This is a genomic window from Acinetobacter sp. YH12070, assembly GCF_013419625.1.
In the GTDB taxonomy this organism is placed as follows: Bacteria; Pseudomonadota; Gammaproteobacteria; order Pseudomonadales; family Moraxellaceae; genus Acinetobacter; species Acinetobacter amyesii.
In genome coordinates, this window is record NZ_VOZT01000007.1 from 1 (window position 1) to 57,671 (window position 57,671).

59 protein-coding genes and 1 pseudogene (1 of these 60 running past the window's edge) are annotated in these 57,671 nt (G+C 40.5%); 10 read left to right on the plus strand and 50 right to left on the minus strand.

The genetic code is table 11. The features are described 5' to 3' along the window. Nucleotides 1-170: pseudogene (locus FTU17_RS02895) on the minus strand (IS701 family transposase); the annotation flags it as partial. A 335-nt stretch (nucleotides 171-505) separates the two neighbouring features. Between FTU17_RS02895 and FTU17_RS02900 the strand changes: the two are divergent. After that, complete coding sequence (locus FTU17_RS02900) at nucleotides 506-970, plus strand: MarR family winged helix-turn-helix transcriptional regulator (protein ID WP_180134643.1); 465 nt, start codon at nucleotides 506-508, stop codon at nucleotides 968-970. A gap of 21 nt (nucleotides 971-991) precedes the next feature. Here the strand turns inward: FTU17_RS02900 and FTU17_RS02905 are convergent, their stop codons facing one another. Further along, nucleotides 992-1,651: an SOS response-associated peptidase family protein gene (locus tag FTU17_RS02905; RefSeq protein ID WP_180040273.1), complete on the minus strand. Its 660-nt coding sequence runs from the start codon at nucleotides 1,649-1,651 to the stop codon at nucleotides 992-994. A 262-nt stretch (nucleotides 1,652-1,913) separates the two neighbouring features. Between FTU17_RS02905 and FTU17_RS02910 the strand changes: the two genes are divergently transcribed. Beyond that, nucleotides 1,914-2,732: a hypothetical protein gene (locus tag FTU17_RS02910; RefSeq protein ID WP_180134644.1), complete on the plus strand. Its 819-nt coding sequence runs from the start codon at nucleotides 1,914-1,916 to the stop codon at nucleotides 2,730-2,732. 82 nt (nucleotides 2,733-2,814) lie between these two features. On the opposite strand, the gene FTU17_RS02915 is transcribed toward FTU17_RS02910, so the two are convergent. The 5 genes from FTU17_RS02915 to FTU17_RS02935 form a co-directional block, all read right to left on the minus strand. After that, the gene (locus tag FTU17_RS02915) at nucleotides 2,815-4,257 is read right to left on the minus strand and encodes an aldehyde dehydrogenase family protein (RefSeq protein WP_180134645.1); all 1,443 of its coding nucleotides are present in this window, start codon (nucleotides 4,255-4,257) and stop codon (nucleotides 2,815-2,817) included. 111 nt (nucleotides 4,258-4,368) lie between these two features. After that, a complete protein-coding gene (locus tag FTU17_RS02920) occupies nucleotides 4,369-4,845 on the minus strand; it encodes a hypothetical protein (protein WP_180134646.1) in 477 nt (158 codons plus the stop codon). Between the two features lie 87 nt (nucleotides 4,846-4,932). Beyond that, nucleotides 4,933-7,095, minus strand: a complete 2,163-nt coding sequence (locus FTU17_RS02925; protein WP_180134647.1) for a malate synthase G — start codon at nucleotides 7,093-7,095, stop codon at nucleotides 4,933-4,935. Nucleotides 7,096-7,621: 526 nt separating this feature from the next. After that, entirely contained in the window at nucleotides 7,622-8,773 is a 1,152-nt protein-coding gene (zapE, locus tag FTU17_RS02930; RefSeq protein ID WP_111885050.1) for a cell division protein ZapE, read from the minus strand. Nucleotides 8,774-8,857: 84 nt separating this feature from the next. Then, nucleotides 8,858-9,865: an AraC family transcriptional regulator gene (locus FTU17_RS02935; RefSeq protein WP_180007330.1), complete on the minus strand. Its 1,008-nt coding sequence runs from the start codon at nucleotides 9,863-9,865 to the stop codon at nucleotides 8,858-8,860. A 145-nt stretch (nucleotides 9,866-10,010) separates the two neighbouring features. Here FTU17_RS02935 and FTU17_RS02940 point away from each other — a divergent pair, with 145 nt between their 5' ends. After that, nucleotides 10,011-11,540 (plus strand): NAD(P)/FAD-dependent oxidoreductase, encoded by a 1,530-nt coding sequence (locus FTU17_RS02940; protein ID WP_180134680.1) that lies wholly within the window; start codon nucleotides 10,011-10,013, stop codon nucleotides 11,538-11,540. 49 nt (nucleotides 11,541-11,589) lie between these two features. Further along, entirely contained in the window at nucleotides 11,590-12,498 is a 909-nt protein-coding gene (locus FTU17_RS02945) for a lysine exporter LysO family protein (protein WP_180134648.1), read from the plus strand. A 77-nt stretch (nucleotides 12,499-12,575) separates the two neighbouring features. Here the strand turns inward: FTU17_RS02945 and pyrF are convergent, their stop codons facing one another. The 28 genes from pyrF to FTU17_RS03085 form a co-directional block, all read right to left on the minus strand. Then, the gene (pyrF, locus tag FTU17_RS02950) at nucleotides 12,576-13,256 is read right to left on the minus strand and encodes an orotidine-5'-phosphate decarboxylase (protein WP_180134649.1); all 681 of its coding nucleotides are present in this window, start codon (nucleotides 13,254-13,256) and stop codon (nucleotides 12,576-12,578) included. 241 nt (nucleotides 13,257-13,497) lie between these two features. Continuing rightward, entirely contained in the window at nucleotides 13,498-13,863 is a 366-nt protein-coding gene (locus FTU17_RS02955; RefSeq protein ID WP_078188931.1) for a lipopolysaccharide assembly protein LapA domain-containing protein, read from the minus strand. Nucleotides 13,864-13,887: 24 nt separating this feature from the next. Then, nucleotides 13,888-14,190, minus strand: coding sequence for an integration host factor subunit beta (locus FTU17_RS02960; protein WP_067767464.1), 303 nt, complete (start codon nucleotides 14,188-14,190; stop codon nucleotides 13,888-13,890). 162 nt (nucleotides 14,191-14,352) lie between these two features. Next, on the minus strand, nucleotides 14,353-16,032 hold the full coding sequence (gene rpsA / locus FTU17_RS02965; protein ID WP_078188933.1) for a 30S ribosomal protein S1: 1,680 nt from the start codon (nucleotides 16,030-16,032) through the stop codon (nucleotides 14,353-14,355). A 107-nt stretch (nucleotides 16,033-16,139) separates the two neighbouring features. Then, nucleotides 16,140-16,823: a (d)CMP kinase gene (gene cmk / locus FTU17_RS02970; RefSeq protein ID WP_180134650.1), complete on the minus strand. Its 684-nt coding sequence runs from the start codon at nucleotides 16,821-16,823 to the stop codon at nucleotides 16,140-16,142. Between the two features lie 17 nt (nucleotides 16,824-16,840). Then, nucleotides 16,841-17,272: an SRPBCC family protein gene (locus tag FTU17_RS02975; protein ID WP_180134651.1), complete on the minus strand. Its 432-nt coding sequence runs from the start codon at nucleotides 17,270-17,272 to the stop codon at nucleotides 16,841-16,843. A gap of 26 nt (nucleotides 17,273-17,298) precedes the next feature. After that, nucleotides 17,299-17,850, minus strand: coding sequence for a tRNA adenosine(34) deaminase TadA (gene tadA, locus FTU17_RS02980; protein ID WP_180088567.1), 552 nt, complete (start codon nucleotides 17,848-17,850; stop codon nucleotides 17,299-17,301). A 7-nt stretch (nucleotides 17,851-17,857) separates the two neighbouring features. Then, a complete protein-coding gene (locus FTU17_RS02985) occupies nucleotides 17,858-18,979 on the minus strand; it encodes an enoyl-CoA hydratase/isomerase family protein (RefSeq protein WP_180134652.1) in 1,122 nt (373 codons plus the stop codon). Continuing rightward, a complete protein-coding gene (ung, locus tag FTU17_RS02990) occupies nucleotides 18,976-19,689 on the minus strand; it encodes a uracil-DNA glycosylase (protein ID WP_180026951.1) in 714 nt (237 codons plus the stop codon). Before ung ends, FTU17_RS02985 begins: the two co-directional genes overlap by 4 nt. A 36-nt stretch (nucleotides 19,690-19,725) precedes the next feature. Continuing rightward, nucleotides 19,726-20,322, minus strand: coding sequence for a 6-carboxytetrahydropterin synthase (locus FTU17_RS02995; RefSeq protein ID WP_180040238.1), 597 nt, complete (start codon nucleotides 20,320-20,322; stop codon nucleotides 19,726-19,728). A 130-nt stretch (nucleotides 20,323-20,452) separates the two neighbouring features. Continuing rightward, entirely contained in the window at nucleotides 20,453-21,400 is a 948-nt protein-coding gene (gspK, locus tag FTU17_RS03000; RefSeq protein WP_180106252.1) for a type II secretion system minor pseudopilin GspK, read from the minus strand. A gap of 36 nt (nucleotides 21,401-21,436) precedes the next feature. Then, nucleotides 21,437-22,066, minus strand: coding sequence for a type II secretion system minor pseudopilin GspJ (gene gspJ / locus FTU17_RS03005; protein ID WP_078193724.1), 630 nt, complete (start codon nucleotides 22,064-22,066; stop codon nucleotides 21,437-21,439). 46 nt (nucleotides 22,067-22,112) lie between these two features. Continuing rightward, nucleotides 22,113-22,505, minus strand: coding sequence for a type II secretion system minor pseudopilin GspI (gspI, locus tag FTU17_RS03010; RefSeq protein WP_180022530.1), 393 nt, complete (start codon nucleotides 22,503-22,505; stop codon nucleotides 22,113-22,115). Next, nucleotides 22,495-23,052, minus strand: coding sequence for a type II secretion system protein (locus FTU17_RS03015; RefSeq protein WP_180134653.1), 558 nt, complete (start codon nucleotides 23,050-23,052; stop codon nucleotides 22,495-22,497). Before FTU17_RS03015 ends, gspI begins: the two co-directional genes overlap by 11 nt. 9 nt (nucleotides 23,053-23,061) lie before the next feature. Continuing rightward, nucleotides 23,062-23,676 carry a TetR/AcrR family transcriptional regulator gene (locus FTU17_RS03020; protein ID WP_168378896.1) on the minus strand — a complete coding sequence of 205 codons (615 nt, stop codon included), beginning with the start codon at nucleotides 23,674-23,676 and terminating at the stop codon, nucleotides 23,062-23,064. Nucleotides 23,677-23,718: 42 nt separating this feature from the next. After that, nucleotides 23,719-24,492: a TatD family hydrolase gene (locus tag FTU17_RS03025; RefSeq protein WP_180022528.1), complete on the minus strand. Its 774-nt coding sequence runs from the start codon at nucleotides 24,490-24,492 to the stop codon at nucleotides 23,719-23,721. Nucleotides 24,493-24,523: 31 nt separating this feature from the next. After that, entirely contained in the window at nucleotides 24,524-24,865 is a 342-nt protein-coding gene (locus FTU17_RS03030; RefSeq protein WP_111885061.1) for a PilZ domain-containing protein, read from the minus strand. A 15-nt stretch (nucleotides 24,866-24,880) separates the two neighbouring features. Beyond that, complete coding sequence (locus FTU17_RS03035) at nucleotides 24,881-25,864, minus strand: DNA polymerase III subunit delta' (RefSeq protein WP_180108746.1); 984 nt, start codon at nucleotides 25,862-25,864, stop codon at nucleotides 24,881-24,883. 13 nt (nucleotides 25,865-25,877) lie between these two features. Further along, nucleotides 25,878-26,639, minus strand: a complete 762-nt coding sequence (gene kdsB / locus FTU17_RS03040; RefSeq protein WP_180134654.1) for a 3-deoxy-manno-octulosonate cytidylyltransferase — start codon at nucleotides 26,637-26,639, stop codon at nucleotides 25,878-25,880. A gap of 3 nt (nucleotides 26,640-26,642) precedes the next feature. Continuing rightward, the gene (lpxK, locus tag FTU17_RS03045) at nucleotides 26,643-27,656 is read right to left on the minus strand and encodes a tetraacyldisaccharide 4'-kinase (protein WP_180134655.1); all 1,014 of its coding nucleotides are present in this window, start codon (nucleotides 27,654-27,656) and stop codon (nucleotides 26,643-26,645) included. 3 nt (nucleotides 27,657-27,659) lie between these two features. Then, nucleotides 27,660-29,387: a lipid A export permease/ATP-binding protein MsbA gene (gene msbA / locus FTU17_RS03050; RefSeq protein ID WP_180088550.1), complete on the minus strand. Its 1,728-nt coding sequence runs from the start codon at nucleotides 29,385-29,387 to the stop codon at nucleotides 27,660-27,662. Then, nucleotides 29,387-29,809 carry a biopolymer transporter ExbD gene (locus tag FTU17_RS03055; protein ID WP_180010301.1) on the minus strand — a complete coding sequence of 141 codons (423 nt, stop codon included), beginning with the start codon at nucleotides 29,807-29,809 and terminating at the stop codon, nucleotides 29,387-29,389. The genes msbA and FTU17_RS03055 overlap by 1 nt, the downstream gene beginning before the upstream one ends. 13 nt (nucleotides 29,810-29,822) lie before the next feature. Continuing rightward, nucleotides 29,823-30,464: a MotA/TolQ/ExbB proton channel family protein gene (locus tag FTU17_RS03060; RefSeq protein WP_180134656.1), complete on the minus strand. Its 642-nt coding sequence runs from the start codon at nucleotides 30,462-30,464 to the stop codon at nucleotides 29,823-29,825. A 31-nt stretch (nucleotides 30,465-30,495) separates the two neighbouring features. Beyond that, on the minus strand, nucleotides 30,496-31,383 hold the full coding sequence (locus FTU17_RS03065; RefSeq protein WP_111885065.1) for a ParB/RepB/Spo0J family partition protein: 888 nt from the start codon (nucleotides 31,381-31,383) through the stop codon (nucleotides 30,496-30,498). Then, nucleotides 31,380-32,162, minus strand: a complete 783-nt coding sequence (locus FTU17_RS03070; RefSeq protein ID WP_180134657.1) for a ParA family protein — start codon at nucleotides 32,160-32,162, stop codon at nucleotides 31,380-31,382. The genes FTU17_RS03065 and FTU17_RS03070 overlap by 4 nt, the downstream gene beginning before the upstream one ends. Before the next feature lie 24 nt (nucleotides 32,163-32,186). Continuing rightward, nucleotides 32,187-32,819: a 16S rRNA (guanine(527)-N(7))-methyltransferase RsmG gene (rsmG, locus tag FTU17_RS03075; RefSeq protein WP_180003083.1), complete on the minus strand. Its 633-nt coding sequence runs from the start codon at nucleotides 32,817-32,819 to the stop codon at nucleotides 32,187-32,189. Nucleotides 32,820-32,903: 84 nt separating this feature from the next. Then, nucleotides 32,904-33,593 carry an N-acetylmuramate alpha-1-phosphate uridylyltransferase MurU gene (murU, locus tag FTU17_RS03080; RefSeq protein ID WP_180026939.1) on the minus strand — a complete coding sequence of 230 codons (690 nt, stop codon included), beginning with the start codon at nucleotides 33,591-33,593 and terminating at the stop codon, nucleotides 32,904-32,906. Continuing rightward, nucleotides 33,593-34,606, minus strand: a complete 1,014-nt coding sequence (locus FTU17_RS03085; protein ID WP_180003087.1) for an aminoglycoside phosphotransferase family protein — start codon at nucleotides 34,604-34,606, stop codon at nucleotides 33,593-33,595. The genes murU and FTU17_RS03085 overlap by 1 nt, the downstream gene beginning before the upstream one ends. A 120-nt stretch (nucleotides 34,607-34,726) precedes the next feature. Here FTU17_RS03085 and FTU17_RS03090 point away from each other — a divergent pair, with 120 nt between their 5' ends. Next, nucleotides 34,727-37,207 (plus strand): LPS-assembly protein LptD, encoded by a 2,481-nt coding sequence (locus tag FTU17_RS03090; protein WP_180134658.1) that lies wholly within the window; start codon nucleotides 34,727-34,729, stop codon nucleotides 37,205-37,207. Further along, complete coding sequence (locus FTU17_RS03095; protein ID WP_180134659.1) at nucleotides 37,207-38,514, plus strand: peptidylprolyl isomerase; 1,308 nt, start codon at nucleotides 37,207-37,209, stop codon at nucleotides 38,512-38,514. Before FTU17_RS03090 ends, FTU17_RS03095 begins: the two co-directional genes overlap by 1 nt. Nucleotides 38,515-38,683: 169 nt before the next feature. Here FTU17_RS03095 and hfq read toward each other — a convergent pair whose 3' ends face one another. The 4 genes from hfq to tsaE form a co-directional block, all read right to left on the minus strand. After that, nucleotides 38,684-39,196 (minus strand): RNA chaperone Hfq, encoded by a 513-nt coding sequence (hfq, locus tag FTU17_RS03100; RefSeq protein ID WP_180007345.1) that lies wholly within the window; start codon nucleotides 39,194-39,196, stop codon nucleotides 38,684-38,686. Nucleotides 39,197-39,288: 92 nt separating this feature from the next. Further along, a complete protein-coding gene (gene miaA, locus FTU17_RS03105; RefSeq protein ID WP_180026934.1) occupies nucleotides 39,289-40,233 on the minus strand; it encodes a tRNA (adenosine(37)-N6)-dimethylallyltransferase MiaA in 945 nt (314 codons plus the stop codon). Between the two features lie 6 nt (nucleotides 40,234-40,239). Beyond that, nucleotides 40,240-42,252 carry a DNA mismatch repair endonuclease MutL gene (mutL, locus tag FTU17_RS03110; protein ID WP_180134660.1) on the minus strand — a complete coding sequence of 671 codons (2,013 nt, stop codon included), beginning with the start codon at nucleotides 42,250-42,252 and terminating at the stop codon, nucleotides 40,240-40,242. After that, nucleotides 42,242-42,721 (minus strand): tRNA (adenosine(37)-N6)-threonylcarbamoyltransferase complex ATPase subunit type 1 TsaE, encoded by a 480-nt coding sequence (gene tsaE / locus FTU17_RS03115; RefSeq protein ID WP_180007348.1) that lies wholly within the window; start codon nucleotides 42,719-42,721, stop codon nucleotides 42,242-42,244. The genes mutL and tsaE overlap by 11 nt, the downstream gene beginning before the upstream one ends. 135 nt (nucleotides 42,722-42,856) lie before the next feature. On the opposite strand from tsaE, the gene FTU17_RS03120 reads away from it, so the two are divergent. The 3 genes from FTU17_RS03120 (at nucleotide 42,857) to FTU17_RS03130 (ending at nucleotide 44,764) form a co-directional block, all read left to right on the plus strand. Next, complete coding sequence (locus FTU17_RS03120; protein ID WP_180134661.1) at nucleotides 42,857-43,762, plus strand: pseudouridine synthase; 906 nt, start codon at nucleotides 42,857-42,859, stop codon at nucleotides 43,760-43,762. 112 nt (nucleotides 43,763-43,874) lie between these two features. Further along, nucleotides 43,875-44,222, plus strand: a complete 348-nt coding sequence (locus tag FTU17_RS03125) for a type II toxin-antitoxin system RelB/DinJ family antitoxin (RefSeq protein ID WP_078189014.1) — start codon at nucleotides 43,875-43,877, stop codon at nucleotides 44,220-44,222. A 98-nt stretch (nucleotides 44,223-44,320) separates the two neighbouring features. Then, nucleotides 44,321-44,764 (plus strand): GNAT family N-acetyltransferase, encoded by a 444-nt coding sequence (locus FTU17_RS03130; RefSeq protein ID WP_078193684.1) that lies wholly within the window; start codon nucleotides 44,321-44,323, stop codon nucleotides 44,762-44,764. 141 nt (nucleotides 44,765-44,905) lie between these two features. On the opposite strand, the gene FTU17_RS03135 is transcribed toward FTU17_RS03130, so the two are convergent. Continuing rightward, entirely contained in the window at nucleotides 44,906-45,625 is a 720-nt protein-coding gene (locus tag FTU17_RS03135; protein WP_180134662.1) for a pseudouridine synthase, read from the minus strand. Between the two features lie 151 nt (nucleotides 45,626-45,776). Here FTU17_RS03135 and FTU17_RS03140 point away from each other — a divergent pair, with 151 nt between their 5' ends. Then, nucleotides 45,777-46,232: a DUF441 domain-containing protein gene (locus FTU17_RS03140; RefSeq protein ID WP_180003104.1), complete on the plus strand. Its 456-nt coding sequence runs from the start codon at nucleotides 45,777-45,779 to the stop codon at nucleotides 46,230-46,232. Between the two features lie 32 nt (nucleotides 46,233-46,264). On the opposite strand, the gene FTU17_RS03145 is transcribed toward FTU17_RS03140, so the two are convergent. From FTU17_RS03145 to FTU17_RS03190, 10 genes are all read right to left on the minus strand, one after another. Continuing rightward, the gene (locus FTU17_RS03145) at nucleotides 46,265-47,431 is read right to left on the minus strand and encodes a CynX/NimT family MFS transporter (protein WP_257227353.1); all 1,167 of its coding nucleotides are present in this window, start codon (nucleotides 47,429-47,431) and stop codon (nucleotides 46,265-46,267) included. A 112-nt stretch (nucleotides 47,432-47,543) separates the two neighbouring features. After that, the gene (locus tag FTU17_RS03150; protein WP_180003108.1) at nucleotides 47,544-48,554 is read right to left on the minus strand and encodes a sensor domain-containing diguanylate cyclase; all 1,011 of its coding nucleotides are present in this window, start codon (nucleotides 48,552-48,554) and stop codon (nucleotides 47,544-47,546) included. Between the two features lie 252 nt (nucleotides 48,555-48,806). Then, nucleotides 48,807-49,133 carry a gamma-glutamylcyclotransferase gene (locus tag FTU17_RS03155; protein WP_180134664.1) on the minus strand — a complete coding sequence of 109 codons (327 nt, stop codon included), beginning with the start codon at nucleotides 49,131-49,133 and terminating at the stop codon, nucleotides 48,807-48,809. A gap of 9 nt (nucleotides 49,134-49,142) precedes the next feature. Continuing rightward, on the minus strand, nucleotides 49,143-50,063 hold the full coding sequence (locus tag FTU17_RS03160; RefSeq protein WP_078189020.1) for a LysR family transcriptional regulator: 921 nt from the start codon (nucleotides 50,061-50,063) through the stop codon (nucleotides 49,143-49,145). Nucleotides 50,064-50,244: 181 nt separating this feature from the next. Then, the gene (locus FTU17_RS03165; protein ID WP_180007353.1) at nucleotides 50,245-51,231 is read right to left on the minus strand and encodes an ion transporter; all 987 of its coding nucleotides are present in this window, start codon (nucleotides 51,229-51,231) and stop codon (nucleotides 50,245-50,247) included. Nucleotides 51,232-51,379: 148 nt separating this feature from the next. Beyond that, nucleotides 51,380-53,095 carry an AAA family ATPase gene (locus FTU17_RS03170; RefSeq protein WP_180007354.1) on the minus strand — a complete coding sequence of 572 codons (1,716 nt, stop codon included), beginning with the start codon at nucleotides 53,093-53,095 and terminating at the stop codon, nucleotides 51,380-51,382. A gap of 96 nt (nucleotides 53,096-53,191) precedes the next feature. Continuing rightward, complete coding sequence (locus FTU17_RS03175) at nucleotides 53,192-55,207, minus strand: hypothetical protein (protein ID WP_180134665.1); 2,016 nt, start codon at nucleotides 55,205-55,207, stop codon at nucleotides 53,192-53,194. Nucleotides 55,208-55,420: 213 nt separating this feature from the next. Continuing rightward, nucleotides 55,421-56,188: a 1-acyl-sn-glycerol-3-phosphate acyltransferase gene (locus FTU17_RS03180; protein ID WP_180134666.1), complete on the minus strand. Its 768-nt coding sequence runs from the start codon at nucleotides 56,186-56,188 to the stop codon at nucleotides 55,421-55,423. An 11-nt stretch (nucleotides 56,189-56,199) separates the two neighbouring features. Beyond that, nucleotides 56,200-57,315, minus strand: coding sequence for a beta-ketoacyl-ACP synthase III (locus FTU17_RS03185; RefSeq protein ID WP_180026928.1), 1,116 nt, complete (start codon nucleotides 57,313-57,315; stop codon nucleotides 56,200-56,202). Between the two features lie 30 nt (nucleotides 57,316-57,345). Beyond that, nucleotides 57,346-57,671 carry the 3' end of a DUF3418 domain-containing protein gene (locus FTU17_RS03190; RefSeq protein WP_180134667.1) on the minus strand. 3,625 nt of this gene lie beyond the right edge of the window, so only the last 326 of its 3,951 coding nucleotides appear in the window; its start codon lies off the right edge, out of view — the gene reads right to left on this strand; it ends in the stop codon at nucleotides 57,346-57,348.

A 57,671-nucleotide genomic window follows, 5' to 3' on the forward strand; every position in this document is an offset into this window, starting at 1 on the left:
TGAGGTGTGTAGTCTTCACGCTCTAGAAAGCGATTTACACTATCATGCGAGATATTATAAGTCTCGGCAAGTTGTGTGCAGCTAATAGAGTTCGGTTCTGTCATGAGAAAGCCCATATAAATGGGTAATGTACAAGTTGCTGTAGAAGCATGTTTAATTCGTCTGATCACAGATACTTTATAAAGTATTTTAATACTTTTTTGAATCCGTCAATGCGTAAGTCCTATGAATTATTTATTTCAACCTTTTGGTAAAATATATTAATATTCAATTTGAATTAAAAACTTATTTATTTTCACTACACTATCTCTCTATAGCAAAAATTACTTTTATTCTTTTTTAATCGCTTGGACAGAATATCAATATAATCTATTAAGATAATCTAAAAATGAGATATCTTCTACTTTCTATTTTTTTATTGTGAACTCTTGCTATTACCCTCTATTTTTCAATAGAATGTTAAAACATTAAATAAAATTAAAACAAATATTCAGGGGACTCCTTTATGACAAAAAAGTATTCAAAATTTTTACCATCCATCGATGACTTTAGCTTAGAAAATTTTCCTTTCTACTGGGTCACTCAGGTTCATGCTCAATACGTTTTAAACGTTGACCATGCGTTGAAAAAATATGGTGTTGATAATTCACGTCGCCGTATCCTTCTCGCACTCAAGTCTAAGCCACATGCGAGCGTTTCGGATTTATCTGAAATGGTCGTGTCTAAAATGTCGACGACAACCAAAATTGTTTATCGCTTAAAAGATGAAGGCTTAGTAGACACTTATTCTTGTGAAGATGATGCACGTATTACTCGCGTCGTGTTAACCGATAAAGGCACTGCTATGACGCAAAAGATTAACGATCTAACGAATGTCGTTCTCGAGCAATCTTTTGAAGGCTTAACACCGCTACAAATTGAAAAAACCATGGAAAGTTTAAAGCACATTTTCAAAAACTTAGCGCGCTAAGCATTCTGCATCACCGAAGTATCAATCGAAAAAGTTCAGTTGGGGACTGATTTTTTCGATTTTTATTTTGGGTGCATGCTCACATTCAAATTCGTCAACAGGAAAACCCTGTACAAAACTTTGGATATTCGGTGATTTCCAACTCAGCCATTCCTCTAATCGTGCATGCGGAATCACAATCACTGAGCGTTTTACATTACCTGGCTCATGAAAGTGTTTCATCATCTCATGCTGAATAGCATCCATCGTAATCATGGTTGCAGAACGTACAATCTCATCACCTTGCCGACAAATGTCATATAAGGCAGCGATATAAAACGCTTCTCCATCTTTGCGTTTAACACTCCAACGCTGCGGTTTATTGTCGATATACATAGACTCATAAAATTCAGACACTGGAATTACGCCAAACTTACATTTTGAGATCGCATTGATAAAAGACGGCTTTTGATACAAAGTTTCATTTCGGGCATTATAGGTTTTTAGTGCAATAGATTTGTCTTCGGCCCATTTAGGCACCATGCCAAAACCCACTTTTCGCCACTCTAGCCCTTGCTCAGACTTAAAGAGCAGTGGTAAATCATAATTTGGATAGACTTCCTCAGGATATTCAAAACTGATTTCAGGCAAGTTTTGCGACTTTAATTGCGCTAAGGTAATCGGTTTGAAATTGGCACACATATTTGCCATAATCCGCAAAAATTCAATCTTTATAATAAATGAAAAATCTAGACCGAAGTCGCTTTATCGTTTTAATTCTCAGTTTAAGTCTATATCCAACTGCAAAGCAGCAAAAGTTTCTGTACATACCGTTTCATTTCTACCTTTTAGTCTCGACGCGCTATATCTCAATGAATATCCATTTAAACAAAGCCTGATCAATGAAATCGAGATCCCTGCAGGCAAATACCGCATTCAATATAAGCATTTTCGCAATCAGCAAATGATCAGTACACATCATTGGGTCACGGTCAAAAATCATCCCAACACCCAAGAGCAGCAGTTCTCATTAGTCATCCTGCCCTATGGTGAAATGATCAATGTCTCTGACTTTAAAATTACATCTCCAGAAATGTTTCCTGAAATCCGTTTTGCAAAACATGCTCAAAATAGTTATCGCTTGATGCAAAATCAGCAAAGACAACGAGATCAATTTGGCGTGATTCTTCCTGACGCAGATGAAGCCCACACGACAGAATTAGAAGATCAATTTGGCGTGATTCTTCCTGACGCAGATGAAGCCCACACGACAGAATTAGAAGATCAATTTGACTGGTTTACAGTGAACGCAGATGAAGGCCGTGTCAGGACAGATTGTACAGGCACTTTTAAGATCAATCCTCTGGATGCGCTCCCCTATTTCACCACTGCAAATTCAGCTATTCAGTTTAATTATCAACAAGGAAAACAAAAACATAATGCATATTTAGCGTTTAGTGATAACAATTCGCTTATTCCAATCGAAGATCGAACAATTCATGAGGCAACGGATTACAAAAATGGCTTGAAGTTTGATGTGTATATTAACAATATCCAAAAAATGAAAACCGAGACTATTTCTTCTAATTATTCAATCTACAATTATAAAGTGCAGGTAAAGCTGTATATAACGACCTTGCAACGTAAGCCTATGCTGTTGATGAATCAGCAAATGTACTATCAGAATAATTGTTCAAGTCAGGATATTGGCGCTTTTCTCTATTACAAAACACGTTGGAGTCGTTTTTGGGACTATATACTTCCTGATATTTCATGGAAATAAACTAGAGAGGTCCTGCTCCTGCGCAACAGAGCCTGTTGTGAAGTCTATTGCACAAGATAAAATAGACTTCATTTTGTGTATTTTAAGCGGGGAAAGTCTGCCAATGGGTGCGGGTAAATTCCTCAAATATCCACTCACCATTAAAACGGCCAAGGCCTGAATTACGTTCACCACCAAAGGGTGCATTAGAATGATCCGCCACACTGATGCCATTGATATGCGTCATGCCTATATCGAGTTTGGCAGCAAACTCTCCGCCGCGCGCTAAGTTTGACGTACATACCGCACTCGATAAACCAAATCGGGTTGAATTCGCCAATTCTAGTGCATGTGCTTCATCTCGCGCTTTTAAAATCGGCAAGATTGGCCCAAAGCTTTCTTCCAATGCAATATCAGCGTGTGCATCCACATGGGTAAAAATATGCGGTGCAACCAATTGACCTTCAATGCCGCCTGCATAGGCTAAAATTGCATCTTGCTGAATAGCATTTTGAATAATGGTTTTTAATTTATCAACCTGCGCCTTGTTGATGATAGGCCCTATGAGGGTTTCAGTAGCATTTGGATCACCGACGACAATTGTTTTTACTCGCTGAATAAGCTTATCCACATAAGCATCATGTATAGATTCATCCACAATGACGCGGTTCGTACTCATACAGATTTGACCTTGATGCAAAAACCGCCCCATTACAGTCAATTCAACAGCTAAATCTAAATCTGCATCATCCAAAATTACCAATGGCGCATTACCACCCAACTCTAGTGCAAGCCGCTTAATTCGTGAACTTGCCAAAGCTTTCACGCCAACTTGCTTACCGACTTCTGTAGAGCCAGTAAAAGAAATCATTTTAGGTACAGAATGTTCTACAAAATAATCCCCAATTTCACTGCCGCTGCCTGCAACAACATTCAATACGCCATGCGGCAAACCTGCTTCTTCAAATAATTTGCCGAGTAATGTACCACCTGTGACTGGCGTATCACTGGCTGGTTTAAGAACAACAGAGTTTCCACAAGCAATCGCCGTCACCACAGAACGCATCGACAAATGAAATGGAAAATTCCAAGGGCTAATCACCGCAATGACACCCAAGGGTTTGCGCAAGACAAAACTCTTTCGACTCGGATCTTTACTCTCCAACTGCGTGGTTTGCATTTTTTCAGGAAAACTCAGCGATTCTTGGATAATGCCGAGCGCCGCATCAACTTCAATATTGGCTTTTAAACGTGTACTCCCAGATTCATCTATCAGCCATTGAATAATTTCTTCTCTGCGCTGCTGAATGGTTTGAGCTAATTTGTTGATAACTTGCTGACGTACTTTAATAGACTTGGTCTTTTCTGATTTAAATGCTGCTTCTGCCGCACTATAAGCACTGTCTACATCGACACTGCTGGCTGCCTGCAATTCAAAAATCTGTGCTTGGCTAAAGGGATTGATATTCTTGATGTGACGCGTTGAAGTCCCTGCTCGCCATTGCCCACCAATATATTGCAAATCTAATGCGGTATAAGCTGACATCGTTTCCATCCTATTTTTATCATTCATCCCAATGTAAAGGCTTCAGCATTGAAAAGCTATGAGAAAAACAGGATAAAACTTTATAATTAATTTCTTTTACAACCTTATACTTTAAACAGGCTGATGAATCTGCCGCATCGCTTTATAGATTCGCCAATAAATATAACAGCTAATGATGACTTCAAAACTTAGATCTTTAACTGTGGTGAGTTGCTCAAGCGCAGCCTCCTCCATGTTAACGGTCAACATGGGTAACAGCCCTTCGACAACAACAGCGATCAAGATAAAGAGGACTAAACTCTGAATCGTTACGGGCAAATACAATGCAATAAAGCGCTTTAAAAAATCTCGGCCTTGCTCGCCGCCATTGGCTTTAAATATGGCATTCACCCAGCTGATCATCAGACCAACTTGTAAAACAAACGAAGCCCAAGCTTCTGTAGGTTTGGATTCTGGGGTTAAGGTCAGTGCTAAGTAGCTAAAGAAAATCAATATTGAGCTGGCAATATAGTAGTTTTTATAATGGCTTTCTGAGACTTTATTCAGTCTTATATCATCCACCAACCGATTTACATTCCATAAATACATGGAGTTTCCTTTTCATTTTTTATGTCGACATTCTAACTTTCTCAAGCAATAAAAAAGCCTCCGAAGAGGCTTTTTTTGATTTACAGATTAGTCACCTGTATAACCTTTTAATTTTAAACGGTAAGCATGAAGAAGCGGCTCTGTATAACCAGAAGGCTGCTCGCCACCTTTGAATACTAAGTCATAAGCAGCTTTGTATGCATAACCATCAAAGCCTGGTGCCATTGGTGTGTAAAGTGGATCGTTGGCATTTTGCTCATCTACAACTTTCGCCATGCGCTTAAATACTTCTTCAACTTGCTCAGCAGTTACGATACCGTGACGTAACCAGTTCGCAACGTGTTGAGAAGAAATACGTAAAGTTGCACGGTCTTCCATCAAACCAACGTTGTTGATGTCTAGAACTTTTGAACAACCTACACCCAAATCAACCCAACGAACCACATAACCCAAGATACCTTGAAGGTTATTTTCGAGTTCTTTGGTTTTCTCTTCTTCAGACCAGTTTGTATCTGTCGCTAAAGGCGGTGTTAACAAGTCATCTAAAGATAGCGGTTGAGTATTCAACAACTCTTTTTGACGCTCAGAAACATTGCACTGATGGTAATGGATCGCGTGAATAACAGCACCAGATGGAGACGGAACCCATGCACAGCTTGCGCCAGCTTCTGGATGCTCAATCTTAGTTTTATACATATCAAGCAACATATCTGGTTTTGGCCACATGCCTTTACCGATTTGCGCTTTACCACGTAAACCTGCTTGAAGACCGATCATCACGTTACGGTTTTCATATGCAGGGAACCAGATTTGAGACTTCACTTCGCCTTTACGAACGAATGGACCTGCTTCCATGAAAGTATGGATTTCATCACCCGTACGGTCCATGAAACCTGTATTAATAAAGATCGTACGATCTTTCGCTTGCGCGATACAGTTTTTCAAGTTCACAGAAGTACGACGTTCTTCGTCCATGATACCGATTTTCAAAGTCTTCGCAGGTAGACCAAGCGCTTGTTCAGCACGCTCAAATAATTCAACTGCAAATGCAACTTCTTCTGGACCGTGCATTTTTGGCTTAACGATATACATAGAACCTTTACGAGAGTTCTTGTTTTCGTTTTCGCCTTTAATATCTGCAAACGTCAATAACGGTGTGATCAATGCATCCATGATGCCTTCGTAGATTTCAGCACCATCTACAAGGATCGCAGGGTTTGTCATCAAATGACCCACGTTACGAAGCAACATCAATGAACGACCGTGAAGCGTAGTTTCACCACCGATTAAGTTTTTGTGCGTACGATCTTTATTTAATGTACGCGTGATGATCTTACCATTTTTCTCGATTGACTCAGAAAGTGTACCTTTCATTAAGCCTAACCAGTTACGGTAGCCTTCAACTTTCTCTTCAGCATCAACTGCTGCAATTGAGTCTTCTAAGTCTTGAATTGTGGTTACTGCAGCTTCAAGAACTAAGTCTTTAACGCCCGCAGCATCAGTTGAACCAATTGGGCTCGTCGCATCAATTTCAATGATTACATGCAAACCATTGTTTAAAAGTACGATTTCAGTTGGCGCAGCTTCGTCACCATTAAAACCAACAAACTGAGCTTCTTTCGCTAAAGTTGCAGTTGAGCCATCTTTTAGGCTTACAACTAACTTTTTGCCTTCTACTGCATATTTAGTTGCATCTGCATGCGAACCATTAGCTAGCGGGAAAGTTTCATTTAAGAAGTTTTTAGCAAATTCGATAACTTTTGCGCCACGAGCTGGGTTATAACCCTTACCTTTTTCCGCGCCGCCTTCTTCAGAGATCACGTCAAAACCGTAAAGAGCATCGTAGAGTGAACCCCAACGTGCGTTCGCAGCGTTTAAGCAGTAACGTGCATTACGCACAGGTACTACCAATTGCGCACCAGCCAATAATGCGATTTCTTCGTCTACATTTTCTGTGCTGATTTGGAAATCTTCTACTTCTGGTAATAAGTAGCCAATTTCAGTAAGGAAAGCTTTGTAAGCTTCGAGTTCAAATTTGTTGTTGCGGTGCCATTCATCAATTTTAGCTTGAATGTCGTCACGCTTAGCCAATAGTGCTTTGTTCTTTGGGCTAAGATCGACAACGACTTGTTCAAAGTTTTTCCAGTAAGTTTCACTGTCTAAACCTGAACCCGGTAGTGCTTCATTTTCGATGAAATCGTAAAGTTCTTTAGCAATCGCTAACTTGCCTTTTTGAATACGTGCAGTCATTGTCTTTCCTGATATTGCTATTTTTTATAACAAGAGATTCTAGTATACCCATTTATACTTTGCTGAATAGTACTATCACATTCCTAAATAATGATCATTTTCTATGTAATGAAATACCCTCATCATTCAACATAATAAAGATCAGAAATACGACGTCATCATCAGCCTGAATACCTTTTTACAGTGTATAAAGTTTTTGAAATGTCGAAATTAGACTTAAGTGCAGAATTTTGTTCTAAAACTGAACAAATAGACCCAAGCGTCAAACAAACTCACTCGATTAAGCCATGAAATGCTGCCAATGTCGATGCTACAACTTCAACCAATCAGTTTAAATTTAACGCTTTTATCGATGAATTATTAAACAGCCATACTTCTTATTTAATGATGCTTTTATCATGAGACTTTGCTTTAACTTCTATTGTTCGTTCCACAGCTTTTCTTAATTTATACATGTTTTCTAAAACTAAAAATCAAAAAAAAAGAACGCCATCAAGACGTTCTTTTTTCATTCCAACAGAAACGCTTAATTTTCTGCCGTAGATTCTGGTGCATTGATTTGACGGTGAGAGGTATGTAGATAATCATCAGATTGCATTTCCAATAAGCGCGAACGTGTACGCTCAATTTCAAATGCCAATTTTTCACCTTGATATAATTCAATAATCGTATCTTCTGAAGTAAGCAACAACTTCACACCACGGTCATAAAACTCATCAACTAGATAGATAAAACGACGAGTCCCTTCAGACAAATAATCCGTCATGTGCGGCACATTACTCACTAAGACCGTATTATAAATATTGGCAATTTCAATAAAGTCCGCTGGACTACGTGGTTTTAGGCAAAGCTCAGAATATTCACACCACAGCACATCTTCCGTATGACCAATGGTTTCTACAATACGCTGATTAATAATAATTGGCTCTTGTGAAACCGTTTGGGTTTGCGTTAATGCTGTAAAACGCTGTGCCATCCACAACTTATGTTCATGTGTTAAAGGCGACTTAAACAACTGCGCTTGTTTCAATACACGTAAACGATAGTCTACGCCTGAGTCTACATTTAAAATCACACAGTTCTTTTTTACCATTTCGATGGTTGGGATAAAACGGTCACGGTGGATCCCGTTTTTATATAAACCATCTGGTGCGATGTTAGATGTTGCAACAAGGGTGATCCCACGCGTAAATAATTTTTGGAATAGATCACTCAAAATCATTGCATCCGTGACATTGGATACAAAGAATTCATCAAAGCAGATCACGACTGCTTCTTTATAAATTTGGTCGGCAACAAGGTCTAGTGGATTACGCTGACCTGAAAGCTTATTTAATTCACGGTGCACGTACTGCATAAAGTGATGGAAATGCATACGTGTTTTGCGTCGAAATGGCACAGAATCATAAAACTGATCCATCAGCCACGTTTTACCACGTCCTACACCGCCCCACATATACACCCCTTTCGGTGCAGTTTGACGACGGAAACGACGAAACGCTTTTTTAGAAGCCTTAAAACGTTGGATTAATTCTTGCCAAACTCGATCCAACTCATGCACCGCTTGCGCCTGTTCCTGATCTGGTAAAAACTGACCAGATGCTAAGGCTTGAGCATAACGCTCAGCCGGTGAAATCGGAGTAAATGCGGTGTTGTGTGGTGACTGAAAATCTGACATATCATTAAATACTTTTTTGGGCTAAATGAATTATAACGAAGAATAAACTCGAAGATATAACACTTTGGCAGTAAAGCGCATTGGCTATTTATTATATTGTCTCGGACTATGCCCAAACCAACGTTTAAACGCATGATTAAACGCCGCAGGTTCTGAATAGCCCAGCAATTCTGCAATCATTTCAATTGAATATTCATTATATTCAATCATACGGAGTGCTTTATCTTTAATAATATCTTCACGAATTTGCTTATAACTGGTATTTAACTGTTGCAGTTGATGACGCAAAGTTCTTTCTGGCAAGTTCAACGCTTGAGCAGTTGCTGCCATACTTGGCATCGCACCACTTTGTAATTCCAAATAATCTTGCACACGTTGAACCAATGATGGCGCATCTTCATCGGCGCTTAAACGTTCTAACTCCGCAATACATTTCGACTCATATAATCGAAAAGTAATAATATCTGCGGAAGGGATCCGAATATCTAAAACATCTTCATCGAACCAAAATGCCGCAAATGGCGCACCAAATCGAACTTGAGAGCCATAATAATCAGTAAACATTTTTAATTTTTCGGGATCTTTGGGTTCAGCAAATGGCAAATCAATTTGAACTTGTGGCGTAGATAGCCCCATCATTTTGTACAGATCACGGATGAATTTATACGTTCCTGAAATCTCTGAATGCGCCAATAATGCACCCAGTGTCGCATACACATCTTGTGGTTGATAGCATAAAGCCACTTTATGCTGACTGATTTGCAAACTCAAACGCCCAGTTAGATGCGTCAACTGTTGAAAGCGAATTCCCTGATTTAAAGCTTGGCGTAAAGTATCACTGGTGACCAATAACATCAGCAACGGACCATAACCCGCCAACGTATAATGCTGACCAATAAATAACCCTTGCTCAGGTTCTACATCTTTACCAATGACTTTCAGTACATCCCACTCCAAACTCGGATGAATCACCGAAGTAGGATCGAGTGCATCGACACGCAGCCCGATAGTTTGCAAACGTTGATCGACATCTACGCCTGCTTTACGCATTCCTTGTACAAGATACATCAGGCTTAGAATGGATCGTTTCATAAATCGTAAAATGACATTAAATTTCTTCTTTTTTACTACAAATTTGCAATTATGAACATTGCCGTTTCGATCAATTTTTCTGTCACCTCAATCATATTGTTCTGGTTATGAACTCAAGTATTCTTAGCTTGGAATTAAAAAAATGATGCAGGAAGCGCAAACAAAAACAGTGCAAACCCCAAAACCCAATTCTGAAATACATACACAAATCGCCATCATTGGCGGTGGTTTTGGTGGTATTGCTATGGCGATACGACTTTTACAACAAGGTAATCAAGATTTTCTGATCCTCGAAAAAGCCAATGATTTTGGTGGAACCTGGCGTGAAAACCGCTACCCTGGCGCTGCGTGTGATGTGCAATCACATATGTATTCGCTTTCTTTTGCACCCAAAAAAGATTGGTCAAAACGTTACGCCGAAGCGCCGGAAATATTTGACTATATCCAACACGTTACCCGTGAATATAATTTAAAACAGTTCTGCCGCTTTAACAGTGAAGTGCTTTCAAGCCACTACAATGAATCAACCTGCGACTGGCATTTAGAACTCAAAGATGGCGTCAAAATTACCGCTCAATATGTGATTTTTGCATCTGGCCCGTTACATGTCCCACTAATCCCACATATTCCAGGCATTGAAAAATTTAAGGGTAAAGTGTTCCATTCTTCGCAATGGGATCATCAATATCCATTAGCAGGTAAAAAGGTCGCATCGATTGGTACAGGCGGCAGTGCCATCCAATACATTCCAGAAATTGCACCACAAACACAGCAACTTTATGTTTTTCAACGTACCGCAGCTTGGGTCATTCCACGAGATGAACGTAGTTATCATGGTTTAGAAAAATCATTATTTAAAAAATATGATTGGTTTCGAAAAATTCACCGCGCTCGCCTGTATTGGACCAACGAATCACGTGTCGTGCCAATTGTTAAGCCGACCACCATGAAGTATGCGCAAAAACTGGCAGAACTGTATATTAAGTATCAAGTGAAAGATGCTGAACTTGCCAAGAAACTAACGCCAAACTACATCATGGGTTGTAAACGCATTTTAATTTCTAATAAATACTTTCCAACCTTTAATCGACCTAATGTGGAATTGGTCAGTGATGCAATACAAGAAATCACTGAAAATGCCATTATTACCAAAGATGGAAAATCCCGTGAAATTGACTGCTTAATCTATGGGACTGGCTTTATTACCGATCCAAGAATTTATTTAAAATCATTTGAATGTATTGGTGAAAATGCTCAAGAACTCAAACAAGTGTGGCAGGCTGGCGCAGAAAGCTTTTATGGCATTTGCACCAAAGGCTTTCCAAATCTGTTCCAATTATTAGGCCCCAATACCGTACTTGCCCATAATTCAGTGGTCTTTATGATTGAGGCACAAGTCGATTACATCTTACAAATGATGCAATTGGTTTCAAAATCTAATGTTCAAGCCATCGCTGTTAAAGATCAGGTGCAAGATCAATTTAACACTCATGTACAAGACATGCTTGATGGCACGGTATGGCAATCAGGCTGCGTGAGCTGGTATCAACAAAATGGCGGTAAAAATTTTGCACTGTGGCCAACTTATACATGGAAATATTGGCTGGCTACTCGAAAAATAAATCCAGCCGATTTTCGACTCCTCAGTAAAACAAAATCTAGTCATGCAGCTTAAGCAATAACAGGTCATAATAGGCAGGTATTCATTATCTGCCTATTTTTGTATGCAATCTTTCTGGTTGATTTTCCAGCTCTTAGCCTGTTTAGGGCTTGGTTTTATTCTTGCACGTCGCCTACCCACTTGGCTTGAAAAAATCGCCTTTATACTCCTGCCTTATTTTACTTATATTTTGTTATTTGCGATTGCGATCGAATTTTCTGAAACATTGCATACTATTCCAGCACCTCTGCAAATCCTCTCTTCATCAGTACTTATTGCACTATTGACTTCAGTGGGTGCTTTTATTTGCTGCTATATTTTATTTAAGCTTTTAGGCTATAAACCCAGTCATGGCAAAGTGTCCATGCAGTTAGTAACAAGCTCACTCATCAATATTAGCTATGCTTTTATTGCATTGGGTTTAGGTTATGCTTTTGCTGAAATGGCAGCACATTTTAGTCTTCAGCCACATATTAGTACTTGGGATCTACTTTTAGTCTTCATGTTTCTGATTGGGCTTGATCTCGCCTACTCACCGCTCGATCGTTCTTGGTTAAATTGGAAAATTCTACTTGTTCCACTCGGTTGTATCGTCGGTTCACTTTTGGGCGCTTTTGCTGCAGCCTATCTATTGCCACAAATCAGCTTGAAAGATTTGATTATGCTGTCACAAGGATATGGTTTCTATTCGATGACAGGTATCGTCGTGACAGAATTAAAAAATGCACATCTCGGCAGTATCGCGCTGATGAATGATTTATTCAGAGAAATTTTTGCGATTGTATTTATGTATATTATTGGCTGGCGTTACCCACGATCTGCAATTTCATCTGCGGGTGCAACAGCTATGGATGTCACCCTACCTATGGTCAAACAAGCCTGTGGTAATGATTTTATTCCACATGCCATGGTCAGCGGCTTTATCCTTTCTGTACTTGCACCAATATTAGTGAGTATATTGGCGGCTATCTAACCCCTCACCTAAATCCTCTCCCAAAGGGAGAGGACTTTCTCTCTCCCTTTGGGAGAGAGTTAGAGAGAGGGTAAATATTAAAGTGTCGCCAAAATATCTTTTAAAGTCTGACGCATATTGTCCGATTTGGTAATCGGACGACCAATCACCAAATGTGTAGAACCATCAAGCATGGCTTGTTTAGGTGTCACAATTCGTTTTTGATCATCAGCAGCAGAACCTGCTGGACGGATACCCGGTGTCACTAAAGCAAAGTCAGCACCCAAAGTTTCACGCAGCATTTTCGCTTCTTGAGCCGAACACACCACACCATCTAAGCCACTTTCTTTGGTTAAAGTCGCAAGACGCTTCACATGTTCAAAAGGTTCAACATCCAAACCTAAATCCACAAGATCTTCACGGCCCATCGAGGTCAAAACCGTAACAGCAATCAGCTGAGTATTGTAATTGCCTGCTTTTAGGCGCTCCACACAGGTTTCCATCATTTTACGACCACCTGATGCATGGACATTGACCATCCACACACCCATATCCGCAGCTGCACAAACTGCTTGCGCTGTGGTGTTTGGAATATCATGGAATTTAAGATCTAGAAATACTTCAAAACCTTTATCATGCAAGGCCTTAACGACACTTGGACCCTCATGGGTAAATAACTCTTTACCAACCTTAACTCGACATAATGCAGGATCTAACTGCTCTGCAATTGTAAGTGCGTCATATTGGCTTTTAGCATCTAGTGCAACGATGATACTCAAGAGACTTACCCTTCATTTTGACAAAATTAGTGCATTATAGATGTATTCAACTTGATCAGAAAGTCATAAAACTCATGTTATTTGAAATGATTAATTTGAATTGAGCTATCTCATTATTTTATTTGAGATAAGCGTATTATTTTTTCAGCCCATAAAAAAAACACTCCGATGATCCACCAGAGTGTTAAATATAAAATTTAAATCTACTCATAAAAGTAGTTAATTTACTTCAAAAACCCAATTATAACGGGTTAGAAGGACGCTCATTTGCATCAATATCTAAAACTGTCTTTTCATGACGCGTATGTGCAGCCGCTTCAGCAGCAGCCAGTTGAGCAGTTTGAATTTGCTCTTTACGTAGGCGGTCAATATCTTTACGTAGACGTTTAATTTCCCAGTTATTTTGAAATACTCGAAATACTTGCACTGCCAATAAAAGACCTAACACCAAACCTAATGACAAGGTTAATAGCAATAAAAGCCCTAAACGCATTGCAGGCACTTGTGTAAACAACAAATCGACCGAAAGTTCAGTTCCGTTTTGTAGAACCAAAGCCAATGAGTATCCAAATAGGACCAGTAGAATTACGACCAATACGTAACGCATAAACACCCCTAACAATGTTTTGAATTAGTTTGCAGATTCGTTTACCGCATCACGTAAAGCTTTACCAGGTTTAAAGTGCGGTACAGCTTTTGCTGCAACTTCAACTGATTTACCTGTTTTTGGGTTACGACCCACACGTGGTTCACGGTGATGTAATGCAAAACTACCAAAACCACGGATTTCTATTCGGTTGTCTGTAGACAAAGCTTCGATCATTTGATCGATCATTATCTTAACGGCCTCTTCCACTAAGGGTTCAGCTAAGTGTGGGTTTTTAAGAGAAATACGCTCTATTAAGTCAGACTTATTAAGTGCTTCAGTAGTCATCTGCGACCTCTTTAATTATCAAGCTACCTAGGATCAGTTTCCTGATAATAACCTGTTTAAATACAAAACGGTAGCGTAATAATCACTTACTACGCTACCGTTACAGTAATTGTGTAAAATATATTAATTAATTTACATTAACAATACAATTCAAACACTTACTTAGTGGTTCATTTGAGCTTTGATCAAATCACCAATAGTCTTAGGACCATTGTCTGAAGTTGCTGTAGCTGTCTTGTTCAAGTTAGCTACTGCTTCTTTTTCTTCAGCTTCGTCTTTCGCTTTGATAGACAAGTTGATAGAACGTGATTTGCGGTCTACGTTGATGATTTTAGCTTCAACTTCTTGACCAACTTCAAGGAACTTAGTTGCATCTTCAACGCGGTCGCGGTTGATTTCAGATGCTTTAAGAGTCGCTTCAACTTCGTCAGCTAACTTAACAGTAGCGCCTTTAGCGTCAACTGCAGTTACAGTACCTTTAACAAGCGCACCGCGTTCGTTAGCAGCCAAGAAATCGTTGAACGGATCGCTGTTCATTTGTTTGATGCCAAGGCTGATACGGTTGCCTTCAGCGTCTACTGAAAGGATAACCGCTTCAACTGTGTCACCTTTCTTGTAACGACGGATAGCTTCTTCGCCTTGTTCGTTCCAAGAAATGTCAGACAAGTGAACTAGACCATCGATACCGCCTGGTAAACCGATGAAGATACCGAAGTCAGTGATTGACTTGATAGTACCTGAAACTTTTTCACCTTTGTCGTGTTCTTTAGCAAACTCTTCCCATGGGTTAGCACGAGTTTGTTTGATACCAAGAGAAATACGACGACGCTCTTCATCAACTTCAAGAACCATAACGTCAACTTCGTCACCGATCTGAACAACTTTAGATGGGTGGATGTTTTTGTTAGTGTGGTCCATTTCTGAAACGTGTACTAAGCCTTCAACGCCTTCAGCGATTTCAGCGAAGCAACCGTAGTCAGTTAAGTTAGTTACACGAGCTTTAACGATAGAACCTTTAGGGTAACGGTTCATGATCGCTAACCATGGATCTTCGCCTAATTGTTTAAGGCCTAAAGATACGCGGTTACGTTCGCGGTCGAATTTAAGTACTTTAACAGTAACTTCTTGACCAACTTCAACAACTTCTGAAGGATGCTTGATACGTTTCCAAGCCATGTCAGTGATGTGAAGAAGACCATCAATACCGCCAAGGTCAACGAACGCGCCGTAGTCAGTAAGATTTTTGATAGTACCAGTAACTGTTTGACCTTCTTCAAGCTGAGCAAGAAGAGCTTCACGGTCAGCTGAAGATTCAGCTTCCATAACAGCACGACGAGATACAACAACGTTGTTACGTTTAGCATCTAGTTTGATTACTTTAAATTCTAACTCTTTACCTTCTAAGTGAGTAGTATCACGAATAGGACGAGTATCAACTAAAGAACCTGGAAGGAATGCACGAACTGGACCGATGTCAACAGTGAAACCGCCTTTAACCTTACCAGAGATAACACCAGTAACGATTTCGCCGTCTTCAAAGATTTTTTCAAGTTTAGTCCAAGTTTCAGCACGTTTAGCTTTTTCACGTGATAAAACTGTTTGACCCATACCGTTGTCAAGAGCTTCAACAACTACGTCAACAGTGTCGCCAACTTGAACTTCAAGTTCACGTTGTTCATTTAAGAATTCAGCGCGGTCAACAATACCTTCTGATTTAAGGCCAGTGTCAACTGTTACCCAGTCAGAGTCGATATTTACTACAACGCCTTGGATGACAGCACCCTTTTCAACGTTGAGGTTTAATTCGCTTTCTTCAAAGAGGGCTGCAAAAGATTCGGTCATGATATACCTAGTAAAGTCAGCGGTCTTGGATCAGACAAGGCCGGTTTAATTAAGCGTCTACATAGTCCGTATAAGACTGATCAAGCTATGCTTCTGCTGAAAATTCTTTAGTTTGCTAATTGCTGATCGATGTAATTCGTCATCAGCGTGAATACTTCATCAATACTCAAAGTTGAACTATCAATGAAATAAGCATCTGGCGCAGGCTTGAGTGGAGCGACTGTGCGTTCCATATCTCGCTTATCACGCGCTTCGATATTAGCTAAAATGTCGTTTATTTTAACATCCACGCCCATAGCCTGCAACTGATTTACACGGCGCTCCGCACGGGACTGAGCAGAAGCCGTTAAATAAATCTTGGCTTGCGCATTTGGAAAAATCGTTGTTGCCATATCACGGCCATCTGCAACCAAACCAGGTACTTGGGCAAAGGCATGCTGACGTTCTAAAAGAGCAGCTCTAAGTGCAGGAATTGCAGCAACTTTTGAGGCAAACTCTCCGACTCTCTCAGTACGGATAACTTTTGAGACATCTTCACCATCTAAAAGCACCGAAACACCTGCTTCATTTGTCACAAATTGTATGTCTAAATTTGTTGCAATTTTTACGCATTCATCGAGCTTTGAGTCTAATGCATCAATTAAGTCTTGCTTATGTAATGACAATCCCAACAGACGATATAACGCACCTGAGTCGAGTAAGTGGAACTGATAATGTGCCGCAATTTTTGCTGCCAATGTTCCTTTACCTGAGCCACTTGGGCCATCAATTGTAATGATTTGAACTGTCATTGCTCTTCCACTTTTGTTTATACGGTTTTTGCAAGTTTTGAAAAACCAATTTTAATCGCTGACTTCAGTTGCGCAAGGATTAATTGACTAACGAATGGCGCACGCGCCTGTAATTCAATCGTATAAGTGACTAAAGTACGCGAGGCATCGATCGCTTCGAATTGAATCACACCCAAATGATGTTTCACCAATGGGTTTTTAATAATCTTATATTCAATGCGTTGGTTTGGCTCAAGTAAGGTAATTTGCTCTTGTAAAGGCTTCACTGGCCCAAAGCCCATACGACGTACAGAACCCACACCATCAGGACGCTCAGGATCTGCTGAATCTTTGACACGCACCACTTGAATCGGTGCAAAAGCCACGTTATAGGTCGAATGTTTTGAAAGTAAGTCAAAAACCTGCTCGACTGGTGCATTAAATTCTTTTTTTACTTGGATCGATTTCATGGTGTACCCTATTTTATTTGACAATATTAATTGTCAGTAGAGTTTACTTGATTTTTTAAATGAAGTTCAGTCAAAGTGGCTTTTTCCTGTAACTTCATCAGTCGTTTTTGTTCACGACGCATTTTAAAAAAATCACTTAATTGTTGGGAGCATTGCGCTTGCAGGCAACCATGCTCAAACTCAAAGATATGGTTATAGTAGCCTGAATTTAACAATTGACGCGAACTCACTAAAGAACCTGCTTTAGGCTCAGTCGTCGCAAATACCACGCGTTTAATTCTCGAATGTACCAAAGCACCCACACACATTGTGCAAGGCTCCAAGGTCACATATAAAGTTGCATCATCAGGTAAACGGTAATTATCGATATTTAAACAAGCTTGACGCAAAGCTTGTACTTCCGCATGCGCGGTGGGATCTTTCAAAGAAATAGGCGCATTAAACCCTGCACCTATGACTTGATTTTGACTCACAATGACTGCACCTACAGGAATTTCTTGCAATTCGGCAGCTTGCGCAGCTTGCTCGAAAGCAAGCTGCATCCAATGCTCATCACTATGTTGGTTTTGTTCAGACATCAATTAACTAAATTACACCATACTGTCTTAACAGTGCATTCCAACTGTCAATATTGGTTACAGGAGGCTCATCAGCCAGAATCCCTTTGAGGGAAAGGTCTGTACCTTTTTTCCACTCTGGGGAGAGATCTTTATCGACTAGACGGGCGCGCACACCTTCAACAAAGTCCGCATGACGAATTTTCCAATCCGAAATTTGGGTTTCTAGTTCAAACACTTCATTCCAAGAATGCACTTGCTTGCCCCACTGCCACAACAACCATGTTAATGCTGCGGTTACAGGTGAACCTTTTTGTAGATTTTCACTGGCTTGGCGTAACCAATCACTACGCGCATCACTTAAACCTATAATTGATTCATAGTCATGTTCAAAATTATGCCCACGGCACACACTTTGAATCACATCCAATGAATTTTGTAATGGCCCCGGCCCCACAGGACGATGCATACTATTTAAAGTGTCATCGATGGCACGAAAATCGCCAGCTGGATAATGATCCCAATCAATATTGATGACAGTTTCAAGTACATTATCACGCTGTGCATCACAAATATGCGTTGCCCAGCCAATACCATAAGCACCTGCTGCGGTCATAATCGAGCCGGTTAACCCAGTAAACAACCCAATGGCACCACGGTCAGCTAGGAAACGCGTCGCACCAACATCTGGATACAAACCGATATTAATCTCAGGCATTGCTAAACGTGAATAAGGTGTTACCAAACGGAAAGGTGCGGCCATAAATAGACCTAAACCACCACCCATGACATAACCTTCGCCCCAAACCAAAATCGGCTTTGCATAGTTATGCAGCAGCAAATCTAGGGCATATTCTTGTTCAAAAAATTTATTCGCCGTTTCAACTTCATCATTGACCACCAATTGTCGCAATTTGCGTACATCGCCACCTGCACAAAATGCTTTCGGTGTAGTGGAATCTAACCAAATCGCTTTAACAGCATCATCATGTTGAAAGTCCTGAAAGACTTCAAGCAACGCTGTACAGATAGATTCATCTAATGCATGAAGCGATTTTGGGCGATTCAGGCGAACAATGCGCCAGCCCTTTTTCGCTTCTTCCACAATCAGATCTGGGTGATAATTTTTTGAAACGGGAGAATAAGTCATGCGTCCAGCTGCCAGTCTATTGGCTCAATGCCATTTTGTTTAAGATAATTATTACTTTTTGAGAACACCTTACAACCAAAAAAACCACCGCGGTTTGCAGCCAAAGGAGATGGATGCGCGGCTTTTAGCACCAAGTGCTTATTTTGGTCAATGCGTTGTCCCTTACGCTGTGCATATGCCCCCCATAAAATAAAGACAATATGCTCACGTTGTTCATTTAAAACATCAATCACATGGTCTGTAAAATCTTCCCAGCCACGTTTTTGATGTGAAGTTGGTTGCCCAGCCTCAACAGTCAGTACCGCATTTAAAAGCAAAACACCTTGTTCTGCCCAGCGTGTTAAGTCCCCATGTTTTGACACAGGCACCCCAAGGTCGGTATTTAACTCATGGAAAATATTACGTAAAGAAGGTGGTAATGCAACCCCCTTTTGTACCGAAAAACTCAAGCCATGTGCCTGATTTGGCCCATGATAAGGGTCTTGGCCTAAAATCACCACCTTTACATTCGCCATAGGCGTCGTATTTAAGGCATTAAAAATCAGCGGATTCGGAGGATAAATCACTTTATCCTGTTTCATTTGTTGTATCAGAAAGTCTTTTAACTCATCCATGCGGGGGCTAAGCAGAAACTCACTTAGACCATATTTCCAGCTAGCATCAAGCTGCACTTTAGCGAGTTTTGCTTGTTGCTCTTCTGTTAAAGACATCACTGTTAACCAATCCTAATAAAACCAAATATTTACTTAAATTTTAACTTGTAAATCAACTGCAGGGTTTAAAAATTTTTGACCCTGTTTTAATTTTTCATACATCTGGGTATCGTTCCATTCCGATTGAACCTGTTCGGAAAAGACGATTTGATCTAACTGCAACAGCCCCATTTGTACATTATCGATATCTTCTAAAAAGCTTTGCGCATAGCCTGTGTCCGTCTCATGTACGATCACAGAATACACTTCAACATCACCCTCACCATTTTGAGTTTTTGTTGATTTTAGAACTTGTTGTGCCAAGTAAAAGAAGATCCGTGAAAACTGTTCTGCTGAAGGCGATACGGGTAGTTCAACCCACCGTGCGCTGAACTGTTTGCAGGCACGAATGTACTCGGCATCATCATGTTGCCAAAAACAAATCGCGTGATCAAAACTATCAAATAAGTCTTTAATTACCCCTTTGAGCAAACCGAAATCGTAAACCATTTGTCCATGGTCAAGTTTCGACGCTTTGAGTAATAATTCGACTTTATAACTGTGTCCATGAATGGAACGTTTGCAACGGTCTGACGTGCAATTACGCACGATATGCGCGTTTTCAAACTTAAATAACTTACGAATTAACATATGTCGTAATGCAATCAAATAATCTATGGGTTCTCAGAGATTATAATGCAAAAGTCTAACAAGAGGCATTAATTTTGCTGTTCAGCACAATTGGGAAAAGGCATCATGAAAATTTAGCGATATTTAAGACCTAAAATGGTGCCATACTGCGAAAAGCCACATATACATCTTTATCTTTTCGCACTAACTCACTGGTAAATTGACGCTTTCTTTCATTTAAAATAATTTCAATTTGCGCTTTAAAATAGTTCGACTGCACACCCAATTGTGAATTTAAAACTTCCCTATTTTCTGTGCTCACCTGTGCAAATGGCTCCATTGCCCATAAATCATTGATATTTTCGAAATGTTCAAATTTGGCAGCTTTTTGTTGCAAAGCTTGCTCAACTGCATTGACATCTAAACGATCATCCATAGTCGCTAACAAAAATGCAGGAGCGGTATTAATGTTTACCGTTGTTTCATGCGAGGGCAAGCTACTCACATAGGGCGCAATCAGTTTATATTGAGCACCTTCAAAACCACGGACTGATTTCAGTTCTTCCACACTATGGAATTTTGCATTTGGCGGTAGTGCCGCATTATTTAAACCACGATAGTACGCCAGCTCTGCTCCCATCGGGCCAGAGGTCTCATCATCTTCATCTTGCCAATCAATCACGGCTTGACTTAATTCTGCGGGTAAACCAACACGCTGCAATATTTTTTCAAACCATAGCTTTGCTTTGTCATTTACCACACCCTCTTCTGAAACCAAGCTATTAAGGTTAAATTTTCCAGATTCGTCTTGGAGCACACCTGCAACAGTTCCACCTTCCACTGGAAAGGCTGGCATAGGCTGAGCCCAATTTTCTTGGAGGTGATCCACCTGCCCTGCATTTTCGGCATCATTTACCAAAAGTTCAGCAAAAAATGCTTCGGCACTTTTCGCATATAACATCGATTGATTTTGGCGCATCACGTAGGCGGTGTTTTCAGAAGTATTGGCTTGTTGTTTTGCGATGGCTGCTGCAACAATAGTAGCCAAAGCTACCATCATCAGGATAGTTAACAAGGCGATGCCGCGTTGCTGTTTCATAAGCAACTCCAAACTTCAAATAACCCTACCTGACCGTTAACCATTTTTATTTTTATCCAATAAAAAATCAGTATTTAACAAACTGAATAACCATTCGTAGTTTGTCCCATCCACTGTGAGTTGCATTCTAATGCCCCGCGGTAACAGTTGAATGGTTTTTTCATTATTCAAATCTGCGGCAGCATCTGGCCAATTCTCTAACTCATTTGGATTGAGTACCGTGATTTTAAATTGTTCAACATTATCCAGTAATACACTCGAATCTGGCTGATCATGCCCCGTTTGGTTTAGATTTTTAAATTTTAGCCGATATAGTTTTTTTTCATCAGCTTTGTATTGATATTCCACTCGCTCATCAGGTGCAATGCCCTGATTTAATGGGTCAGTGACACCAGTCTTACTGAAATTAAATCGGCCATTTTGCAACACCAACGCTGGTTGAATATCTCCATTAATATTGGCAGTTAAGGGCACAGCTTGTACCGTGTCTCTGAGTATTTGCTGATGGGCATCTTGCAACTGACTGAGCCGTGCCTCATGGGTTGCGTTTCGTTCCTTCACTTTCGAGACATAATCAAAAACCTTCCAACCCAAAGCAGACAGCACTGCGAAAATAGCAATCGCAACCAAAAGCTCAACTAAGGTAAATCCCGCTTGATTCTTCATTCCTTGCTGCACAAGCACAGGCATATCTTGAGATGTACGATTTTTTCTAGTTATTATTTTCATCCAACGGAGCCTTATAGTTAAAGAACACCAAACTGCTAATCCCTGCTTCCACATCCCCTGTTTCAGCATTCATCAAACTCACTTGGATATCAATCCGTTGTACATTTGGACTAATGGTGGCTTGGGCTTTTTTGTCAATTTGCCATTGTTCGCCTTGTTCAGTGACTTGTTTAGATGCAGTACCTGTCATCCATTCACGATTGATTTCCATCTTAGCGATTTCATTCAGCGCAACGAATTGTGCTTTATTTCTTAAAATTGCGTGTGCTGTCGACTGTGTATATTGCATCGCAACATTAGACAAAGCCATTGTCGCAGTCGCAAAAATCGCCAATGCCACCATGACTTCAAGTAGCGTAAACCCTTTAGCCCGCATTGACTTTCCCTAAATGATCAATTTCGATTTCATTACCAATGGGACGTTCTTCAAAATAAAACTGTATACGCACAGGCTTTACCTCACCATTGCCCAACCAAATCAACTTAGGTGCATTGGTATTTAACAAATCATCATTATTGGCATTTTCATACTGCTGATCTAAAGGCTGAATCGTAAAAGAGACATTTTCAGGTAATACTCGGGTTTCAAAATCTTTATAGTTTTGCCATTTATTGTTCTGATTTAAAATACTATTTTCTACACGTTTTTGTTCTGGTAAATATTCTTGTACTGCATAACTCTGCGTATTGACATCAGTTCCAGCGTTTTGCTGCAAGGCCAATATCAAAGCTTGATCATTTGCATCGCGTAAAATTCGCTTCAGATCCATCACAAACACTTCGCGTGCTTGCATGGCTTTGCGTTGATCTGTCCCACCGATATTCAAAAGCACCAATGAGGCCATGATGCCCATAATCACAATCACCATCATCAATTCTACGAGGGTGAAGCCACGAACCGATGATGGTGATGCTATTTTCATAAGCAGCCTTTAAGCGAATTGAGCAACCGCATGCACTTGTTTTGGTAATGCTAAGGCTTGATCAATATAAGCAACCCTTAATGTGTCTCTTGAACCCAAATAACGCTGATAAAAACTTGAATTCAAAATTGCTGCAGCGCCATGTGTAAGTGACCAAATCGAAGCAAGATAATCACGTACTGGCATGCTACTTTGAATCGACTCCAAATAACGCTCAGTCATACGGATGATCAATCTTAGACGCTGTTTGCGTACCTGATATAGTTCACTAAACAAGTGCTGAATACCCACACCCGTTGTCGATAAACGCTCTTCAATTTGGTGAAACAACACAGTACGTTCTGGGTGATGTAAGTGATGCAACATAAAGAAAGCAAGGTGTTCAGGAAAAGCTTTATCGGTGTCTTTAATCATTTCCAATAACATGCGTTCATTACGAATAATGAGCAACATATATAGTTCATCTTTACTTTGAAAATGTTTATATAACGTCCCTTTTGCCAAGTCGAGTTCTGCCGCTAGCGCATCTAGTGTCATCCCTGCTTCGCCATTTTCCAATAGCAGCTGCTCTGCCACTTGGAAAATTAATGCCTCTCTTGCTCTAAACTGAGCTTGACGATCCATCTTCACCCTATACTCTCTTACTCTTATATCAATTCAAATTATTTACTTAAGATTGAGGAGATTTTCAAAGTTTTGCATTGTAATGAAAGCCATCTCTTCAATTGACTTATCATATACATCACTTAAGGCTTTGGCTACATAAGGAACGTATTTTGGTTCATTAGACTTTCCTCTATAGGGCATCGGTGCAAGGTATGGGCTATCTGTTTCAATCAGCACGCGATCCAGTGGCACTTGCTTGGCCACATCACGCAAATCTTGTGCATTTTTAAAAGAAACAATGCCTGAAAATGACACGTAATAACCACAATCTAAGACAGCTTTTGCCGTTTCCCAATCTTCAGTAAAACAATGCAAAATACCGTGAGTAGATTTCTCTGCACGGATAATATCCACCGTATCATGCTTTGCAGAACGAGTATGTACAACCACCGGTTTTTTCACGGCTTGCGATGCGCGAATATGGCGGGCAAAACATTCTTTTTGCTCTGCAACAAAGTCGGTACTATGAAAATAGTCCAGCCCTGTTTCACCAATCGCCCAAACCTTTTCAGGTTGTGCTAATTCAATGAGATATTCTTCTGTTGCCCGAGCCATCGTTGCAGGATCTTCACATGGGTGTACCCCAACGGAATAACCCACATCGGCATGACGTGAAGCAATTTTTGAAAGTTCGATATGGTCATCTAGATCAACCGAGATACTCATAAATTTTGAGACCCCGGCTTGACGAGCCTGATCCAATGCAAGATCTAAATTACCCTCATAAGGGCTTAAGTCAAGCATGGTTAAATGGCAATGGGTATCTACAAACACAATATGTACCTACAAGTCTTCACTGTTGTAACTACATAGTGTAACTTCTACGCCCCTCAGATTTAAGCCCTGCAAGTAAACGTTCTGCTTCTGTTTTGAAATAAACGCCTTTTTCGCCGCTTAATTGAATTCCAAAGCCTTGTGGTTTAATGCCATTTTGCTTTTGCGAAATCCAAATCACTTTTCCTGTCAAAGGAATTTTTATACTTTGTTCAGGCAAAGTCGCCAATAAGAAAACCTCATCACCCATTTTCACAGCTTGCTTTGATGGCACAAATAAACCGCCACCAACGACATAAGGCATGTAGCTCGCAAAAAGTGTTTCCACATCTGGAATATTAGCGTGAACAATCCCGCCCATACGTGGTTGCATGATGTTTCCCCTTAATTAAACATTCATCAGTTTGATACAAAGCTCATCTACGACCAGATTCCCCTGTACGTTCTGCTCAATGAACTGCTTAGACTGCTGTAATTCTGTATAAATCCCAAAGAGTGTTTCGAGCGAATATTGCTCTGCCAACACCCCAAAATCCAAATCTATATTTTTTATGGATTGATTTAGCTTGACACAAATTATATCGGACAACAAGTATTCAAACATTTGACTAAAATCACTAAAACTCAGAGCTTTATTCCACTTGGTCGCAATTGCCATCGGCATATTTTTTTGTGTCACAAGTTTTTGCCAATCTTGTAGAAACTCTTGGCGCATATTTAGCCATTCACTACTTGCCAATGAAATCGCTTGTAATGGCATTTGACTAGCTAAGTTCATGAGAACTTTGCGCTGGGTTTCACCACTATCGGGCAAATGCTGCTGTAAATATTGCTGTGATTGTTCCGGTTCAATACGATCCAATGCATAGTGCTGCATTCGACTGCGAATGGTTGCCGGCAATTTCAAATAATGCTCTGCCAATAACATAATCACAATCCGCTCGCCCGGCTCTTCCAATGTTTTCAGCAATGCATTTGATGATGCAATGTTTAATGCTTCAGCAGGCTCAATCAACACAACTCGCCAACCATCCACGGTTTGTTGTACAAAAGGCAACAAATCACGAATTTTTTCGATTTTAATTTTGGCATTTTGCTTTTTATTGTCTTCATCTGTACTGATGTGGACAAAATTTGGATGTGTATCTGACTTTAACCACTGGCAACTCCCACACTCACCACATGGCTCAGTTCGCTCATCACGTTTTTGACACAGCACCCAAGCAAGAAATTGTTTTGCAAATGCCTCTTTACCACAGCCTTTTTTGCCATACAAAAGCACGCCATGTCCCAGTTGTGGAAACCGGCTGGTTAATGTATTCCATGTATTTTTCTGCCAAGGGTACACTTGCGCCACAATTTCATTTTGCATAAATCGTTTAACCTTATTCGAAGTTCGAAACATCCATTTGGTTCAAACGATCAAGGTCAGCTTGAGTATCTACGCCCGGTGGAAGGTTCGCTTCTGCCACAGCAATGGCAATACGGTGACCATTTTCCAAAACACGTAATTGTTCAAGGCTTTCTAATTTTTCTAGTACACCCATATCCCAAGTGACATATTCTTGTAGCAGTTTTACGCGGTATGCATAAAGTCCTAAATGACGAAAGGCTTGATCATGCAAGGTTTGTTCTACTTGCTTTGCACCATCACGGTCATAAGGAATAGTCGCACGGCTGAAATACAGCGCTTGATTGTGCTTTGACATCACCACTTTGACGATGCTGTCACGTTGAAACTCATCTAGACTATGAATCGGCTCGCAGAGTGTCGACATTGAACATGTCGGCTGATCAACAAGTAATTGTGCAACTTGTTTTACCAATTGAGCAGGAAGCAAAGGTTCATCACCTTGCACATTGACAATAATGTCATCACTCGCCCAACCTTTGATGCGTGCAACTTCACTTAAACGATCTGTACCAGATGGATGTTCTGCAGAGGTCAATACCACATCAACCCCTTCCGCACGACATACTGCTGCAATACGCTCATCATCTGTAGCGATACAAAGGTCATCGAATCCTGCAACTTTTTTGGCTTGATCGACCACACGTAAAATCATCGGACGGCCATGAATTTCAAGTAAAGGCTTACCCGGTAAACGTGAACTTGAAAAACGTGCAGGAATAACAATATGTTTCATAAATTAAATGCCTTCGGGAAGTTTCAGACCCAGTTTTTTCAACTGCGCATGCAAAGTTTCATAACACGCAGGTGACAACACTGCATCTACAGGAACAACCCATATTTCTCTTTTAAAATCTGGATTATTTTTGAGGATCGCTAAAATTTTAACTGCATCTTTTTCAGTGGTAATGATGGGATTGGCATCTTCAAATTGCAAATCACTCAGTTCATATTCATAATGATCTGGGAATTCATGACATTGAAATTGATGAATCCCCATGTTTTCTAGGGTTTTATAAAATCGTTGCGGAAAACCGATACCCACTACGGCATAAAAATCTTTATTTGCATCAAATGTCGTCACAAGATCTTTATTGAGCAAATAAGGCTGCGCCGCTTCTAGGTGCATATTCAGTGGAGAACTTGGATCTGCTGAATGCTCAATGACCGTTCCACTGGCAAGGCGCTTTTTCGGTTCACGCAAATAACCTTCAGGTAATAATTTTTCATTGCCTAAACCACGGTTATTATCCAGTACGATCCACTCCAACTCGCGTTGAAGCGCCCAATGCTGCAAACCATCATCACAGATAATCAAATCCAATTCATGCTTAGATAGCAGCAACTCAATACTTTGTTGGCGATTTGGACCGACCGCCATCGGCACACCTGTAGACTGAACGATTAAGCTCGGTTCATCACCCACGATTTCAGCCGTCGAATCTAAATCCACATAGGCCGGAAATGGTCCTTGACCACCATAGCCACGACTGATCACACCAACACGCAGCTTTAAGCTATTTAAATAACTAACCAAGTGAATGAGCAAAGGGGTTTTACCACTTCCACCGACTGTGATGTTACCAATGACCATGACTGGAATGGGCGCTTTATAGCTTTGCTTTATACCTGATTGATAGAGTTTTTTATTGAGTAAAAAGCCGCCACGATAAAGCCATGACAAAGGTCTAAACACAACGAGCCACTTTGCCTGTTCATTCCAAGCATCCTGAATCAATTGTGTAAAAGACATGACTTAATTTTCCTCAAAATTACGCTGATGAAGTTGGTAATATGCACCACGTTGTGCCATCAATTCCGTATGCGAACCTTGTTCAATAATACGCCCTTTATCCATCACCACAATACAGTCTGCATTTTCAATGGTCGATAAACGATGCGCAATCACGATCGTAGTACGATCTTGCATCGCAGCGTCAAATGCTTGCTGAATGAAAAATTCAGATTCGTTATCTAGCGCACTGGTCGCTTCATCTAAAATTAAGATCGGTGCATTTTTCAAAATCGCACGAGCAATTGCAATCCGTTGACGTTGTCCACCAGACAGGTTTAACCCTTGTGCACCCAATGGCGTGTCATAACCTTGCGGTAAATCCATAATAAAATCATGTGCAAATGCAGCTTTAGCAGCAGCAATGACTTGTTCATCTGTTGCATGCTCGAGCTGACCATAAGCAATATTTTCACGCACTGTACGGTTAAACAAAACCACTTGCTGATTGACCATTGAAATCTGAGTACGCAAGCTATTGAGTTCTATGTCGTGAATATCATGCTGATCAAGCAACAATTGTCCTGATGATACCTCTTGATAACGCACCAACAGATTGACCAGTGAGGTTTTACCTGCACCTGAACGCCCAACTAATGCAATGGTTTGCCCTGCATTAACTTTTAAATTGAAGTCATGAATCGCATGGTGACCATCGGCATAGATCAAATTGACATTTTTAAATTCGACATCACCTTTTAAAGCAGGCTTCAGCGTGCCGTTATTTACTTCTTCAGGCATATCAAGCAATTCAAAAACTGAATAAGCTGCTGCCATGCCTCGTTGTAGTTTTTCGTTGACATCCGTCAAGGTTTTAATTGGCTTACTCAGCATACCTGCGGCAGTGATATACGCTACAAACTCACCCGCTGTTGTATCTTGTAAAATCTCAGGGCGTAGCGCGATATACATCACGATACTGAGCGCGATCGACATAATCAGCTGAACAATTGGGCTATTGAGTTGCTGCACCACAACCATTTTTAAGCCGCGACGCAAGTTCTCCATTGAGCTTTCATAAAAACGTTTTTGTTCATAATCTTGCCCTGCAAAGCCCTTCACTACCAAGTTGCCTTGCACTGTCTCTTGTACCACATGGTTAACATCACCCATGGTACTTTGTACTTGCATGGATAATTTACGCATGCGCTTCGACGCTTTACGGATAATCAGACCAATAATTGGGCCAAAAATCAAAATACATAGAGTTAAACGCCAGTTGGTATACAGCAAATAACCCAATAATGCGATGGTAATCAGACCCTGTTGTACAATCGTTTTCAGTGACTCAGACGATGCCGCCGTCAACTGTTCAACGTTATACATAATTTTTGCAGTGATATGACCGCTCGAATTATCTAAATAATATTGCGAAGGCAAACGCATGAGTTTTGCGAATACTTGCTGACGAATATTAAAGATTAAGTTTCGAGAAATCACTGCGGTAAAATATCCCCCCATGAACAAACCGAGTCCACGGAAGAACATCAATAAAACCACCAAGAGTGGAAATAAGGTTGTAAAGCTTTGATCTTTGTTTTGAATGGCTTCAATAATGCGTTCCAATAATTTTGCGACAGAAACTTCTGTCGCAGCATTAATACCGAAACCAAGCAAAACCAGCAGGCCGATTCCCCAAAAAGGTTTTAAATAACTTAATAGGCGTAAATAGACCTTAAAATCGTGCTTCACTAATAACCTCGAGTTGGAACTTTAGTACTGATGTTGACATTCACAAATCCAAGTTGACCTGCAACATCCATCACCCGAATCACATCTTGATGTGTTGCTTTTGCATCTGCGGCAATCACAAACATTAAATCACGACGATCATTGGCTGTCTGTTTAATTGCAGTATTCAAATCAGAAACTTCTTTACTGGCCAATGACTGACCATTGACAGAATAATGGCCTGATGAATCCACCACAACTTCAATTTTTTGATCATAGTTTTTAGGTGGAACACCTTGTGCATCTGGCAAAGTGAGGTTCATTCGACTCATCTGATTAAAGGTAGTCGAGAGCAACAAGAACACCAAAATGAACATCAAACAGTCAATCATCGGTGTGAGGTTGATATGAATATCTTCAACCTGACGACGTTTAAATTTCATGCGCAGTCTCCACTCAGCTGGCTTTCTGAATGTCCTGACTTTCTACTTCAGGTGTTTTTTTATAAAACAAAGCGGCATGAAATAACGTCGACTGCTGTTCTAACTCAGCCACATATTCCTGAACCAAACGTTGGAAATAGCGATGTGCAAATAATGCAGGTACAGCAATTAACATACCGGCAGCAGTGGTAATCAAGGCTTTAGAAATACCCGGCATCATCAACACTGGATCACTATTAGTACCAATATCAATCATTAAGAATGCTTCAATGATACCGATCACCGTACCCAACAAACCTAGTAAAGGTGCAACAGCGCTTAAAGTGCCCAAAAAGTTGATATTTTTTTCTAAATAACCAATTTCTTGTGACGCTGTGACTTCCATTTGCGCACGTGCATATTGCTCGTTTTGATCTTTACTAGTGTAACCTGCGCCCAATACACGACCCAATGTACTTTGTTGTAAAGTTGGACTTTGCTTTAGCTGCTGCACCACATCTTTCACCGATGTGTTTACATTCATCATCAAGTCTTTTGGTAACACCATTGATTTCTTTAAACGAATAAAGCGCTCAATGGTAATGGCTACCGTAAAGATCGAACAAATGACGAGCGGGATCATTAACCACCCGCCCGCTTTGACTAATTCCCACATTTGATTTTCCCCAATAAATCGAATTTAAAAATTATTCAGCTAGACAAATATTTAAAATGCCATCTAGCTCTTCAAGAGTATGGTAGCTAATCACCAGCTTGCCTTTCCCTTGTTTATTATGATCAATTTTCACGTCTGCACTGAAACGATCAGAGAGACGTTGTGTCAGTTGTTGAATGTCTGATGAAACAATTGGTTTAGCTTTTTGTTGTTTTGGTGCATTCAAATCACGAACAAATTGTTCGGTTTGACGTACAGACATACTTTTTTCAATCACCATTTCAGCAACTTTAAGCTGATCTTTGGCTTTTAACGTCAAGATCGCACGTGCATGCCCCATATCGAGCAAACCTTGCTGCATAAAGTCTTTGACTTGATCCGCTAAAGACAAGAGGCGTAGCAAGTTACTAATCGTGGTACGTGCTTTACCGACCGTATCGGCAATCTCTTGATGACTTAAACCAAATTCGTCATGGAAGCGTTGTAAAGCCATGGCTTGATCGATTGGGTTCAAATCTTGACGTTGAATGTTTTCAATCAATGCCAAGGCAATTGCCACTTGGTCACTCAAGTCACGAACAATGGCTGGAACTTCGGTTAAACCTGCAAGCTGAGCCGCACGCCAACGACGCTCACCTGCAATAATTTCGTAGGGATGCTTTTCATCTTCGACAGGACGAATGACGATTGGTTGCATGACACCATGCTTTTCAATCGATGCAGCAAGTTCTTGTAAATCTTGTTCTTTAATGAAACGACGCGGTTGATACTCGCCGCGTTTCAATAAATGCACATCAATTTGTTTTAACTGTCCATGATCTAAAGCTTTTGCTTCGAGCTGTAGTTTTTCTTTTTGGATTGAGCCGAGTAAGGCATCCAGACCACGACCTTTAGCCAGTCCGCGTTTTTTTACGGTCATGCTTTAGTTCCTTTTTTTACTTTGGTTTTTTTTAACATCTCAGCTGCCAAGTTCAAATAAGCAACTGCACCCTTCGAGCTTTTTTCAAAATAAATCACTGGCAAACCGTGCGCAGGCGCTTCAGCCAAACGAATATTACGCGGAATGACCGTGTCATAAAGTTTCTGACCGAAGTATTGTTCAAGCTCAGCAGACACATCACGTGTTAAGGCATTACGCGCATCGTACATGGTACGCAGCACACCCACGATCTGTAGATCTGGGTTTAAAGCTTGCTGAATACGGTCAATGGTTTGGGTTAGGTCAGCCAAACCTTCTAGGGCATAATATTCACACTGCATTGGAATAAGCACAGCACGTACCGCTGCAAGTGCATTGACAGTGATCAAACTTAAACTTGGTGCACAATCGACAATAATATAGTCAAAGTCTTTTTCGACGCTTGCCAATGCTTCACGTAAAATAAACTCACGGCCGTCTTGATCTGCAATTGCAAGCTCAACGCCAGCTAAGTCACGGTTTGCACCTAAAACCTTATAGCCCACTTCCGCTTTATAAATAGCGGTTTCAATCGGCACTTCACCAAGTAAGACATCCGTGACTGAATACAACAAATCATTTTTTTGAATGCCCGAACCCATCGTGGCATTGCCTTGTGAATCCATGTCCACAAGTAAAACTCGTTTTTTTAATATGGCTAAAGATGCAGCCAAGTTCACAGCCGTTGTGGTTTTACCTACGCCACCCTTTTGGTTTGCAATCGCAATAATTTGAGCCATGGTAACCCCAGTCCTTTGAAAATTTTAAATACGTTTAAGAAAAATTAAATGACGCTGCTCATCAAGTCGTGGAACTTTTAATGCAACGATATCAATCTTGAAATCACTTTTCAGTGTTTCAACTTCTTCTTCAGGAATTAAGCCTTTCATCGACGCGATAATACTTTGCGCATGCATATACGGTTTAGACGCATCCACAAAATCCGTTAACGATGCAAAAGCACGACTGGTAATCACATCAAACTGCCCCAGTTCATTAATGCTGTCTTCATTTTCGACACGTGTTTGTACCGCAATGACATTTTTTAGTTTTAAGTCAGCAATAAATTGTTTTAAGAATCGAATTTTTTTACCGTTGGCATCTAAAAGCACACATTCACGTTCAGGCTGACACAGTGCAATGATCATGCCCGGCATGCCACCACCCGTACCGATATCCAATAAACGACCTGCAGGCAAATCATTTAGGATACTTAAGCTATCCAATAAATGCTTAACCAACATTTCTTTAGGATCACGAATAGCAGTCAAGTTATACGCTTTGTTCCACAGCACTAGGGCATCTTGGTATTTCAGCAATAGATTTAATGCTTCTTCACTCAAATCTAAGCCAAGCTTTTGACTACCTTGCTTTAAGTCTTGAAAAAAAGGATGCATAAAGAAGACATCTCAATAAAAATTAACTGAAGTATACCGATTTCTAAGCCGTGGAACAGTAGCTAACGCTTAGCGAATATGCACTTAATCGTACATGCCTTGGCGAATCTGTAGATCTAGATCACTTAAACGCTCAGGTGTGCCAACATCAACCCACGCAGTTTGCATTTTCTCTGCAGAAATTTTTCCATCCAACATAGCTTGTTTCAATAAAGGTGCGAGCGGACGCTTGCCAGCTTCCAATCCATTAAACATGTTTGGATGTATAACTGCGATTCCGCTATAGGTGAGTGCCTCGCCTGTATGTTCTTGCTCAAAGGTATAACTACGCCCTGCATCCAAGATAAAATCACCCTTCGGATGTTGCGTTGGATTGGTCACATAGACCAAGTGTGCCAAGTCATCCTTCAGCTCAACATTGAGCAAAGCTGAAAAATCGTAGGTCGTCCAAACGTCACCATTCACCAAAATAAATGGTTCAGTCCCAAGCAAAGGTAAGGCATTAATAATGCCACCGGCTGTTTCCAAACCTTCCGCTTCACGTGTCCAGCGAATATCTACACCAAACTGCGAACCATCACCCAAAGTACCAATCAGGATATCTGCAAGCCATGCAGAATTGATGATGATTTCAGTTACGCCAATTTTTTTTAGCTTTTCTATATGCCAAACAATCAGTGGTTTTCCACCCACTTCAAGCAAAGGCTTTGGCTTATACAATGTTAAAGGGCGCATCCGATTTCCGAGACCCGCCGCTAAAATCATGGCTTTCATTATGCAACAACCTCATAAGTGCCGTATTTGGCTTCAAATTTCGGCAATACTTTAGCCTGAATAAATTGCATAAAAGGTTGTAATTCTGCATACGGTTTACTTTCTTCAAGTAAATACCACATCACACGCGGCAAATCTTTGAGATAACCCGATTTACCATCACGCTCAAATAAGCGCACAAAAATACCTAAAATTTTGATATGACGTTGAATCGCCATCAGGTCAGCGTCTTGTTTGAATTGCTCAAAGTTACGACCTTCTTTAGCCGATGCAGGTAGCAAATCATAGAACGTTTTAAACCATGCATAAACGCGATCTGCATTCCACTGCACATAGGCATCACGTGTAATAGAAATCAAATCATAAGTATCTGCACCAATCACAGCATCCTGGAAGTCAATCACACCCTGATCTTGCTCACCATCAAGTACCATCAAATTACGGCTATGAAAATCACGATGCACAATCACTTGAGGCTGAGCCAATGCAGCATTGGCTAAGATAGCAAAGGTACGTTTAATCAGTGCCGATTCTTCTTCAGTAGGCTGCACTTGTAGAGATAGCAATAACCAATCGGTTAGCAGCTCCATTTCAGAAATCAGCTTTTCATAGGTATATGCAGGAAAATGAGCAGTACCATCAATTGACTGTAATTGAATCAACTGTTTAAAACTTTGAGCATAATGTGCGTCTACGGTTTGATCATTCAACAACGTGGACAATAAAACATCACCAAAATCCTCTAACAATAAGAAGCCTTGATCAAGGTCTTTGGCCACGATATGTGGTACACGCACGCCATGTGCATCAAAAAATTCATCAATCGACACAAAAGGACCACAATCTTCTTTTTCTGGTGGTGCATCCATGAGCATAAATGTTTTATTATTCAATTTGATTCGTGCATAACGACGGAAGCTTGCATCGCCTGCTAAGAAGTTAATTTCAAATTGATCTGAATCGAGTACAGATGAAATCCATGTTTGTATCAATTGTTCACGTTGTGTATTCATTTGCGATAAATTCTAATACAGGCTGAGTTTTTAAAGTGCTAAGTGTAGCTACTTATCAACTTTTTCTCTATGATGCGACAATAATTAATTGCGATTAAGCATACCTGGTTAATGAGACAAATGAAGCATCAGTTTAAATTTAATCCTTTAGCGACTGCGATCTTAACCCTTCTATGTGGTAGCTCGTTACCAAGCTATGCAGCACCTGTTTCAAACCCGTCCACGGATGACGATACAGAACAACTCAAACAAAGCATTTCAGAAGCTTATCCGGGGCAGCAGTTCTTCGAACAATATTATGTCGATAAATCTGCACCTGAAGCACAGATTCGCAACACTAATCAATTAAGTTCTGCGTTTTGTACAGGCACCTGGATTACCCCAGTTGCTCCAACAACGAAAGCAGTCGCACCTGAAGATGCAACCTCTACCATTACCGCAGACTATGGTCATTTTGACCCGAATGGCGACTCCATTCTTGAAGGTAATGTTCTGATTGACCAAGAAGGTCGTCAAATTCGTGCCGATCAAATCAAAATTGATAAAACCCAAACCTACGCCAATGCTTCTGGCCGCGTACAAATGGCACAGTCTGGGCTGATTTCTCAAAGTGATTCGATTGATTACAATTTAAAAACCCAACAGGGTGATTTAAATAACAGTTTCTTTATTGCTGAACAGCAGCATGCACACGGTCGCGCTGAGAAAATTTCACGTACTTCAACCGAAACCCTTGAATTAGAAAATGCGGTTTATACCACCTGTCCACCCGATGAAAAACCAACGTGGAAAATTCAAGCAGACAAAATTAAGCTGAATCAAGAAACCGGTCGTGGCGAAACCAAGGGGACAACACTTTATGTAAAAGATGTTCCTGTGATGGTTGTACCCTACTTCAACTTCCCGATTGATGACCGCCGTACCACAGGTATTTTGACCCCAAGCTTTGGTTTTACCAATGATGGCGGTATTGAACTTGCAGTACCAGTTTACCTAAACCTTGCGCCAAACTATGATGCTACGGTAACGCCGCGTTACATTGCAGACCGCGGTGCAATGATGGAAAGTGAATTCCGTTATTTGACCAAAAACTTTGGTTCAGGGATGGTGTGGGGTGGTTATTTACCATCCGACCAAAAGTATGATGATCAGGATCGTAAAGACTTACATTTCCTACATAACTGGAAAATTAACGATCAATTTACAACCAATTTAGAATACAATTATGCATCTGATAAAGACTATTTCTCAGATCTCAATAATAATCCAAACTCAAAAACTGACCTAAACTTACGCCGTGCATGGGAACTCAATTATAAAAATGGTATCCCTGGCCTAAAAGCACAGCTTAAAGTGGAAGACTTCCAAACACTGGATAAAACTGTCAGTGATGAAGACCGTCCATATGCGCGCTTGCCGCAATTCCTACTGAACTACAAGAATGGTAATCCGCTCGGCTTACAGTACGAATTCAATAACGATACAGCGTATTTTAAAAAGAATCTGCGTGGCGATAATATTCCGCAAAACAATAGTGATGCGACAATGTATGAGCCAAGTGGTGCACGTATTTATAACGACTTTAGTGTGCGTTATAACTATCGTAACCCATGGTCTTTTGTAATACCAGAAGTGTCTATTCGTAACGTCAACACGATTTACGACCAAGATACCGTTGATCGTGCAAATACAAATAACAATCACTCTAGTAGTGAAAGTAAATCGGTCATTGTACCGCAATTAACTTTAGATGCGGGTCTTGTGATGGAGCGCGAAGGTCGTTATCTACAAACCTTAACGCCACGTTTCTTTTATGCGTATTCTCCATACAAAAACCAAGACACTAACCCGAACTTTGACTCAACCACAGCATCAATTAATTATGACCAATTGTTTAGCCCGCGTCGCTTCTATGGTAATGACCGTTTAGAAGACAACAACTTCGCATCTCTAGGCTTGAGCTATAGTTTATTTGATGATGTTGGTTTGGAGCGTTTAAAAGCCAGCGTTGGTCAAAGTTTCTATTTTGAAGACCGCCGCGTCACGCTAAACAACGTCTCTGATAAATTTGATACCGAACGCCATACCGGCCCTGTCGTGAGCATTTCTAGCCAGCTATCTGACAGCATCAGTGTGAATGCCAATTCTGCATGGATGGCGAATGGTGATAATGCTCAGCGCGATATTCAAATGTATTACACAGGAAATAAAGGCAATTTATACAATGTCGGTTATTTCTATCGTAAATACATTCCGAACCGCCAAGACAGCTATGACCAAGCAGTAGCATCGTTTATTCAACCTATTCACAATAACTGGCGTATTATCGGTCATGCACAATATGACCTCGACAACAGTATTGCGCGTGAATATTTACTTGGTGTGAACTACGAGTCATGCTGCTGGGGTGTTTCAGTGTATGGTCGTTCGTACTATAACGATTTAGATGATGTAACATCTTCAGATGTTAAACCAAAACGTGCCATTATGGCGGAGTTCACCCTAAAAGGTTTAGGTGGCTTCAACAATAAATTAACCTCTTTGCTTGAAAACCGAGTGTTGGGTTTTAACAATATTAATCAATCTTGGACAGAACGTTAATGAAGACAAAACAGTTAAAACAAATTTTTAAAGCGTCAGCTTTGGCACTTTGCCTATCGACTTCTGTATCTGTATTTGCTGCTGCGCAACCTAAAGATGAAATTGTAGCTGTCGTTGACAATAGCGTGATTCTTCGTAGTGATCTTGATCAAAGCATTGCCGAGATCACTCACCAACTTCAAGCAAAAAAACAAACCGTCCCACCGACCGAATACTTGCAGCAACAAGCTTTAGAACAGCTAATTACGCGCCAAGCACAGCTTGAACAAGTGAAACGATATAATGTCAAAGCGGATGAAAAATCGCTCAATGAAGCCGTACTTAAAGTTGCAAAAGACGCAGGTTCTCCAAGCTTAGAAGCATTTCAGCAAAAATTAGATGCTGTTGCGCCAAATACCTATGCTGGTTTACGTGCACGTATCGCTGAAGACATCGCGTTACAACGCCTACGCCAACAGTTAGTCACTTCTCGCATTCAAATCAGTGACCAAGATGTGAAAAACTTCTTAAGCTCACCACAAGGTCAAGCAGCACTAGGTAATCAAGTTCATGTCTTACATGTACGCGTTGCTAGCAGTGATAATGCCGTTAAAATCGCGGAAGACATTCGTAAAGAACTGGCAGCAAGTAACGATGTTAAAGCAATTACCAGCAAATACAACACTAAAGACATTAAAGTTGACGGTGCAGATATGGGCTTCCGCAACTTATCTGATATTCCAGATGAGCTTGCTGCACGTGTAGCACCTTTACAAGTCGGTCAAACCACTGAACTGATTTCAGTACGTGATGGCGTTCATGTTTTAAAATTAGTCGACCGTAAAGGTGGCGAACAAAAAGCCATTGTTCCTCAATACCAAACTCGCCATATCTTGATTCAACCATCTGAAGTGGTGAGTCCTGAAAACGCAAAACAAATGATCGACAGCTTGTATAACCGCCTGCAAAAAGGTGAAGATTTTGCAGTCTTGGCTTCAACATTCTCGAATGACACTGGTTCTGCTGCCAATGGTGGTAGTTTAGGTTGGGTTAGCCCAGGTGTTATGGTTCCAGAATTTGAAGCGATGATGAAATCAACTGCGAAAGGTGAAATCAGCAAACCCTTCCAATCTCAGTTTGGTTGGCATATCCTGCAAGTGACCGATACACGTCAACAAGACATGACACATGAAGTACAAGAACGTATGGCACGTCAGATTTTAGGTGAGCGTCAATTTGACACTGAACTGGACAGCTGGTTACGTGAAATTCGCAACAATGCCTATGTTGAAATTAAAGACCCTGCTCTAGATCGTAAAAAGAAATAAGTGAATAAACAAAAAACCAGCTTCGGCTGGTTTTTTATGTCGATTCTTATCATTATTCAGCGTTGTAGTAATTATTAGTTGTAGTAATTATTAAAAAACCAGTATTTAAACCATCTACTCTTTTTATAGGCAAAAAAAACCTCCCATTTGGGAGGTTTTTTTAACTCAATTAACGATTGTTGTTTTCGTCGTCTTGAGCATCTTCAAATTTAGTTTCGCCATCAAAACCAGCATTTTGACCGCCGAAGCCACTTTGACCGCCGAAGCCACCTTGACCACCAAAGCCACCTTGACCACCGAAGCCACCTTGACCACCGAAGCCACCTTGACCACCAAAGCCACTTTGACCACCGAAGCCACCTTGACCACCGAAGCCACCTTGACCACCGAAGCCGCCTTGTTGACCACCGCCGAAGCCGCCTTGTTGACCACCGAAGCCAGCAGCGCCTTGAGCACCAGCAGGAGCACCAGCAGGACGTGGGTTACGTGCTGGAACAACAGTTGAAATAGCGTGTTTGTAAACCATTTGGCTTACAGTATTTTTTAATAAAACAACGTATTGGTCGAAAGATTCAATATGACCTTGCAATTTAATACCGTTTACAAGGAAGATCGACACTGGAATACGTTCTTTACGGAGAGAATTTAAGAACGGATCTTGTAAAGTTTGACCTTTAGACATGTTATAACTCCAAAAAATAATAAAAATCAGCGCAAAAGCTACCTTTACTTTTCAATTAAAAATTATCAAAAAGGTAGTCTGTAAATTTTGCTTTATCCGTAGCACTTTCGCAAGTCTTCTTGAGCCTGCTGCGCAGTTAAATATGTAGTAAATTTATGCGTTTCTTGCAAAGATCTTAACCAAGTATATTGACGTTTTGCAAGTTGTCGTGTTGCAAAAAGTGCCTTATCCTCCATTTCACTCTGTTTTTCGCTACTTTGATCACTATTTTTCAAAAAATCTAAAGCTTGACGATATCCAACTGAGCGCATAGAGGGTAAATTTTCATCTAAATCGTATTTTTCAATGAGAGCTTTCACTTCATTTAAAAATCCAATTTCCCACATTATTTTTAGACGTTGAGCTATACGCTCATGTAATTCTAATCGGTCTGGCAATAATGCGTAATTATGAAAATTGTAACGGTATGGTACGTTTTTAGGTTGCTCAGCTTGTAACTGCGTAATGGGTTTACCGGTTAACTTAAAAACTTCGAGCGCACGGATAATTCGTTGCTTATCACTCGGTTTAAATTTTTCACCTGCCAATGGGTCTACATTGCACAGTTCTGCATATACAGCGTCCCAACCTTGCGACTCAGCTTTGGCTTCAATTTCAGCACGTACAGCATAGTCTGCACTTGGTAAGTTTGAAGACAACCCTTCCAATAAAGCTTTGTAATACAACATCGTGCCACCGACTAAAATCGGTGTTTTACCTCGGGCATGCATATCATCAATCAGCACACACGCATCTTCCACAAAGTTCGCTGCCGAATACACTTCTAGCGGACTGATAATATCAATCAAATGATGTGGATATTTCTCCAACTCAGCTTTACTCGGCTTGGCCGTACCAATATCCATATCCTGAAAAACCAAAGCAGAATCGACTGAAATTAATTCGAATCCACCTTGCTCGTATAACTCACATGCCAAGGCGGTTTTACCGCTTGCAGTTGGTCCCATTAAGTTGATGACCGGCAATTGATTTGACATGTAAAACTACTCTCCCCGAGCAAAAAGTTTATCTAGCTGTGCCAATGGAAACGCACGCCACGTCGGACGTCCATGGTTACATTGGCTGGCAAATTCAGTTTGTTCCATCTGACGCAGTAATGCATTCATTTCAGATAGACTTAAAATACGGTGTGCGCGTACAGCGCCGTGACAGGCCATGCCTGCCAATATTTGATCGCGCTTTTGTAGTAACCCTGCAACCTGATCACTTGGGTCTAAATCATTTAATAAATCTGGGATCAACGCATCAAAGTCTGCTTTATGCAAAATGGCAGGAACACCTCGGACAATAACTTGCTCATCGCCATATTGATCTATTTCTAAACCTAGGTGTGCCAATTGTTCTTTGAGCTCATCGACGCGCATCGCTTGCATCCGACTGATACTGACGACTTTAGGAATCAGCAATTGCTGTGATGTCCAAAACTCAGGTTTATCCCAAGCCGTTTTCATTTGTTGCAAAACAATGCGCTCATGTGCCGCATGCATATCAACAATGATTAAACCTTCGGTGTTTTGGGCCAAAATATAAATACCATGCAATTGCGCAATGGCAATCCCCAAAGGATGCTCATCGACTTTCTGCTGAATATGTTCAGCCAAAGAAGTATCAGGATCATTTGTAGACTCAGTTTGACGTAAAGGCGCTAAATAACTTTGCAATGCATTATTGAGCTGTCTGGAACCCGCTAAATTTGACTGATATCCAGCACTATTGTTCGACGCATTTGAATATTGCTGTGTATACGCTTCCAGCCCTGTTGGCGCATGATTAGAAGCATATTGCACTGTTGCAGGTGAACTAAAGTCAGTGAGTCCGCCTGAGATCTCTGGACTGACAAAATTTGAGCCTTGCTCTGCAACTGGCTGGGGTTGATGTAATGAAAATTGTTCCTGATGACGCGGCTGCGGAATAATATTTTCATGTGCCTGCCCGTCGAGTTTCATTGCAGATGACAATTCGGCTGTCGCGGTTTGAAATTGCGCTAAAGTCGATTTGGCAAAATGGCGCACAAACTCATGTACTTCACGTTGATTTAGAAAACGTATTTCATGCTTGGTTGGATGCACATTCACATCGATATTTTCTGGATCAACTTCCATAAACAACAAATAAGCCGCATGTTGATGTCCATGCAAAATACCGTCATAGGCCATGCGAAGTGCATGTGAAACGGTCTTGTCTTTTACGATACGTCCATTCACATAGACATATTGCATATCGGCTTGCGCACGTGCATCTGAAGGATGACCTAACCAACCACTAAGACGCATATTGACGCTATCAGCATCCATCCAGTACGCATTTTCAGTAAATTGACGGCCTAATAATTGTTGCACCCGCTGAAAACGCAGCGCACCACTGTCTGCAATAGGCAAGTTCAGCTTAATGCTATTGTTATGCTCAAGGACAAAACGTATATCAAAATGGGTCAGTGCTAAACGACGGACAATTTCTTCGATATGTCCAAACTCAGTCCCCGGTTTTTTGAGGAACTTACGCCGTGCAGGTACATTAAAAAATAAATCTTGCACACGAATGGTGGTGCCTTGCGTCGCTGCCACAGGCTGAATTTCTTGTGAATCAAATGCAGTGCCATTTACTTCGACCTGATAGCCTACACCGTCATCATTTTGGCTACTGGTCAATGTCAAACGAGACACCGCAGCGATCGAAGCCAATGCTTCCCCACGAAAACCCAGACTTACAATAGCATGTAAATCCTCAGCAGTTTGGATTTTACTTGTGGCATGGCGCATGACCGCCAAAGGTAGATCTTCAGGGTGAATACCCCGACCATTGTCTATTATTTCAATCAGTGTACTGCCGCCTTGTTCAATACGAACAATCAGCTCAGTCGCCCCTGCATCAATGGCATTTTCCAGTAATTCTTTGACCACAGAAGCAGGACGTTCAATCACTTCCCCTGCGGCAATTTGGTTGGCTAAGGCAGGATCAAGCGTTCGAATGCGGCGGGCACTGATTTCATTCAGCATGGTTAAATTTTTGCTCCAAAGCGTTTTGCAAAGTTTCTGAAGAAGAGCTTAAAGTCGCTGTACGGGTGGTTTCATCCGCAGACTTTTCAATATTAATAATTAAATCAGCCTCAGGGATTTCGTCGCCCCCTTTAGATGGCCATTCAAATAAAAATAGGGCGTTCGGCGTTTCTAAATAATCACGGATACCCATAAGTTCAAGCTCATAAGGGTCATTCAGACGATATAAATCAAAATGAAAAATATCTTGTCCTTGAATATTGTAAGGTTCAACTAATGTATAGGTTGGACTTTTTACCGCACCTTGATGACCCAAGTGTTGTAAAAAATAACGTGTTAACGTGGTCTTTCCTGCACCCAAGTCACCAATTAAATACGCTACACCCGTCGTAAAATGCGTCGCCAGTACGGTAGCTAAGTTTTGGGTATCGACTTCACTATTAAGTTCCAGACTGAATGAATACTGCATATTACTCACAACATGTACATAAGAATTAAATATGATAGCATCGCACTGGCTAAAATGGATATGTTCACACTATAGATTGAGCATTTTTCATGATGTGTTCTCTGCTTTATTTGCTCAGTTTTTAGATCTTTCTTCATGCACAGTTTTGAATTTACTCCCCCAATGATCAATGGTGTCAGTGCCAGCAAAGTCTTCCTTGACGGTCAACACACACAAGCCTCTACCGTCTATGCATATTTGTGTGAGCAATTTCCTCATATCCTAGCAGCAGAGTGGCAACAACGATTTAAAGATGGATTGGTCTATGCCGCAAATGGTGACGTTTTAACGATAGACAGTCCTTTTGAAGCAAATCGTCATGTTTATTATTATCGATTCTTAGCGCATGAAATCCATGTTCCCTTCGAGCATCAGATTTTATTTGAAAATGATCATTTCATCGTGGTCGATAAACCGCATTTTCTCACCATGAGTCCAACCGGTCAGTATGTACAAGAAACCTTGTTGGTTCGACTCAAAAAGCAAACGCAGCTTGAACAGCTAACGCCGATTCATCGTTTAGACCGTGAAACTGCCGGCGTGGTGCTCTTCTCCAAATGTGTCGAAAGCCGTGGGCTATATCAACAGATGTTTGCCACTCGAAACGTTCAAAAAACCTATCATGCCATTGCAGCTTATCGAGATGAATTAAATTTCCCAATCACAACTCGCTATCGCATGGAAAAAGGTCAACCTTTTTATACAATGCAAATAGTAGATGGTGAACCTAACAGCGAAACCTTCATTCAGCTGATCCAGCAGCATGGAAACCGCGCTAAGTATAAATTAAAGCCACATACCGGCAAGCAGCACCAACTCCGTGTGCATTTAAATGCTTTGGGCATTCCAATTCAAAATGACCCCTTTTATCCAGTAGTACAACATAAGGCAGATGACGATTTCAGCCAACCTTTACAACTACTTGCGAAACAGCTTGAGTTTATCGATCCTGTGACAGAGCAGGCTTTTCAATTCAGTTCTGCCTATGAATTGACACTGTAAATCGATTGTCATTACATTAAATTGATAAAATACTGCCAAACTTTCTTGAATTTATAACAGTTTTGATTAGAATAAATGCGAAAAGTTAAGTATTTTAAAGCTTTCTAAGAATATGAGAAAAACTGAAGTCTACCAAATCCGCCTCGATTCACAGGAAAAGAAACAGGCCTTTGCCGTGTTTAAGCAATTAGGCATTACACCTGCACAGGCTGTACGTCTATTCTTTAAACAAGTTGTTTTAACCAAATCGATCCCCTTCTCTATTGAAAACCAAAATATCAATATTGAACAATTGATTAAGTTACGTAAATTAAAACAACAAGAAGCTCAAGCCATTTCAACCACTGAAATTAGCCCTGCGGAATTAGAAATTTTAAATAATGATCCATTATTAGATGATGATCATCTCGACTTGTTTGAAGAGCTCAATGCAATTTTGGGTGAAGGTGACAAAACTTAACACTGTCGCATTTATAAACAATTTATAAATCAACCAATTTCGAAAATTCGATATGCTTCATGCAAGACTGATAAAAATAGCATGGAGTATAGAAAAAAATGATCGTTCGACGCGCAACAGAAGCAGACCTTCATCCACTTGCTGTTTTATTTGATGAATATCGCCAATTTTATGGCACCTCTTCTAATCTTGATATCTCATATAAATTTCTAAGACAACGTTTTGAAAATAATGAAAGCGTAATTTTTATTTGTCTAAAAGATGAAGTGATTACTGGGTTTATCTTACTGTATTTAGGCTTTTCATCTGTGGCTTGTTCAACCTACTATATTTTAGATGATGTCTATGTCAGCCCTGTATATCGTCGTCAGGGTTCAGCCAAACAATTGATCGATACCGCAGTTCTCTTTGCACAACATGAAGGTGCGCTTCGAATCAGCCTCGAAACTCAAAAAAATAACTATCACTCACATCAGCTCTATGAATCGATGGGCTTCATTAAAGATGATGAATTTCAAACCTATCATTACTTTATTCGTTAATGCATTACTCAGCTTTAAAATACATCAACAACGCATGTTGAAAAACGCATCTTTAAATAAATAATTAGCAGTCATACTTAGGGCTTTAATACTGCACATTCATCCTTTCAGTCAGGATGACGTATCAAAGCCCTGTACCTATTACTGTGGATTTAGATTTTCACGAAATTTCGATTGTTCAATTTGCGCTGCATTCAAATAGATCCATTCACCTTCAGCAATATCTTCAAGCTTTAATTGTCCAATTTGAGCACGATGTAAAGTTTCAACTTTATTGCCCACAGCCGCCAACATCCGCTTCACTTGATGATATACCCCTTGATGGACAGTCATTTGTAATTGCTGTGAAGCCAATAGCTGCACATCGGTTGCAGCGAAAATGCCTTTTTCGTTTCGCAGCTCCACGCCTTGTTGCAATTGTTGCATTTGCTCAGGCGTCACAGGATCTGCGGTATGCATCGAATACACTTTGGCAACATGCTTTTTAGGGTGTGTCAGTGCTTGCAGATATTGACCATCATCCGTGAGCAGCAACAGTCCAGTGGTGTCTTGATCCAGTCGCCCGACGCATTGCAAACCACGATTTAACAGCACATCATCAAATAATTCAAAAACACTAAAATGATGGGTTGCCTGATGCGAACATTCATAACCTTGGGGTTTATTTAACGCAATATAGATATGCTCACGATAGACATAGTCCTGACCATGCACACTGTAAGTTAAATCATTCAAGTCCAGTTTTTGCTTTGGATTATCTACAATCTCACCGTGTATTTCGACCGCACCATTTTTAATCAACTGTTGGCAATATTTACGCGAACCAAAACCTTGTGATTGCAGCATTTTTTCCAAAAACATAGAACAACCTAATAAACACTATATATTGCTATTTTATACTGAACCACGAGCCAACTTGCAGGAAAAATAGCGGAAATAATCTTGAACGCCAGTTTTTAATGTTTCTGCGCTACACTATTGATTATTTATTGAAGTTTCTCACGAATATCCTATGTCTCAGTTGGATTTAAATCTGATCGTGTTATTGGTGTTATTGGCTTGTGGCATCTTTAGCCACAATACAGCGATCACCATAGCAGCAGGTGTCTTGATTATTTTCCGCATCACGCCTTTAAGTGAATTTTTCCCCTATCTGCAACAATATGGCTTAAACATTGGCATTATTATTTTAACCATTGGCGTACTCACGCCGATCGCTAGCGGAAAAATACCCGGTGATTCGATTTTAAAATCCTTTTTAAGTTGGAAATCCCTCGTCGCAATCGCCATTGGCATCTTTGTCGCATGGCTAGGCGGACGTGGTGTCAAACTGATGTCCAATCAGCCAGATGTGGTTGCCGGACTATTGATTGGGACAGTCGCAGGTGTTGCCATGCTGCGTGGTGTACCTGTCGGCCCACTCATTGCAGCAGGCATCTTGTCGCTACTGATTGGGATTAAACAATAAGGCCGTTGCTGACATAGCGGTTTAACAAAATTTTAATTTGAGCCATGCTGCATTTGAAATAAACGTCGACTAAGCATGATTCCAACGAATGATAATGCTGACATCAAGATCCCCGCCCAAAACCACGCTCCAGTTTGTGAAACCACAGTGGCAATCACAGGTGGCAGAACAAATTGTGATATGGCAGAGCATTGTAAAATCATGCCGACCGTCGTACTAATTGCCGCAGGATAAGGTGCAAAATGCAGTGATTGCGCAAAGACCGTCGCAGCAACCAAGCCTCCAAAAAGCGAAAAACTAAACACCGTTAAATATTGCAGTAAAAAAGGTAACGCATCTTTAGAGAGATAAAACCCTAAGGAGCAAATGATCAAAACAGCAAAACCCAGTTGGACTAAAGTTTTAGCTTGAAAACCACGCTGTAATAGCAGTCCACACCCCCATGTGCCCACAGCATTCGCAACGGCAACACTGGCTGTTAAAGCACCCGCCAGTTCTGCTGAAATTTGGTTTTGGGCATAAATCATCGGTAAGAAGCCCACCAATGCAAACCACTGCCCTGCATATGTCCCAAAAATGAGCGCCAAAAGCCATGCCGCAGGATGTTTCAGAGTATCCCGAATGAGACCGATGACAGGTGTTGTATTCAGCGCCACATTAGGCTGAGGAATAAACATCGCAATACAGAGCAGTAATGCCGCAGTGATCATAGCGAAACTGAGCCAAACTACGCTCCAGCCATATTGAGCAATTAGAAATGGCGCGACCAATAAGGCAATGCCCATACCTCCACCCATATAAGCACTCCACAGCCCCATCTTCGCGCTGATGTGTTGTAGCGGTACAAGCTGACGGATAAATGCAGGCCCTGTGAGAGTCACCAATAAGAAGCCAAAGCCTTCAATGACACGTAGGAGTAACAAGGCATCAAAGCTTTGTGCAAAACTCCCCCATGCACTTGCTATCGTCAATAGACTTAAGCCCAATAAGATACACAGCTTAAATCCAATTTTTTGGATATAACTGCCAATCAACAATGCAAAGCACATGCCTGCGCCTTGTACCAGTGAGAGCAATAAACCAGACTGAATAAAGCTAATGCCGAGTTGCTGTTGTAATACAGGTATTGCGGGCGGTAGTTTCCCGATATGCATTGCAGCAATAAAACCTGCCGCAATAATGAATAAATCTTTTGACATCCCTTTCATTGAATTATCATGCTCTTTTCGCCATGCAATAGCACTCAGCATAACCATTCAAAATATTCAAATCAGTCAAAAAACAAATAAGGTTAGATTAATTTTCAATTAGTTATTCAATATTTACTTGTTTCCGTTCACGCTTATTGGCGTACATTTTCAAGTCTGCCATTTCGACCAATTGATCGATGGATTCGGCATCCTCTGGAAATAAAGCCATGCCAATACTGGCACCAATTTTCAAACTCATTTGCTCAAATGCAAACGGTAGTCCGCAACTTTCTGCGATTCGATTCATCGCCGTTTGCGCACGCTCTAAGTTGGCAATATTGGTTAAAATCACAGCAAATTCATCACCACCCAAGCGTGCAACCAAGTCATCTTGACGTGTTTCACGCAAAATGCGCTGTGCAATTTCTTTCAGTGCAGCATCCCCAATGCGATGTCCAAACTGATCATTAATCGGCTTCAGACCATCCATATCAATCATCAAGATACCTAGCACTTTTTTCTGCGCACGTGCTTTTTCTATCCCTTGGCGTAAAAAGTCGACAAACAAAGCCCGATTAGCTAAACCTGTTAAGCTATCTTGAGTCGCCAATTTATATAACTCTGTCGCACCGAAACGTGTTGCATGGTACATCGCCGCAGCGATCAACTCAGACATCAAACTCAATATATGTAAATCGGCTTCCTGAAAGGCATCGACTTGGTCAGAGTAAATCTTTAAAACACCGACACCTTCATCACAATGAATCAATGGCACTACTGCCATCGAACGCAATCCAACACGTTGACATGCCACGCGATCTACCCGTGCATCTGTTTCCGAATCTTGGCAATACAGTGTTTGTTTTTGCGCTATACATAGACCCGATAAACTATTTTCAATATGAAGTCTTAAACCCAGTAAATGACTCGCCCCACCAGACACTGCACGATAGACCATATCACCATCTTCAGCCAACTCTACAACTGCACCTTTAGCATGTGTAATCTGCTGCGCCTGTTCTGCCACTACGGTCATCACTGCATTTAGATCTAAACCCAGTTTGGCAATAGCTGTCTGAGTTTGAATCACAGACATGAGTTGAGTTGGTGAGGGTTCTATAGAATTGGGCATGATTGAGTTCAAACAGGGTTCAATGTGAGATACAGCTCAATTCTAAAAATTATTCATCCACTTGTATAGCGATCTTAAAGTGATTTCTGTGCATTCAAGCACTTTAAATACAACTCTTTTAGATACGGCTCTTTAAAAAATTGCACTCAAGGAAACAACAAAGCAAGCAGAATCATCGATACACATATCGAAGGTTGGGGAAAGTCATGATGTATGGATGGCCCACGTATTTTACGACTCTCCCTCACGATATTATTTCAAGGCATAAATTTCACTCTGCATCCATTCTCCGCCTTCCAGTTGTACATCGACAGCAACACGTTGATACTCAGTACCTTCAAATTCATCTAAAGCAGCCCAATGAGCTGCTAAGTTTTCAGAGATAAAAACATAGCCTTCAATGGCTTGACCTGCCTTCGATAAACGGATGCCCGGACTGCCCATCGCCGCACCCCAGCCTTTATGTTCTAACTCACCCCAAACCACACCTTTCTTCCACTCGCCACCTATGTGCTCCATCACATGAGCATTGGGCTGACCTAGACGTAATGTCCCGTATACAAAAAGACTCTGAGTCATAGCTCCCCCTTAGTTGGAATAATATTGATTGCGTTTTTGTGAGAATTTCGCCAACTGTTTTAGGAAGCCTTCAAAGTAGCTTTTTTCAGCCTCTTCGGTACGATAACCGGCGTACAAAGTCCGTCTTAAACCTTCAGGTGAAACACAATCTAAGCGTCGAGAGGTCACCCAACCTTTTTGTTCATATTCATTTACCACCCAATCAGGTAATGCCGCGATACCACGACCACTTGCAACCAACTGAATCAGCATCTGGGTCAAATCTGTGGTACGGACGTGTTTAGGCTGAATATTGGCCGGTAAAAATAATTTCGCCATGATATCTAAACGATGTTTATCGACCGGATAGGTAATAAGCGTTTCTTCTGCTAATTCTTGAACAGTCACATTTGTTGCACGAACCAATGGATGCGTATTTGACAGTACCAAACGAGACTCATATTCAAAGATAGGGAAATATTCCACACCTTTTAAATTGATCGGATCTGCCGTAATCAGAAGATCAAACTCGCCCGTTTGTAATAGTTCATGCGGATTGGCTTCAAAGCCAGAGGCAAAGTCTAAATCTACATCGGGGTATTGTTGACGGTAGACATTCAATAACGGCATGAGCCAGTCAAAGCAACTATGACATTCAGAAGAAAAAATAATTCGGCCGGTTTGACCATGCACAATACGTGTAATGTCCGATTGCGCAATTTGAACTTGCGGCAAAATGTCATCGGCAAGGCGTAGTAAACGTTGCCCAACATTCGAAAAGGTCACAGGACGTGTCCGTCGGTTCACCACCTCTACCCCATACCAATGATCAAGCTCTTTCAACTGATGTGAAAGCGCAGAAGGCGTTAAACACAGATCATTAGATGCAGCGACCAAAGAACCATGTTCTCTGAGTGCCAATAATGTTTTGAGATGGCGTAATTCCAACATAATGAGTTCCACAAACGACATACTGAATGAGCTGAAAATCAGTATTTTTAAATTATATTTATCATATCATGATATTTATGAATCATATTCATCATAAATTTTATTTAACTATTTTTTATTCACATGAATATACTTCATCAAGTTTTACTGAATCATCTTTAGCTAATGTGTTTTTTTCACATTACAAATCAGGTAATTTTTTTCCACAATGCGGGCAATATGCATACTGCTCACGCTCCTGCTTTAATGATTCCTCTTTTTGCTCACGTAACAATTGCCAAATAATATCCTGTGTTTGCTCACGGGTTAAACCCACTGTTTTTCGGATTTCTTCGATTTTTTCAGGCTCAAGTACAAAATCAATTTCACGATTTTGAATCAACTCACGAAAACTGAGTTCTAATTGTTGTTTGCGTTGCTCCAATTCATGTGCCAAACCATTGGCTAAAATACCTGCTGGCAATGCTGCCAAGCCAACCCCTAATATCGTAATCATTGCACCTAATATCCGCCCAACAGGGGTTATCGGTGTTACATCGCCATAACCGACCGTCGTTAAAGTAACAACAGCCCACCACATGGACGCAGGAATAGAACTAAAGACCTCTGGCTGTGCTTTACTCTCAACTAAATACACCCCAGCTGCGGCCATAATAATCATAATAAATAAAATAAAAACAACAGCTTGAAATGAACCTTTTTCACGTTCAATGACACGTAACAAAATTTGCAACGACACAAAATATCGAGTTAATTTTAATAAACGCAGTAATCGTAAAATACGTAAAAAACGCAAATCAAAATGGACAAAGAAATTTAGATATGCAGGTAAAATTGCCAATAAATCAATAATTGCGCCACCACTTTTTACCCAATTCAAACGATTACGCCAAGCGGAGTAAAATGGGTCTTTATCTGCAATCGACCAAAGCCTCAATACGTATTCAACACTAAATACAATGATTGAAAAATTTTCAAAAAAATCAAAGTAAACTTGATAAGACAAATAAATATCATTGACCGATTCGAGTAAAACCGCAGCAGCATTACCTAAAATCAGCAATATCAAAGCATAGTTGAGAAAATGACTAAATTTAGTTTCATAATCATCATTATGTAAATTGTTATAGACAAATTTACGCAGTGAATACCATGCACTAAAAGTCATAATTCAAATCGTTAGCAAATTAACTTGCTACAGTGTAAACCATCGCTTAGGAAAAATACGAATCCTTTAGACAGTCTACTGTTAAATCTATTGAACGATATTAACCACACTTTATTCATCAGTATTTTTCGTATGCACCATATATCCATTATTCCACAAATAATAAAGCCAAACGAACTTGGTCATATCCCATGCGTGGACTGGTTAACTCCACAATTGGACGCAACTTAACCGTGCCGTCATCATTATAATGTGCTGGGTCTTGTCGTTTCGCCAAACGTTTATAGATTTTACGCACCTGCTCAACCACATCTTCTCCCGGATGTGCCACCGAGATATCCAAACCTTGCTCTTTTTGCAGACGAGCCAAATGATTAATAATCGTAGCTGGTGTTAAACCACGCTCCACAGCAATATCTTGAATTTCATAACCTTCCTCAAACAACTCACGAGTTTGATCTAAAGTCGCTGTGGCAAAGCTTTGTTTCACACCAGTTTTGGCAATTTTCTTTTCATTGCGCTCGATTTCCACTTCATTCAGTGTTCCGCCACAGTGGCGAATAAAGGCTTTATGTTGTACGGTTAAATCAGCCTCTGCAAAATTGGTTTCCGCTTCGTCAGAGAGTTCCTGAAAGCGTCGATCGGCTTTAATCGCCAAACTGTCGAGTTCTAAGGCTTGTTCATTAAAGCCAAGTAAACGCAGACCATCTAATGTTTTTAAACGAGACAATGCCACATACCCCTGACCCTTTTCAAAAGTATGCGTCAAGTTAATTTCAGCCGCTGCAAGAGTCATCCCTTGAGATTTATGAATGGTGATCGCCCAGGCCAAACGCAGTGGAATTTGTTGGAAACTGGCAATGGTTTTACCATCATCATTATCGACAGACCATGTTTCAGGTTCGACCACCAAGGTCGTGCCGTCCGTAAGTTTTACTTTAGGCAAGATGCCATATTCATCATCTTCTTCAAAACCTATCACTTCACCGAGGCTGCCATTGATATAGCCCACGTCAAAGTTGTTTTTTACAAACATCACTTTGGCATTTTTCTTTAAGGTCAAAGTTTCCGGCGCACGCACTGAAGATTTTAAGGTTTCGATCAGTTTATCATTACCATCACATTGGGCATCAAACTGGCGAGATTCTTGCTCAATTTCATTTAGATGTTTATAGTTAATACTATCTACATCCATATTATGGGTATACAAGCGCGTAAAGGTTTCACCTATATTTTGTGAACTTGTCTGCCTTAAAGCATGCAAATGATCGCCCGTAATTTGCTGAGCACGAATCGCATTTAGAATATCATTGAGATAGTCATTACCCTGACGATGTTGTTCGGTCAAATAACACACGCGAAACTTCGCTTCTACCCATGCCTCAGACATAAAGCAAAACTTGTCACGGTTTAATTCACCTTTGCGTCCCACAGGGGGTAACTGGAAGAAGTCACCTGCAACAATGACTTGAATCCCCCCAAAAGCATCTTCACTGTCTTTAAAAAATTTTAAAACTTTATTCACCAAGTTTAATTGCTTGGCATGCAACATCGAAATTTCATCGATGATTAAAACTTGGGCATTTTCCAAATGCTCTTTTAAATATTTACGTTCTTTTAAGCGCTTTAACTCATCTTCGGAAATCGCATCTTTAATCCCAATCCCTGCCCATGTATGAATTGTCATGCCATTCATATGGGTTGCAGCAATCCCTGTAGAAGCCGTAATTGCCACCGGCACTTTGCGCGCTTTTAGATAATTGATGTACTGATTTAAAGTATAAGTTTTCCCTGCACCAGCCGAACCTGTTAAAAACACATTTTCGCCTGCTTTGAGCAGCTTGAGTGCAGTTTCTTGTTTCATAAGACCTATACCGTAAAAGAACGGCTATAGCCTAACGATTTTTGACTCAAAAGTTAAGCGCACAACACAGTTTCCTAAATCCGTATTTCGCCAATCTTACTTTAAGCTATTGAACCTATTTAAAAATTCTTTGGCGATATTTACTTTTTCTATTTCTGCTTGGGTATTATTTGAATACTCAAGTTGATCAAAAACCAAAATGTGGTTTTGCACATGACAGCCCAAAGTCATCGATACATGCAAAATGGGATGGTACATATGAAAAGCTACATATACTCTTGCAATGATACTGGCGCTATAACTTGATGCCAAACAATGTTTAAAGTGAATAGATTCATCAATAATTCGATCGATGGTTTTTAATTCTTCAAAGACCCAATCTTGAAAATATATTTTGTCTTCTGTTGTAAATGGCTGCCAGACTGTTGTCGCAAATTTACGCTTTAATTGAGTTAACATTTCTTGCTTTTGTTGCTTAGCATGCCAATGCACCGCCTGATGAAAGACCCCATTCCAGGTAATATTTTTAGGGACTGTATGACCTGTAGAATAAGTCGCACTAACATAGTCACGCACATATGCATCAAATACAGATACTCTTAAATTAGCATGCTTTAAATAAAATAAATTTCGAAAATCCTGCAGTTGAATTTTATGCTGTCGTAACATACTTAAAAACTGGCGATTTTCTTGGGTTTCTGGACGGATATAATCCATCAAAGCCTGCGGTAATTGCTGCGTACAACGTACTAAATGTTGCAGATAGGCCTGCATAATACGGCTCAAAGGTAGATAGACTTTTTTTATGGCCTGATCCTCTGCGCCTAACACCTGTCGCATTAAAATCAACCATTCATCTAAATACAAAATCGATGGGCTGATCACTACACGATGGTCATCATGCTGCTGATATTTTCGTTGTAAAACAAACTGCAGATTTTTTTCATGATTAAACCAATCATGTTCATGCGCAATCGCATGGCAATTTTGAATATATATGCGCGCTGCAACAAATTGAAAATGTTGTAAGGTTGTAAGAATCAATGCGGGATGAATATGCTGCGTATCGACAAAACTCAATGCTGTCACAGCCACACGTACATTACTGTGTTGGAAATTACGACTCAGCCAATCCAACACTTCGGCTGACTGTTTGAACATCCATCGCACTGCACGATTGTTATCGAGTAAAGGGAGTTTTCCACATTTTTTTTGCCAAATTGCTGTGGCTTGCACAAAATTGCTATGGCTTAATATGTCCTGTTCTGCCCAAACATCCCGATGCATCATACGAATAAAGCCTAGTAAATTGGGACGCTCATATGCATGGTCGAGCAACAAAATAATATCTTCTATATGTTCATTTAATTCTTGTAAATTGAACCGATCTTCATAACTCAAACTCATGATCCGATAAATCGTCGGATCTAAAAATTGTGCCGTAGCAAAACAAATCTCGTCCAAACTATCCATTAACAGTTGTATCGGCAATATTTCAGCTTCTGTAAGTGAGTTGAGCGCAAACATCTGCTCAATCTTTTGCATCAACCAATGTGGTAGACTGATCTGGCATTCAATATACGCTTGTAATAGTGGTGTCTGATAAATCTGCTGCTCTTGCATCAACTGATCAAAAATTTGCGCTTCAACTGCTGTCATCTGTGCTAAAAACTGCTGAACACGCGCTGGCCCATTTAGATGTTGAAAAATCGACTGTAAGATCAATTGTCTAAATTGCTGTGCTTTTTCTCTGAGCAAGAGTGAATGTTGCGGCTTTAAGTCCCCAGTAAAAAAATACAATTCATGAAATAAGAAATCTTCTATTGCCTCAATACAAGGCGCTGTCCAATGCAATTCAGCAATTTTGATGAGTCTAAACGGATTTCTAGGAAACTGATAGCCAATTGATTCACGACTTTGTAGCTGTAAGGTCCATAGTCCATTACATAGTTGAATGCGGTGCTGCTCTTGTTCAATTTTAAATATATTTTGTGAATTGAGTGCCGTAGCAAACTCCATTTGCTCTTGATACAACTGCTTTAAACTTGGTGATATTCGAATAAGTTGCCGAGCAATATGCTCAAGCTGCGGGGTCAAGCTGTTCTGTTCCATCTTCCGCCCTAACGATCGTTGATTATTTTTCAACCTTCACTATAGTCAAAGTTTAATGCTCCGACTACTGCCATTAATCGGCCAGATAGCTGTACAAAAGGTCAATACGAAGGCGTTAAATAAAATAATCTAAAGGCTATTGTTGTGACAAAATTCACCATGATTTTGAGCTGTGACGGATAAAAAATAGATAAAGTTTCAGAGTAGTCACTATTATTGATCTGTAGAATGTTGTTCTGCACGGATTTTTTTAAGCTGTTCTATCGCAGTGTAAATATCTTGTTGTAGAGCCTCTCGATAGAGCTTTAAATCCTCCACACTCTGAATATGACTCAAACTTTGACGAGGTAAAAATTGAAAATAGAACGGAATGCGCTTAGGAATAATACGTTTGGGTAAAGACGGAATCACATCACCATGACGTAATAATTTATCGAGCTTTTGTATTTTTAATAGTTGTTTAAACCAACGATGTTCAACAATCACACTGGCATCAAAACCCAGTTCAAAGACTTCATCCCCACCTAAAGCAGCAAAAGGCACGATGTCATAATTAAATTCTTGCGCCAGTTTTAAAAAGCCATAACGTTGCTTCCAGATCAGTTGATAGGCTTCTCCTTTTCGCTTCAAAACCTCTCGACCACCACCGGGAAAAACTAAAATGGAATAACCTTGTTGCATCACTGTTCTGACATAGTCCTGAATGCCTTGGACTGCACCGAACTTTTTGACCATGCCACGCCAACCGGGCAAATAAAAATGGCTATGATCAGCGATACTGACCACAGCCACTTTATGTTCATTGTAGAGATAATCAATAATCAACGGTGAATCGAGTACACCGTAAATTGTATGATTCCCTACATACATTGCAGGTTTTGATGCATCAATATATTCAGCGCCAAAAAAGGTCGGCGTGAAATACATGCGGGATAAAGCGCTTAAACGCTTTATCCATTTTGCATCATGTTCAACCTGCAAATGTGCTGACCTTAGGCAGCATCATGTTTTTGAACAAGTACAGAACCTACTGAGTAGCCTGCACCAAATGAGCAAAGCACACCGTATTCGCCATGGTTTACTTCATTTGCTGTACGGTGCAACGCAATAATGACACCTGCTGATGAAGTATTGGCAAATTCATCAAGAATGATTGGCACAAGGTCTGGCTGAGCGTGTTCTTTACCCACAACCAGTTTCAGAATCAATTCATTCATGCTGGCATTCGCTTGGTGTAACCAGAAGCGTTTTACATCTGTTGCCGCAATTTTGTTGTCATCCAATTGCTTAGTGATCATTTTCGCCACTAATGGACACACTTCTTTAAATACTTTACGACCGTCTTGACGGAAACGGTTGTTGTCGATGTCAGCATCGACTTCACTCATATTTAAGTAACCGAAGTTGTTACGAATGTTGTTTGAGAACTGAGTAAACAGGTCAATATCCAACACTTCAAAACCAGCTTTGGTTTCAGTTTCTTCAATGATCGAAGCCGTTGCAACGTCACCAAAGATGAAGTGGCAGTCACGCATACGGAAATCTGTATGACCAGATGTGATCTCAACGTTTACCAATAACACGCGACGAGCGCCTGATTTGATCGCGTCATAGGCTTGCTTGATACCAAAAGTTGCAGCTGAACATGCAACGTTCATGTCATAGGCATAACCCTGAATACCCAAAGCAGTTTGAATTTCAATTGAAACGGCTGGATATGCACGTTGAATGTTAGAGCATGACAAGATCACAACATCGATGTCTTCTGCAGTCACGCCTGCATTTTCCATCGCTTGTTTAGCCGCAGCAACACCCCATTCCGCTTGTAGCGAAATTTCATCATTTGGACGTTCATGTAGCACTGGGCGTAAACGTTTTGGATCTAAAATACCGCTTTTTTCAGCAACATAACGTGCTTTCACGCCAGACGCTTTTTCGATAAATTCTGCACTTGAACCACGGCGCGCTTCTAGCTCACCGGCTTCAATTTTTTCAGCATTGTCGCTGTTGTACTGTTCCACATAAGCATTTAAAGCTTCAACTAACTCTTCGTTAGTAATTACGTCTTCTGGATGATAAAGACCTGTACCCGTAATGCGGATGCCCATGTAAAACTCCTTTTAGAAATTACCTATATCTTAACTGATTCCGAGCTTATCCCATACTTTTTGCAAGCGGGATGGAGAAATTGGCATCTTGGTCTTCATTGGTTGAGAGAAAATAGAGATGCGTAACTCCTCAACCATGAAATACAATTCTTTAAGGCGAGTGTCATTTTTAAACTTAAATAATTTTTCCATCCATGGGTCAACTTGATCAATGGCAGAATTGTCCCTTTGTAGGTTATTTGGCAAGCGGTCTAAACGCAAGACTAATGCCTTCAAATATCTTGGAAATTCGAGCCACACATCGGAAGTTTTGCCATAAACAAAATCTGAAAGTTGCATCAAATCGAGCTGATCTT

What these genes read in the sequence shown, in the direction of transcription:
- FTU17_RS02900 (WP_180134643.1), top strand. Translation starts at nt 506, where the DNA reads ATGACAAAAAAGTATTCAAAATTTTTACCATCCATCGATGACTTTAGC.
- FTU17_RS02905 (WP_180040273.1), bottom strand. Translation starts at nt 1,651, where the DNA reads ATGTGTGCCAATTTCAAACCGATTACCTTAGCGCAATTAAAGTCGCAA.
- FTU17_RS02910 (WP_180134644.1), top strand. Translation starts at nt 1,914, where the DNA reads ATGATCAGTACACATCATTGGGTCACGGTCAAAAATCATCCCAACACC.
- FTU17_RS02915 (WP_180134645.1), bottom strand. Translation starts at nt 4,257, where the DNA reads ATGTCAGCTTATACCGCATTAGATTTGCAATATATTGGTGGGCAATGG.
- FTU17_RS02920 (WP_180134646.1), bottom strand. Translation starts at nt 4,845, where the DNA reads ATGTATTTATGGAATGTAAATCGGTTGGTGGATGATATAAGACTGAAT.
- FTU17_RS02925 (WP_180134647.1), bottom strand. Translation starts at nt 7,095, where the DNA reads ATGACTGCACGTATTCAAAAAGGCAAGTTAGCGATTGCTAAAGAACTT.
- zapE (WP_111885050.1), bottom strand. Translation starts at nt 8,773, where the DNA reads ATGTCAGATTTTCAGTCACCACACAACACCGCATTTACTCCGATTTCA.
- FTU17_RS02935 (WP_180007330.1), bottom strand. Translation starts at nt 9,865, where the DNA reads ATGAAACGATCCATTCTAAGCCTGATGTATCTTGTACAAGGAATGCGT.
- FTU17_RS02940 (WP_180134680.1), top strand. Translation starts at nt 10,011, where the DNA reads ATGCAGGAAGCGCAAACAAAAACAGTGCAAACCCCAAAACCCAATTCT.
- FTU17_RS02945 (WP_180134648.1), top strand. Translation starts at nt 11,590, where the DNA reads ATGCAATCTTTCTGGTTGATTTTCCAGCTCTTAGCCTGTTTAGGGCTT.
- FTU17_RS02955 (WP_078188931.1), bottom strand. Translation starts at nt 13,863, where the DNA reads ATGCGTTACGTATTGGTCGTAATTCTACTGGTCCTATTTGGATACTCA.
- FTU17_RS02960 (WP_067767464.1), bottom strand. Translation starts at nt 14,190, where the DNA reads ATGACTACTGAAGCACTTAATAAGTCTGACTTAATAGAGCGTATTTCT.
- rpsA (WP_078188933.1), bottom strand. Translation starts at nt 16,032, where the DNA reads ATGACCGAATCTTTTGCAGCCCTCTTTGAAGAAAGCGAATTAAACCTC.
- cmk (WP_180134650.1), bottom strand. Translation starts at nt 16,823, where the DNA reads ATGACAGTTCAAATCATTACAATTGATGGCCCAAGTGGCTCAGGTAAA.
- FTU17_RS02975 (WP_180134651.1), bottom strand. Translation starts at nt 17,272, where the DNA reads ATGAAATCGATCCAAGTAAAAAAAGAATTTAATGCACCAGTCGAGCAG.
- tadA (WP_180088567.1), bottom strand. Translation starts at nt 17,850, where the DNA reads ATGTCTGAACAAAACCAACATAGTGATGAGCATTGGATGCAGCTTGCT.
- FTU17_RS02985 (WP_180134652.1), bottom strand. Translation starts at nt 18,979, where the DNA reads ATGACTTATTCTCCCGTTTCAAAAAATTATCACCCAGATCTGATTGTG.
- ung (WP_180026951.1), bottom strand. Translation starts at nt 19,689, where the DNA reads ATGTCTTTAACAGAAGAGCAACAAGCAAAACTCGCTAAAGTGCAGCTT.
- FTU17_RS02995 (WP_180040238.1), bottom strand. Translation starts at nt 20,322, where the DNA reads ATGTTAATTCGTAAGTTATTTAAGTTTGAAAACGCGCATATCGTGCGT.
- gspK (WP_180106252.1), bottom strand. Translation starts at nt 21,400, where the DNA reads ATGAAACAGCAACGCGGCATCGCCTTGTTAACTATCCTGATGATGGTA.
- gspJ (WP_078193724.1), bottom strand. Translation starts at nt 22,066, where the DNA reads ATGAAGAATCAAGCGGGATTTACCTTAGTTGAGCTTTTGGTTGCGATT.
- gspI (WP_180022530.1), bottom strand. Translation starts at nt 22,505, where the DNA reads ATGCGGGCTAAAGGGTTTACGCTACTTGAAGTCATGGTGGCATTGGCG.
- FTU17_RS03015 (WP_180134653.1), bottom strand. Translation starts at nt 23,052, where the DNA reads ATGAAAATAGCATCACCATCATCGGTTCGTGGCTTCACCCTCGTAGAA.
- FTU17_RS03020 (WP_168378896.1), bottom strand. Translation starts at nt 23,676, where the DNA reads ATGGATCGTCAAGCTCAGTTTAGAGCAAGAGAGGCATTAATTTTCCAA.
- FTU17_RS03030 (WP_111885061.1), bottom strand. Translation starts at nt 24,865, where the DNA reads ATGCAACCACGTATGGGCGGGATTGTTCACGCTAATATTCCAGATGTG.
- FTU17_RS03035 (WP_180108746.1), bottom strand. Translation starts at nt 25,864, where the DNA reads ATGCAAAATGAAATTGTGGCGCAAGTGTACCCTTGGCAGAAAAATACA.
- kdsB (WP_180134654.1), bottom strand. Translation starts at nt 26,639, where the DNA reads ATGAAACATATTGTTATTCCTGCACGTTTTTCAAGTTCACGTTTACCG.
- lpxK (WP_180134655.1), bottom strand. Translation starts at nt 27,656, where the DNA reads ATGTCTTTTACACAATTGATTCAGGATGCTTGGAATGAACAGGCAAAG.
- FTU17_RS03055 (WP_180010301.1), bottom strand. Translation starts at nt 29,809, where the DNA reads ATGAAATTTAAACGTCGTCAGGTTGAAGATATTCATATCAACCTCACA.
- FTU17_RS03060 (WP_180134656.1), bottom strand. Translation starts at nt 30,464, where the DNA reads ATGTGGGAATTAGTCAAAGCGGGCGGGTGGTTAATGATCCCGCTCGTC.
- FTU17_RS03065 (WP_111885065.1), bottom strand. Translation starts at nt 31,383, where the DNA reads ATGACCGTAAAAAAACGCGGACTGGCTAAAGGTCGTGGTCTGGATGCC.
- FTU17_RS03070 (WP_180134657.1), bottom strand. Translation starts at nt 32,162, where the DNA reads ATGGCTCAAATTATTGCGATTGCAAACCAAAAGGGTGGCGTAGGTAAA.
- rsmG (WP_180003083.1), bottom strand. Translation starts at nt 32,819, where the DNA reads ATGCATCCTTTTTTTCAAGACTTAAAGCAAGGTAGTCAAAAGCTTGGC.
- murU (WP_180026939.1), bottom strand. Translation starts at nt 33,593, where the DNA reads ATGAAAGCCATGATTTTAGCGGCGGGTCTCGGAAATCGGATGCGCCCT.
- FTU17_RS03085 (WP_180003087.1), bottom strand. Translation starts at nt 34,606, where the DNA reads ATGAATACACAACGTGAACAATTGATACAAACATGGATTTCATCTGTA.
- FTU17_RS03090 (WP_180134658.1), top strand. Translation starts at nt 34,727, where the DNA reads ATGAAGCATCAGTTTAAATTTAATCCTTTAGCGACTGCGATCTTAACC.
- FTU17_RS03095 (WP_180134659.1), top strand. Translation starts at nt 37,207, where the DNA reads ATGAAGACAAAACAGTTAAAACAAATTTTTAAAGCGTCAGCTTTGGCA.
- hfq (WP_180007345.1), bottom strand. Translation starts at nt 39,196, where the DNA reads ATGTCTAAAGGTCAAACTTTACAAGATCCGTTCTTAAATTCTCTCCGT.
- miaA (WP_180026934.1), bottom strand. Translation starts at nt 40,233, where the DNA reads ATGTCAAATCAATTGCCGGTCATCAACTTAATGGGACCAACTGCAAGC.
- mutL (WP_180134660.1), bottom strand. Translation starts at nt 42,252, where the DNA reads ATGCTGAATGAAATCAGTGCCCGCCGCATTCGAACGCTTGATCCTGCC.
- tsaE (WP_180007348.1), bottom strand. Translation starts at nt 42,721, where the DNA reads ATGCAGTATTCATTCAGTCTGGAACTTAATAGTGAAGTCGATACCCAA.
- FTU17_RS03120 (WP_180134661.1), top strand. Translation starts at nt 42,857, where the DNA reads ATGCACAGTTTTGAATTTACTCCCCCAATGATCAATGGTGTCAGTGCC.
- FTU17_RS03125 (WP_078189014.1), top strand. Translation starts at nt 43,875, where the DNA reads ATGAGAAAAACTGAAGTCTACCAAATCCGCCTCGATTCACAGGAAAAG.
- FTU17_RS03130 (WP_078193684.1), top strand. Translation starts at nt 44,321, where the DNA reads ATGATCGTTCGACGCGCAACAGAAGCAGACCTTCATCCACTTGCTGTT.
- FTU17_RS03135 (WP_180134662.1), bottom strand. Translation starts at nt 45,625, where the DNA reads ATGTTTTTGGAAAAAATGCTGCAATCACAAGGTTTTGGTTCGCGTAAA.
- FTU17_RS03140 (WP_180003104.1), top strand. Translation starts at nt 45,777, where the DNA reads ATGTCTCAGTTGGATTTAAATCTGATCGTGTTATTGGTGTTATTGGCT.
- FTU17_RS03145 (WP_257227353.1), bottom strand. Translation starts at nt 47,431, where the DNA reads ATGTCAAAAGATTTATTCATTATTGCGGCAGGTTTTATTGCTGCAATG.
- FTU17_RS03150 (WP_180003108.1), bottom strand. Translation starts at nt 48,554, where the DNA reads ATGCCCAATTCTATAGAACCCTCACCAACTCAACTCATGTCTGTGATT.
- FTU17_RS03155 (WP_180134664.1), bottom strand. Translation starts at nt 49,133, where the DNA reads ATGACTCAGAGTCTTTTTGTATACGGGACATTACGTCTAGGTCAGCCC.
- FTU17_RS03160 (WP_078189020.1), bottom strand. Translation starts at nt 50,063, where the DNA reads ATGTTGGAATTACGCCATCTCAAAACATTATTGGCACTCAGAGAACAT.
- FTU17_RS03165 (WP_180007353.1), bottom strand. Translation starts at nt 51,231, where the DNA reads ATGACTTTTAGTGCATGGTATTCACTGCGTAAATTTGTCTATAACAAT.
- FTU17_RS03170 (WP_180007354.1), bottom strand. Translation starts at nt 53,095, where the DNA reads ATGAAACAAGAAACTGCACTCAAGCTGCTCAAAGCAGGCGAAAATGTG.
- FTU17_RS03175 (WP_180134665.1), bottom strand. Translation starts at nt 55,207, where the DNA reads ATGGAACAGAACAGCTTGACCCCGCAGCTTGAGCATATTGCTCGGCAA.
- FTU17_RS03185 (WP_180026928.1), bottom strand. Translation starts at nt 57,315, where the DNA reads ATGGGCATCCGCATTACGGGTACAGGTCTTTATCATCCAGAAGACGTA.